At 41.4% G+C, this 57,671-nt stretch carries 45 protein-coding genes (1 of these 45 running past the window's edge); 6 read left to right on the forward strand and 39 right to left on the reverse strand.

Features of this window, described 5'->3' with window-relative positions; genetic code table 11:
• Positions 1-27: 27 nt before the first annotated feature.
• From I4V44_RS01025 to I4V44_RS01035, 3 genes are all read right to left on the reverse strand, one after another.
• Entirely contained in the window at positions 28-888 is an 861-nt protein-coding gene (locus tag I4V44_RS01025) for a mechanosensitive ion channel family protein (protein WP_008706292.1), read from the reverse strand.
• A 307-nt stretch (positions 889-1,195) separates the two neighbouring features.
• On the reverse strand, positions 1,196-1,489 hold the full coding sequence (locus tag I4V44_RS18015; protein ID WP_196002185.1) for a DUF1294 domain-containing protein: 294 nt from the start codon (positions 1,487-1,489) through the stop codon (positions 1,196-1,198).
• Positions 1,490-1,517: 28 nt separating this feature from the next.
• Complete coding sequence (locus tag I4V44_RS01035) at positions 1,518-1,751, reverse strand: HPr family phosphocarrier protein (protein WP_025578847.1); 234 nt, start codon at positions 1,749-1,751, stop codon at positions 1,518-1,520.
• A 163-nt stretch (positions 1,752-1,914) separates the two neighbouring features.
• On the opposite strand from I4V44_RS01035, the gene I4V44_RS01040 reads away from it, so the two are divergent.
• On the forward strand, positions 1,915-2,808 hold the full coding sequence (locus I4V44_RS01040; protein WP_008706289.1) for a LysR family transcriptional regulator: 894 nt from the start codon (positions 1,915-1,917) through the stop codon (positions 2,806-2,808).
• An 87-nt stretch (positions 2,809-2,895) separates the two neighbouring features.
• Here the strand turns inward: I4V44_RS01040 and I4V44_RS01045 are convergent, their stop codons facing one another.
• From I4V44_RS01045 to dapF, 8 genes are all read right to left on the reverse strand, one after another.
• Positions 2,896-5,055, reverse strand: coding sequence for a Tex family protein (locus I4V44_RS01045; protein WP_118566664.1), 2,160 nt, complete (start codon positions 5,053-5,055; stop codon positions 2,896-2,898).
• Positions 5,056-5,378: 323 nt separating this feature from the next.
• A complete protein-coding gene (locus I4V44_RS01050) occupies positions 5,379-6,659 on the reverse strand; it encodes a M28 family metallopeptidase (RefSeq protein ID WP_196002186.1) in 1,281 nt (426 codons plus the stop codon).
• A gap of 149 nt (positions 6,660-6,808) precedes the next feature.
• A complete protein-coding gene (locus I4V44_RS01055; protein WP_196002187.1) occupies positions 6,809-7,831 on the reverse strand; it encodes a DUF975 family protein in 1,023 nt (340 codons plus the stop codon).
• 14 nt (positions 7,832-7,845) lie between these two features.
• Positions 7,846-9,054 (reverse strand): aspartate kinase, encoded by a 1,209-nt coding sequence (locus I4V44_RS01060; RefSeq protein ID WP_008706282.1) that lies wholly within the window; start codon positions 9,052-9,054, stop codon positions 7,846-7,848.
• 163 nt (positions 9,055-9,217) lie between these two features.
• On the reverse strand, positions 9,218-10,432 hold the full coding sequence (locus I4V44_RS01065) for a homoserine dehydrogenase (RefSeq protein ID WP_196002188.1): 1,215 nt from the start codon (positions 10,430-10,432) through the stop codon (positions 9,218-9,220).
• A gap of 6 nt (positions 10,433-10,438) precedes the next feature.
• Positions 10,439-10,894, reverse strand: a complete 456-nt coding sequence (locus tag I4V44_RS01070) for an ACT domain-containing protein (RefSeq protein ID WP_022380012.1) — start codon at positions 10,892-10,894, stop codon at positions 10,439-10,441.
• Between the two features lie 168 nt (positions 10,895-11,062).
• Positions 11,063-12,173, reverse strand: a protein-coding gene (gene prfB, locus I4V44_RS01075; RefSeq protein ID WP_096788358.1) for a peptide chain release factor 2 whose coding sequence is annotated in 2 segments (ribosomal slippage) — positions 11,063-12,097 and positions 12,099-12,173 — 1,110 coding nt in all. Because the reading frame shifts where the segments join, the coding sequence is not laid out codon by codon here.
• Between the two features lie 233 nt (positions 12,174-12,406).
• Positions 12,407-13,255, reverse strand: a complete 849-nt coding sequence (gene dapF, locus I4V44_RS01080; protein ID WP_330610562.1) for a diaminopimelate epimerase — start codon at positions 13,253-13,255, stop codon at positions 12,407-12,409.
• Positions 13,256-13,930: 675 nt separating this feature from the next.
• On the opposite strand from dapF, the gene I4V44_RS01085 reads away from it, so the two are divergent.
• Positions 13,931-14,791 carry an AraC family transcriptional regulator gene (locus tag I4V44_RS01085; protein WP_055054011.1) on the forward strand — a complete coding sequence of 287 codons (861 nt, stop codon included), beginning with the start codon at positions 13,931-13,933 and terminating at the stop codon, positions 14,789-14,791.
• Between the two features lie 129 nt (positions 14,792-14,920).
• Here the strand turns inward: I4V44_RS01085 and I4V44_RS01090 are convergent, their stop codons facing one another.
• From I4V44_RS01090 to I4V44_RS01115, 6 genes are all read right to left on the reverse strand, one after another.
• On the reverse strand, positions 14,921-16,387 hold the full coding sequence (locus I4V44_RS01090; protein ID WP_008706275.1) for a sodium-dependent transporter: 1,467 nt from the start codon (positions 16,385-16,387) through the stop codon (positions 14,921-14,923).
• A gap of 282 nt (positions 16,388-16,669) precedes the next feature.
• Positions 16,670-19,246 carry a preprotein translocase subunit SecA gene (secA, locus tag I4V44_RS01095; protein ID WP_008706273.1) on the reverse strand — a complete coding sequence of 859 codons (2,577 nt, stop codon included), beginning with the start codon at positions 19,244-19,246 and terminating at the stop codon, positions 16,670-16,672.
• A 233-nt stretch (positions 19,247-19,479) separates the two neighbouring features.
• Positions 19,480-20,952, reverse strand: coding sequence for a 4-alpha-glucanotransferase (gene malQ, locus I4V44_RS01100; RefSeq protein ID WP_196002190.1), 1,473 nt, complete (start codon positions 20,950-20,952; stop codon positions 19,480-19,482).
• A 374-nt stretch (positions 20,953-21,326) separates the two neighbouring features.
• A complete protein-coding gene (hpf, locus tag I4V44_RS01105; RefSeq protein ID WP_008706266.1) occupies positions 21,327-21,854 on the reverse strand; it encodes a ribosome hibernation-promoting factor, HPF/YfiA family in 528 nt (175 codons plus the stop codon).
• A gap of 195 nt (positions 21,855-22,049) precedes the next feature.
• Entirely contained in the window at positions 22,050-22,817 is a 768-nt protein-coding gene (gene hisA / locus I4V44_RS01110) for a phosphoribosylformimino-5-aminoimidazole carboxamide ribotide isomerase (RefSeq protein WP_055060080.1), read from the reverse strand.
• Between the two features lie 325 nt (positions 22,818-23,142).
• Complete coding sequence (locus I4V44_RS01115; protein ID WP_195382813.1) at positions 23,143-23,616, reverse strand: hypothetical protein; 474 nt, start codon at positions 23,614-23,616, stop codon at positions 23,143-23,145.
• Between the two features lie 446 nt (positions 23,617-24,062).
• Here I4V44_RS01115 and I4V44_RS01120 point away from each other — a divergent pair, with 446 nt between their 5' ends.
• Positions 24,063-25,322, forward strand: coding sequence for a D-alanyl-D-alanine carboxypeptidase (locus I4V44_RS01120; RefSeq protein ID WP_196002191.1), 1,260 nt, complete (start codon positions 24,063-24,065; stop codon positions 25,320-25,322).
• A 147-nt stretch (positions 25,323-25,469) separates the two neighbouring features.
• Here I4V44_RS01120 and dapB read toward each other — a convergent pair whose 3' ends face one another.
• The 4 genes from dapB to I4V44_RS01140 form a co-directional block, all read right to left on the reverse strand.
• On the reverse strand, positions 25,470-26,231 hold the full coding sequence (dapB, locus tag I4V44_RS01125; protein ID WP_025581054.1) for a 4-hydroxy-tetrahydrodipicolinate reductase: 762 nt from the start codon (positions 26,229-26,231) through the stop codon (positions 25,470-25,472).
• 65 nt (positions 26,232-26,296) lie between these two features.
• Entirely contained in the window at positions 26,297-27,190 is an 894-nt protein-coding gene (dapA, locus tag I4V44_RS01130; protein WP_008706258.1) for a 4-hydroxy-tetrahydrodipicolinate synthase, read from the reverse strand.
• A gap of 79 nt (positions 27,191-27,269) precedes the next feature.
• Entirely contained in the window at positions 27,270-27,761 is a 492-nt protein-coding gene (locus tag I4V44_RS01135; RefSeq protein ID WP_020993654.1) for a cob(I)yrinic acid a,c-diamide adenosyltransferase, read from the reverse strand.
• A 281-nt stretch (positions 27,762-28,042) separates the two neighbouring features.
• On the reverse strand, positions 28,043-28,669 hold the full coding sequence (locus I4V44_RS01140; protein ID WP_008706256.1) for a single-stranded DNA-binding protein: 627 nt from the start codon (positions 28,667-28,669) through the stop codon (positions 28,043-28,045).
• Positions 28,670-29,090: 421 nt separating this feature from the next.
• Here I4V44_RS01140 and typA point away from each other — a divergent pair, with 421 nt between their 5' ends.
• Complete coding sequence (typA, locus tag I4V44_RS01145; RefSeq protein WP_008706255.1) at positions 29,091-30,923, forward strand: translational GTPase TypA; 1,833 nt, start codon at positions 29,091-29,093, stop codon at positions 30,921-30,923.
• A 504-nt stretch (positions 30,924-31,427) separates the two neighbouring features.
• Positions 31,428-34,085, forward strand: a complete 2,658-nt coding sequence (adhE, locus tag I4V44_RS01150) for a bifunctional acetaldehyde-CoA/alcohol dehydrogenase (RefSeq protein ID WP_196002192.1) — start codon at positions 31,428-31,430, stop codon at positions 34,083-34,085.
• 89 nt (positions 34,086-34,174) lie between these two features.
• Here the strand turns inward: adhE and I4V44_RS01155 are convergent, their stop codons facing one another.
• The 12 genes from I4V44_RS01155 to I4V44_RS01210 all read right to left on the reverse strand — a co-directional run bounded on the left by I4V44_RS01155 (position 34,175) and on the right by I4V44_RS01210 (position 48,724).
• Entirely contained in the window at positions 34,175-35,263 is a 1,089-nt protein-coding gene (locus I4V44_RS01155; protein WP_118759299.1) for a class II aldolase/adducin family protein, read from the reverse strand.
• Between the two features lie 80 nt (positions 35,264-35,343).
• The gene (cls, locus tag I4V44_RS01160; RefSeq protein WP_118587128.1) at positions 35,344-36,903 is read right to left on the reverse strand and encodes a cardiolipin synthase; all 1,560 of its coding nucleotides are present in this window, start codon (positions 36,901-36,903) and stop codon (positions 35,344-35,346) included.
• Positions 36,904-37,020: 117 nt separating this feature from the next.
• Positions 37,021-38,085: an FUSC family protein gene (locus I4V44_RS01165; protein ID WP_008706250.1), complete on the reverse strand. Its 1,065-nt coding sequence runs from the start codon at positions 38,083-38,085 to the stop codon at positions 37,021-37,023.
• 101 nt (positions 38,086-38,186) lie between these two features.
• The gene (gene bilS, locus I4V44_RS01170) at positions 38,187-38,702 is read right to left on the reverse strand and encodes a flavodoxin family protein BilS (protein ID WP_196002193.1); all 516 of its coding nucleotides are present in this window, start codon (positions 38,700-38,702) and stop codon (positions 38,187-38,189) included.
• 103 nt (positions 38,703-38,805) lie between these two features.
• Positions 38,806-39,195: a hypothetical protein gene (locus tag I4V44_RS01175; protein ID WP_118409141.1), complete on the reverse strand. Its 390-nt coding sequence runs from the start codon at positions 39,193-39,195 to the stop codon at positions 38,806-38,808.
• A 227-nt stretch (positions 39,196-39,422) separates the two neighbouring features.
• Entirely contained in the window at positions 39,423-41,801 is a 2,379-nt protein-coding gene (locus tag I4V44_RS01180) for a glycoside hydrolase family 31 protein (protein WP_118331179.1), read from the reverse strand.
• Between the two features lie 32 nt (positions 41,802-41,833).
• Positions 41,834-42,664, reverse strand: coding sequence for a carbohydrate ABC transporter permease (locus I4V44_RS01185; RefSeq protein ID WP_118331180.1), 831 nt, complete (start codon positions 42,662-42,664; stop codon positions 41,834-41,836).
• Positions 42,665-42,678: 14 nt separating this feature from the next.
• Complete coding sequence (locus tag I4V44_RS01190; RefSeq protein ID WP_118331181.1) at positions 42,679-43,902, reverse strand: carbohydrate ABC transporter permease; 1,224 nt, start codon at positions 43,900-43,902, stop codon at positions 42,679-42,681.
• Positions 43,903-43,991: 89 nt separating this feature from the next.
• Positions 43,992-45,221: an extracellular solute-binding protein gene (locus I4V44_RS01195; RefSeq protein ID WP_118331182.1), complete on the reverse strand. Its 1,230-nt coding sequence runs from the start codon at positions 45,219-45,221 to the stop codon at positions 43,992-43,994.
• A gap of 274 nt (positions 45,222-45,495) precedes the next feature.
• Entirely contained in the window at positions 45,496-46,518 is a 1,023-nt protein-coding gene (locus tag I4V44_RS01200; RefSeq protein WP_118331183.1) for a LacI family DNA-binding transcriptional regulator, read from the reverse strand.
• A 149-nt stretch (positions 46,519-46,667) separates the two neighbouring features.
• A complete protein-coding gene (locus I4V44_RS01205; RefSeq protein WP_022381321.1) occupies positions 46,668-47,060 on the reverse strand; it encodes a VOC family protein in 393 nt (130 codons plus the stop codon).
• A gap of 47 nt (positions 47,061-47,107) precedes the next feature.
• Positions 47,108-48,724, reverse strand: coding sequence for a mannitol dehydrogenase family protein (locus I4V44_RS01210; RefSeq protein WP_119250510.1), 1,617 nt, complete (start codon positions 48,722-48,724; stop codon positions 47,108-47,110).
• A 281-nt stretch (positions 48,725-49,005) separates the two neighbouring features.
• On the opposite strand from I4V44_RS01210, the gene I4V44_RS01215 reads away from it, so the two are divergent.
• On the forward strand, positions 49,006-50,139 hold the full coding sequence (locus I4V44_RS01215) for an ROK family transcriptional regulator (protein ID WP_118331185.1): 1,134 nt from the start codon (positions 49,006-49,008) through the stop codon (positions 50,137-50,139).
• 162 nt (positions 50,140-50,301) lie between these two features.
• On the opposite strand, the gene I4V44_RS01220 is transcribed toward I4V44_RS01215, so the two are convergent.
• The 6 genes from I4V44_RS01220 to I4V44_RS01245 form a co-directional block, all read right to left on the reverse strand.
• Positions 50,302-51,294 carry a Fic family protein gene (locus tag I4V44_RS01220; protein WP_062808130.1) on the reverse strand — a complete coding sequence of 331 codons (993 nt, stop codon included), beginning with the start codon at positions 51,292-51,294 and terminating at the stop codon, positions 50,302-50,304.
• 82 nt (positions 51,295-51,376) lie between these two features.
• Positions 51,377-51,631: a hypothetical protein gene (locus I4V44_RS01225; RefSeq protein ID WP_008706244.1), complete on the reverse strand. Its 255-nt coding sequence runs from the start codon at positions 51,629-51,631 to the stop codon at positions 51,377-51,379.
• A 208-nt stretch (positions 51,632-51,839) separates the two neighbouring features.
• Positions 51,840-53,648 carry a Na/Pi cotransporter family protein gene (locus tag I4V44_RS01230; RefSeq protein ID WP_008706243.1) on the reverse strand — a complete coding sequence of 603 codons (1,809 nt, stop codon included), beginning with the start codon at positions 53,646-53,648 and terminating at the stop codon, positions 51,840-51,842.
• A gap of 365 nt (positions 53,649-54,013) precedes the next feature.
• Positions 54,014-54,724, reverse strand: a complete 711-nt coding sequence (locus tag I4V44_RS01235; RefSeq protein ID WP_118759295.1) for a DUF4163 domain-containing protein — start codon at positions 54,722-54,724, stop codon at positions 54,014-54,016.
• Between the two features lie 412 nt (positions 54,725-55,136).
• Complete coding sequence (locus tag I4V44_RS17845; RefSeq protein ID WP_118759294.1) at positions 55,137-56,489, reverse strand: sedoheptulokinase; 1,353 nt, start codon at positions 56,487-56,489, stop codon at positions 55,137-55,139.
• Positions 56,486-57,671, reverse strand: partial view of a pyridoxal phosphate-dependent aminotransferase gene (locus I4V44_RS01245; RefSeq protein WP_118759293.1) — the 3' portion only. 2 nt of this gene lie beyond the right edge of the window; the window shows 1,186 of its 1,188 coding nt (coding positions 3-1,188); its start codon straddles the right edge of the window (only 1 of its three bases is visible, at position 57,671); the stop codon is at positions 56,486-56,488. The genes I4V44_RS17845 and I4V44_RS01245 overlap by 4 nt, the downstream gene beginning before the upstream one ends.

The raw sequence follows: 57,671 nt of genomic DNA on the forward strand, positions 1-57,671 counted from the left end.
AGTTGGTTCAGAGGACTTATGTTGTTATCATATCTGTTTCTTCACATGAACCTGTAACTGATTGTACGGGATTTCAATTCCGTTTGCATCAAATGCTTCTTTGATCAGTTCATTAAGCCGCCACCTGGCAGGCCAGTATTTCTCCGTAGCCACCCACACACGCAGGCCCATGACCACTGCGCTCTCTCCAAGCTCATCTACAAACACCACCATTCCCTGGTCGTCTTTCGTATCTTCATCATTATGAAGGATTTCTTCCAGGATTGCTTTTGCTTTCTTAATGTCTGAATCATAAGAAATTCCTACTTTGATCTCCAGCTTACGAAGATCTCTGGCAGTTACATTTGTAATAATGCTGCCGGACAGCGTTCCATTTGGGATTACAATGTGTTTGTTATCTATGGAAATCAGAGTTGTATAACAGATTTCTATTTTGTATACAGTTCCTTCGCACCCATTCTGCTGTGCGATAATGATATAATCCCCCACCTGAAATGGTTTGAAGATCAGAAGCATGATCCCGCCTGCGATATTTGCAAGGCCGCCCTGCAATGCAAGACCTACCGTTACACCGGCAGTACCAAGCAGTGCTGCAATAGAGGATTCCTTTACACCAAAATGAGTGGCAATGCTAAATACCAGCAAAATGTAAAGTACAATTCTCAACAGCGACCCTGTAAACTGGATCACACCTTTGTCTACAGACGCACGCTCCATGGACTTCTTTATGAAAGAAACAAACCACTGGATCACTTTGCGCCCGCCCACAAATACCAGCAATGCCATTACTACTTTCAGCCCCAGTTTCGTCAAAGCCGGAAGATAGTCTGAAAAATACTGCTTATAGCTGTAATATAAACTTTTTGCCTCCTGAATTTCCTGTTCCAATATTTTTCACCTGCTCTCTTATATTTTGTCATGTATTATTTTTCTGCCCTTCTTTCACTTAACAGGCAGCTTTTCATATAATATCAGGGTTAAAAGATGTCTTTCCCCTGACTTGATATCTACGAATTACTCCGCTGCTTTGCAGATCCCGCAATTCTCATATAAGAGTAGCATAACATACCTCATTCTCTGTAACAATCAATTTTGTTCGGGCAAAAAAAAGAAAGCGGACAATATATCCGCTTTACTGACACAGGATTTCACGCTCTGATGAGCTAAAATCAATATGCATTATTTATAAGGATTGCTATAAGCGCAGAATAATCCCCTCATTTCCCAAAAACAGAAAATAAATAATTAGTTGAATAATCAGTATCGCCGGAACTCCTGTCTTAAATTTCGACTTTCTTGTTTTATGATGAAATACCTTCATACCGGCCAGAGCTCCCACCGACCCTCCGATCACCGCCAAAAATATCAGCTGCGCTTCCGGTATGCGCCACTGTCCGGCTTTTGCCCTGCTTTTATCCAAGCCATAGATAAAAAATGTGACTATATTAATGATAATCACATAAATATATAGAAGATTTGTAGATGTCATCTGCACCTGTGAATTCCTTTCTTTAATCTTAACATGCCAGACCTGCGATCACTGATTCAAAATCTTCATCATAGCCATCATATTTAAGTTCCAGAGGTTCTTCCACGCCAAGACTTAATACTCCGAGAATAGATTTGGCATCAATAAAAATTTTTCCTTTAAATACAATATCAATATCAAATGGACATCTGACTGCCGCACTGACCAGTTTCTTTGCTGCCTCCACGTCATTGATCTTAATTGTCTTATTCGCTGTTGTCATATTCGGTAATCTCCCTTTCCTTTTGGTCTCCGTCCTATTGTCAGGACTTTTATATTGATTTTTTGACCCAGTCGTATTATACTGATTCACACATTGATATACAAACGTTATTTTTCTATATCAGATATTCTATTTTTATATAGCATAAGGAGCCGACTGTATCATGATTCTTGATTATTATCGTATTTTTTACTATGTTGCCCAGTATAAGAGTTTTTCCAAAGCAGCCGACGTTATGGGAAACAATCAGCCTAACATTACCCGGTGTATGAATATTCTGGAGAATGAGCTGGGATGTAAACTTTTTATCCGTTCCAATCGCGGAGTACAGCTGACCATTGAAGGAGAAAGACTTTTTGAACATGTATCAATTGCAATAGAACAGCTTGTATCAGGAGAAAATGAACTTCTCAAAGATAAAGGTCTGGAAAGCGGACTTGTAAATATTGGTGCCAGTGAGATCGCACTGCGTTTATTCCTGCTGAACGAACTGGAAGTCTTTCATCACCGTTATCCACATGTAAAGCTGAGGATTTCTAATCATTCCACACCACAGGCAGTTCAGGCACTGGAAAACGGTCTGGTAGACTTTGCAGTAGTTACCACACCTGTCGCTCTGAAAAAACCACTTCAGAGAATTCCCCTCTATTCTTTCCGCGAGATCCTTATAGGTGGAGAGGAATATGCGGAAACAGCTTCCAACAAACACTGTCTTCAGGATCTGCAGGATATCCCTCTGATCGGGATTGCTCCAGGAAGCAGTACAAGAGAATTATATACACAGTATTTTATGCGCCATAACCTTCCCTTCTCACCTGATATGGAAGTGGCAACTACTGACCAGATCTTCCCTATGGTGCAGCACAACCTGGGAATCGGATTCTTCCCTGAAGAGCTTGCTGCTGAACATATTGCTCAGGGGAAAATCGTCCAGATTCCCATTGAAGAGCCTCTTCCTGAACGAAAGATCTGTCTGATCCGCAATGTAAAAAGGCCACAGAGCATTGCAGCACGCAGCCTTGAAGAACACCTCACATCACACCGGGAAACAGAATAACTGTTACTGCAGACAGCAGTACCCCCAAAAACAGGGATCACTCCTGCAGATATCCGGTCTGCAGTGGTAATCCCTGTTTTATTGATGTTATTTATTTAATCCTTTCATGGATAAGCTGATACGTTTTTTCTTCATATCAACTCCGATTACTCTTACATCTACGATATCCCCTACACTCACCGCTTCCAGAGGATGTTTGATAAATCTCTCTGTCATCTCGGAAATGTGCACCAGACCGTCCTGATGTACACCGATATCTACAAATGCACCGAAATCAATAACATTACGGACAGTTCCCTTCAGCACCATTCCTTCTTTCAGATCTTTCATTTCAAGAACGTCTGAACGAAGGATCGGTTTCGGCATGTCATCACGAGGATCTCTTGCCGGTTTCTCCAGTTCCTTTACAATATCACGAAGTGTGATCTCACCGATTCCCAGTTCTGCTGCCATCTTCTTATAGTCTTTTACCTGCAGGGAAAGTCCAAGGAGATTTCCTGCCACAACATCATTTGGCTTATATCCAAGTTTTGAAAGAAGTGCAGATGCTGCTTCATAGCTCTCAGGATGTACACTTGTTGCATCCAGAGGATTCTTTCCACCTGAAATACGCATGAAACCTGCACACTGTTCAAATGCCTTCGGTCCTAATTTCGCTACTTTGAGAAGTTCTTTTCTGTCTGTGAACTGACCGTTCTCTTCTCTGTAAGCTACGATATTTTTGGCAATTGCTTTGCTGATACCGGAAATATACTCAAGCAGAGATGCAGATGCTGTATTTAAATCTACACCAACTTTATTTACGCTGTCTTCTACAACGCCGCTTAATGCTTCATCCAGTTTCTTCTGGTTCATATCATGCTGATACTGACCCACACCGATAGATTTCGGATCAATCTTAACCAGTTCTGCAAGCGGATCCTGTACACGTCTTGCAATGGAAGCCGCACTTCTCTGTCCTACATCAAAGTTCGGGAATTCCTCTGTAGCCAGTTTGCTTGCAGAATACACAGATGCTCCTGCCTCATTTGTGATAACATACTGCACCTTTTTTTCCGGGATTTCTTTGAGCATATCTACGATCACCTGCTCGGATTCACGACATGCTGTACCGTTTCCTACTGAAATAAGGGATACACCGTATTTTTCGATCATACCTTCCACTGTATCCTTGGCAGCACGGATCTTTTTCTCAGTAGTCGGAGCTGTGGGATAAACAACTGTTGTATCCAGAACTTTACCTGTTGCATCTACAACTGCCAGCTTACAGCCTGTACGGAACGCAGGGTCCCATCCAAGTACGACTTTGCCTGCGATTGGAGGCTGCATCAGAAGCTGTTCCAGATTCTTGCCGAATACATGGATCGCGCCGTCTTCTGCCTTATCAGTAAGGTCACTGCGGATTTCTCGCTCGATAGCCGGTCCGATCAGACGTTTGTAACTGTCTTCTACAACTGCTTTCAGAATCGGAGTTGTATTCGGGTTGTCTTTTTTGATCACTCTCTTATTCAAATAACGAAGGATGTCTTCCTCCGGTGCATTTACTTTAACAGTGATAAATTTCTCTTTCTCACCACGGTTTAACGCAAGAATACGGTGTCCTGCCAGTTTCCTGACCGGCTCCTCAAATTCATAATACATCTCATATACGGACTGAGTTTCCGCATTCTTTGCTGTGGAAGAAATACTTCCGTTCTTTGTTGTCAGGTTACGGATGTAGATACGATAGTCTGCTTCATCGGAAATACGCTCTGCAATAATATCTTTAGCTCCATTCAATGCTTCTGCAACATTCTTAACACCCTTTTCTTCGGAGACGTATGCCTTGGCTTCCTCTTCTACCGGCTTGTCTGTCATCTGCAGAAGAATGATATCTGCCAGTGGTTCCAGCCCTTTCTCTTTGGCAATTGTCGCACGGGTACGGCGTTTCGGGCGATATGGTCTGTATAAGTCCTCTACTACAACCAGTGTCTGGGCATCCAGAATCTGTTTCTTCAGTTCCTCAGTCAGCTTGCCCTGGTCTTCGATGCTCTTTAATACCTGATTCTTCTTATCTTCCAGATTTCTCAGATACGTCAGTCTCTCAAAGAGTGCACGAAGCTGCTCATCATTAAGGGAACCTGTTGCTTCTTTTCTGTATCGGGAAATGAATGGGATGGTGTTGCCTTCGTCAATTAATTTGACTGCGGCTTCTACCTGCCATTTCTCCACCTTCAATTCCTGTGTGATTACCTGAATAATATCCATTATTTGTTTCTCTCCTCTTGTTGCTTGTGTGCCAACAAGTTGATTTCTCGAACAATCTTGCGTCTAAATTTCTTATTTCCGCGTTGTCGTCGGTCGCCGTAGTCACCGCTACGCCTCCTTCCTCCGCCTTGAAATAAAAAAATTTATCCTGCAAGATTGTTTCAAGAATCAACTTGTCGGCACACTTGTCAGAATTCAGATTGATTTTTTATCATCAAAAACGCTCTTGTGATAGGGTATCAATCTGGCAGTGATTTGTCAAGTGCGGGATTTTGGCATACATATGTCAAAATCCCACAGGATAACAGCGTATAAAAAGTAAATTACCCAAAATATTCATTAAGCTGTGCAATAAATTCCTCCGGAACCTTCCGTTCAAACGGAAAGCCTTCAATATTTCCCAGTCTGTCTGCAATATAGCCGAGCAGAACTGCACTTCTCTCCAGTGACCAGTCTGACAGCAGTGCAATGGTGTCGTGACGGGTATGCATGCCAAACCCATCTCTGTTCAGCGTCATTGCAGGGATTCCTTTCCATGCAAAAGCATTGGAATCACTTCCCCATATCTGGTTCTTCGTTGACATTCCGATACCGATTTCATGAGCCATATATGTGAGTATACTGCAGACAGACGCATCACCGGTGACCCCTGCTACAGTTCCGCCTACAAGCTGTCCGGCAAGATCTACATTCATGTTAAAACGATGTGCCGAAAGTTCATTTTCATGAATTTTGATATAATTCTGACTTCCCAGCAGACCTTTCTCTTCTGCGCCAAACCATATGAATTCCATTGTTCTGCGTGGTCTGTGTGCATGGAAATATCTGCACAGTTCCATAATGATCGCTGCTCCGGACATATTATCATACGCCCCCGGTCCCTCCGGAACAGAATCATAATGTGCAGTCAGAGTCAGGATTTCCTCTGCCTTATCTGTCCCCTCGATACGTGCCACTACATTACGGGATGTACATGTTACTGTCTCCTGCTCTACAGATAAACATACCTGAGATGCACCCTTCGTCACCAGTTCGATGGCATCTTTGTAATGAATGCTTACGCCAGGAATCCTGTTATCATAATTGACAGCTTCTCTTCCTGCTTCTTTTTTCTCTTCTCCCGGCAGATTCTTTGGCAGAGCGTATGCACGTGGAACCAGATCCACGCCTTCATCTAACGGAGAACCTGCAATACTGATGAATCCCACAGCACCGGCTTTCACCAGCTTCCGGTACATATCTTTTCTCACTGGATCATTTACCATGACAATCTTTCCGCTGACATGTGCAAGGCTGATATCATCACCGTTCTCTGCATACGCAAATGGTGCTTCCAACCCGTCCTCTGCTGTGTTTCCGCATCTTCCATATCCGGTTACTGTGTATTCTTTTGTGTATGGCTCTGTTACTTTCAGCTTTGCTTTTTTTATCTGAAAAGTATCAAAAGAAAATTCTTCCAGATGACTCTCCACGCCAAAACTGTCCAGAGTTTTCTGAATCCTTTCTGCTGCTTTTTCTTCTCCTGCAGTTCCTGCCTCTCTGATATAATCAAAATCTGCCAGAAATTCCAATTGACGCTTTCCACTGATCTCATTTGTATTCATAATCGTAAAAACCCTTTCCCTTTTCTTGAATTGCTATAGAAAAGACCTTTTTCTTCTGATAATATGATGTCAGGGCCAAAAGGTATTTTAACCCTGATATCATAATACTTATCATAGCAAAAAGGTCTTCAATTTAATAAACTGTATTTTTATTTCAGACTGTCAAAATATTCATCCCATGGTTTCGGTTCGTTGTCTTCTTCCTCTTCTTTTGGTGATGAATCATTCTGCTCTTTTTTATCATCCATATCTGTCTGAACATTCTGTATTTCTGTGCTGTCCGTAATATTCTGTTCATCTTCGTTTTCATAAGAAACCGATTCTTCCGGCACACGCCAAAACTGCTGCGGATGCGTCTCATCTTCCTGTGGCTGTTCACTCTGTGAATAGCTGTCAAACATAGGATTCACATAGTCTCGTGCCACACGTTCTTCTTCCTCTTTCTGCACTTTAAGCTCCCCTGTCAGATCACGATAGAACATTACTTCTGTCATGGCCATATATGGAAATATCCACAAGAGTGCAATATAGAATGTAAAAACAGAAAGAAACATCAATGGGATAAAGCTTATCTTCAGCATAAGATATCTTCCGAAGTTTCCATGCATCATCTCCAGACTCTCTTTCATAGCCTCTGTACTTTTCAATTCCGGCTTATCTGACAGAATATAATAAGTCATCTCCAGAGGAATGACCAGAATCTGATAAACAATCATTCCAACGATCATCAGAACAACACCTGTATACAGCCAGGTGATCAGCACCTCCACAGAAGCATCTTCACCCGGAAGATTCGCATTACTGTAAATCGTATAGGGCAGCATGGTAAGCAGATTCAGTACTGCCATAAAAAATCCGGCAACGATCACTCTGTCCGGGTGATGTCTGTAAAAATAAAACAGATCATTTAATGAATATGCTTTCCCTCTGGCAATATTCAGATACATATAATTCATACCTGCCGCTACCACATTGATCAGCAGAGTCAGAATAAATGTAAATGCATACGACAGCACAATATCAATTGTTTTCTCTCCCGGAAATAAAGCCGAGGATATCATGCTGCTGATCAGAGCCAGTGCCTGAACTGCAACAAATGCCAGGATCAGTATCCCATATTTTCCTGACATGGCCTGCTTCGCATAGTTTTTTAATTCACGTCTCGATGTCATGTAATTCTCCTAAATCAGTCTGCCAGACCAAAGGCATCATGTACTGCATTCATTGCGCGCACGCCGTCCTTTTCATTGATCAGAACTGTCACACGAATCTCGGATGTAGAGATCATGTTGATGTTTACGCCCTCATTATAGAGGCTCTCAAACATCTTTGCAGCTACTCCGGGATTACTCATCATTCCTGCACCTACGATGGAAAGCTTCGCAATATTTCTCTCAGAATGAAGCTCTGCAAATCCAAGTCTTGCCTGATTTGCATCCAGAACTGCAACTGCATCATCCAGATCATTTCCATCTACTGTGAAAGAAATGTCCTTTCTGCCCGCACGTCCGATAGACTGCAGGATCACATCTACATTAATATTCTTCTTCGCAAGGGTATCAAATAATTTAAAAGCCACACCCGGCTCATCCTTTAATCCGATTACCGCAATTCTCACTGCATCTGTATCCAGCGCAACACCGCTGATCAACATTCTCTCCACTGTAACTTCCTCCTTTACCACAGTTCCTTCACTGTTGTTTAAACTTGAACGTACCACAAGCGGCACGCCATATTTCTTCGCCATCTCCACAGAACGGTTGTGAAGCACACCTGCCCCGAGAGTCGCAAGGTCAAGCATTTCATCGTAAGTGATCTCTTTGAGCTTTCTTGCTTTCGGAACCTTACGCGGATCTGCTGTATAAACACCATCTACATCTGTATAGATTTCACAGGCATCTGCATGAAGAGCAGCCGCAAGAGCAACCGCTGTTGTGTCAGAACCGCCTCTTCCAAGAGTCGTATAATCATCATACTTGTCAACTCCCTGGAAGCCGGTAACTATTACAATCTTTTTGCTGTCCAGCTCTCTTCTGATACGCTCTGTATCAATTCTTTTTAAACGTGCATTTCCATGACTGCTTGTCGTATGCATGGAAACCTGAAAAGCATTCAGGGAAACCGCAGGAACTCCCAGTTTATCCATCGCCATTGCCATCAGTGCAACAGACATCTGTTCTCCGATGGTAAAGAGCATATCCATCTCTCTTTTCGGCGGTTTCTCATTGACATCCCTTGCCATAGTGATCAGTTCATCCGTATATTTCCCCATTGCGGACAGAACGACAACCACGTCATTTCCTTTTCTGTACTCTTCTATACAGCGGCTGGCAACATTAAAGATACGTTCTTTATTTGCAACCGATGTACCGCCAAATTTCTTGACAATCAACATTGTTTTACTTCCTCCATAATAAGTTTACAGGAAAGAGAAGATTCTCATATCTTCCCTTTCCTGTTCTGTTTACAGTAATCACTGTACAAATGTTTATCTGAAGTATTGTATCAGTGTCCACCTTATCAGGCACACTATATGATACACGAAATCTGTCAGTTTATCAATCTTTAACTCGAATCTTTGCAAGTACCTGATCTCCGATCTGAGCCAGTTTCTCTTCAAATGCTCCCTGTGTCATTTCATCAGTGATAAATGCACATTCCTGCGGAAGCTGTCCCAGGCTGATGATCTCAACATCACCAAATACCTTCTTCGCTTCTTCTGCTGCTTCTTTTTTAATTCTCACAAAAAATCTTCCTGTCACTTCATCCAGTGGTTTCAGTACTGCCGGAGTGCTGTTCCAGTTTGTCACAATGTTAACATGGAGATGTTTTGCGGCATCCACAATATCACCAACTACAGCACTTGCTGTAGGCAGTTTACCTGCACCGCTTCCATAGAACATGGCATCTCCAAGCATATTTCCATGTACAAATACTGCATTAAACACATCATTTACACTGTAAAGGGGGCTGTTCTGGCCGAGCATAAACGGTGCTACCATTGCATAACAGGTTCCGTCTGCCAGTCTGCGGCTGGTTCCAAGAAGTTTGATGGTTCTGCCAAGCTTCGCAGCATACTCCATATCTTCAGGTGTGATCTTTGTAATTCCCTCTGTATAAATATCTTCAAAATCAAAATATCTCTCATAAGCAAGAGAGGAAAGGATTGCAATCTTACGGCATGCATCGTATCCTTCCACGTCGGCGGTAGGATCTGCCTCTGCATAACCCTTCTGCTGTGCTTCCTTTAATACAGTGTCAAATTCACAGCCTTCTGTGCTCATCTTATAAAGCATGTAGTTGGTAGTTCCGTTCAGGATACCTGTTACTTCGTCAATCTCATCTCCTGTAAGGGAAGAATTGATGACACGAATGATCGGGATTCCGCCGCCACAGCTTGCTTCAAATAAGAAGTTAATGCTCTTTTCCTTTGCAATATCCATCAGCTCGCGGCCATGCTTTGCAACCAGAGCCTTATTGGAAGTGCAGACATTTTTTCCTGCCAGAAGTGCCTTCTTTACAAAAGTATAAGCAGGCTCCACACCGCCCATAACCTCTACTACAATATCTACTTCCGGATCACTGACGATCTGTTCATAATCATGGACCAGAACCTTCTCTACCGGCTGTCCCGGAAAATCATGAAGATCCAGAACATATTTTACATGAAGTTCCTGTCCGGCACGTCTGGAAATGCTCTCTTTATTTTCATTTAATACTTCAAATACACCGCTTCCAACTGTGCCATATCCTAAAATTGCTACATTGATCATTTTCTTTTACTCCCTGCCTAATATTTTCAGATAATGAATTCCTTCATTCTGTTCAATCGTCTCTACCATTGCTTCTGCATCCCCCTCGCCCGGAAGAATGTCCACACTCAGAGTAAGTGTGGCAACCCCATTGATAGGAATACTCTGATGAATGGTGAGAATGTTTCCATGAAACCGTGCAATCGTCTGCAGGACAACCGACAAAAGCCCCGGTTCATCGTCCATCTGGATAATAAAGGTGATCGTCTTTCCCCTTGTCTCTTCATGAAATGGAAAAATATCATCTTTGTATTTGTAGAAGGAGCTTCTGCTGATTCCTGTGCGCTCTGCTGCATCCTGTACAGTGTCCACCTTGCCGGAGTCCAGAAGCTTCTTTGCCTCCACCACCTTCAGCAGGACTTCCGGAACTGCTCGTTCCCTCACTACAAAATATTTCTTTTTCTCTGTTACTGGTTTCTGCATATCAATTTACCTGTCCGTTCTTTAAAGACATTTGTTTTTACACACTGGATATATTATCACACCACACAAAAATACGCAAGAAATATATTCTGCTGAATCATTGTGTAAAATCATTATGCCTCAACACGAAAAAGGCTGTCCTGATTTCAGACAGCCTTTTTTATTCTTTTATTTCTTCAGTGCGATCCATTTCAGATATGCATTGATGAAAATATCAATTCCTCCGTCAAGTACTGCATCCACATTTCCGGTCTCCTCGTTTGTACGATGATCCTTTACCATGGTATATGGCTGCATAACATAAGAACGGATCTGATTTCCCCATCCGATATCTGTCACCTCACCGCGGATACCAGAGAGTTTTTCCTCTGCCTCCTGCTGCTTGAGAAGATACAGCTTGGCTTTCAGCATCTGCATGGCTTTATCTTTATTCATGTGCTGAGAACGTTCATTCTGACACTGTACCACGATTCCGGTAGGATAATGTGTGATACGGATGGCAGATGATGTCTTGTTAATATGCTGACCGCCGGCACCACTGCTTCGATAAGTATCAATACGGATCTCATCGTCATTGATCTCTACATCCAGATCCTTCTTGATATCCGGCATAACATCACAGGATACAAAAGATGTCTGTCGCTTACCTGCTGCATTGAAAGGAGAAATACGCACCAGACGGTGAACTCCCTTCTCTGATTTCAGATAACCGTAAGCATTTGTTCCGTTTACCTGGAAAGTAACCGATTTGATACCTGCCTCATCGCCGTCCAGATAATCCAACACTTCCAGGGTAAATCCTTTCTTATCTGCCCAACGGCTGTACATACGGTAAAGCATACCGCACCAGTCACAGGCCTCTGTTCCGCCTGCACCTGCATTCAACTTAATGATAGCATTCTCACTGTCATATTCTCCGGAAAGAAGTGTCTTGATACGGATATTGTCAAAATCCTTCTGAAACTCATCCAGCATTTCCTGAATCTCAGGAATCAGTGCAGGATCGTTCTCCTCATATCCCATCTCGATCATGGTTTCCATATCTTCCATCTGTGTAACCAGATTCTGATAGGTCTCCATGTCATCTTTCATGTCTTTTAATTCTTTCATTTTCTTCTGGGAAACTTCTGCATCATCCCAGAAATCAGGCGCTTCCATTTCGCGCTCTAATTCTTCGACCTTCTGCTCTTTGTTAGCCAGGTCAAAGTGAATCCCTCACTTCCACTAATGGTTCTGTATAAGTCGCAAGAATGCTCTTGAACTGGTCTAATTCAACCACAGCTTCACCCACTTTCTTATTATAAATATTCTCTGTCGGACTCCCTGTGGATAACCGACTGAATTGCTATAGATTATAGCAGTCCTAGTAAATAATTCGTTTAAAATAATACCATATCTTTAAGCAAATTACAAACAAAGAATTACCCACAGTGTGAAATGATCATTTATCGTTACATTTCACACTGTGGGTAATCATACTTTACACTGAATTGCGCATAAAGCCTGTATAATTTACGAGAAGAAGCTCTCTGCAACACTGATATCTGCAATATATCCCACTGTTCCTGTCATATAGATAGTTCCGTCCTCTTCCATATCGATCTGTATCATTCCGCCCGGCTGATTTACATTAATACGGGATTCTACCAGCCCCAGCTTATAGGCTGCCGCTGCTGCCGCACAGCTTCCTGTTCCGGAAGCCTTTGTATATCCGGAACCTCTTTCCCAGATTTCAATCTCCAGATTTCCCTTGTCGACCTGACGGCAGATCTGCAGGTTCATTCTCTCCGAAAATTCATCTGCATTTTCCACATAAGGTCCCAGATTCTTTACAGCTTCTGCACTTACATTGTCTGTAAAAATAATGCAGTGTGGATTACCAACTGTCAGGCAGGTAGCCTTGTATTCTTTTCCATGGAATACGAAATTCTCCTTAATTACTTCACGAACTTCACCGGAAACAGGGATATCGCTGGAGATAAAAGATGGTTTTCCTATGTTTACTTTAAATTCCGTTGCCCGGCTGTTCAGGCATTCCACATGAATCGTGCCTGACATAGTTTCAATGTCAAATTTTTTCTCAGTAATATATCCATTATCCATCAGATATTTGGCAAAAATACGCACGCCGTTTCCACTGATGGCAGATTCACTTCCGTCTGCGTTAAAAATACGCACACCCAATTTCCCATCAATTTCTACCGGTCCATAAAGCACACCGTCAGCGCCAAGCCCAAATCCTCTCTGGCAGAGAAGTGCAATCTTCTTTCCCTGAAGCTGTACCTGATTTTTCTTCGGATCAAGAATCAGATAATCGTTTCCAAGTCCCTGATATTTACTCATAATAATTGTATTTGCCATAACCATATCTCTCCTTCTGATTTATAATCCCGGATACTTCCCGCTTTTGTATCTGCATCGATAATCAATTGTCGGGCAATCTTTCCAACTCACTTCACCACTTGTCTGAGTCCCCACCCACTGCTTATTGCTCTTCGCAATTGAAGCAGGGGGCTTACTTGATTCGGTTAAATTTTGTGTCAGGTAATTTTCTCATATCACATCCTGACTTTATATTCATTATATTTTATTATTTTTACCATGTATATAGAGTAAAATGCTTAAAATATTGCAAAAAATGCTCTGTAGGTATTACAAAAAAGACCATTATATCAGTTCTCTGATATAACAGCCTTACAGCAGCATCACTCCTCTCTGTTCAGTTTTCTATTTCTTTACCCTATTTCGAAATAGTTACAAAGTTTTTACGATTACTTTGTAATTGTATGATACTATTATCGTGTAATAATGTCAATATCTTTGTAGCATATTTTCTCAGAAATTATAAAATATATTCGTTACTATTTGTTACATTCTTAGTAATAATTGTACATTTGCGCATTAAATGATATGATTATACCATGAATCAAACTTTTCCCTCCGCCTATTGCTTTCCACTGCTTATTTCTTTTCACAATCTCCACAGGGGACTTGCTTGATTCGATTAAATAATCATTGCAGATATCGGAGGCAGATATGTTATTATCAGAACAGTTCTATCAGACAGAAAAAACAGGATACCTGAACGAACAATTCCGACTTTTTCATCTTAAAGACCAGACCAGAAAGGAATTCTCTTACCATTATCATGATTTTCACAAGGTAGTTATCTTCATCTCCGGTAAGGCTGCTTATCATATAGAAGGAAAAGCTTATCAACTGAAACCATGGGACATTCTTCTGGTAAACCGCCATGCCATCCACCGCCCGGAAATTGATCCATCTGTTCCATATGAACGTTTTATTCTCTGGATCCAAAACGATATTCCCTGGCAGGAACTGCTGAAATGCTTCCAGAAAGCAAATGACCGAAGCTATAATCTGGTACGTCTGAATTCTGCTCTTCAGGAAAAGATGAAAGACATCCTGTTTGAACTGGAAAATTCCGCAAAATCCGATGAATATGGAAAGGAAATCCTGACACAGTCACTTTTTCTTCAATTTATGGTTTATCTGAACCGTATCTTTCTGGAAAAGCAGTACATTTTTGATAAAAAATCCTACACCTTTGACTCGCAGATTGCCAGTATCCTTCAGTATATCAACCACAATCTGAAAGAAGATCTGTCTGTAGAAACGCTTTCTGCCAGATATTATGTAAGCAAGTACCATCTGATGCGGAAGTTCAAACAAGAAACCGGCTATACCCTTCATAATTATATTGTAAACAAGCGGCTTCTTATGGCACGTACTCTGATTTCAAATGGAATGCCTGTGACAAAAGCAGCACAGGAAAGCGGGTTCGCAGAATACAGCACTTTTTCCCGGGCATACCGTAAACAGTTCAAAACCAACCCCAGCGAAGAACTGCCTCATTATAGCAATCCTCTAAAATAATGCATCCACTACCTTTACACAACAATTCCATAACACAAAAAAGATGTAACCATGTCTGAAAGAATCTTTCTTCTCAGACATAATTACATCTTTTATTGTTCTCAGGTCGGGCAGATATTCGCGCTCCGCTTACTGTTTCACTTTCTTCTTCGCTGTCGCACAGTAGAATACGAATCCCAGCAGTACCAGTGCCACGATCATCCATCCGGCCAGTGCTGCTGTTCCCAGACCTGCAAATTTATCATAGTAACCTTTCAGATAGATCACAATGATAATCGCCGGAATTCCATAGGCAACATAATTTTTCAGACATTTCGGGAATTTCATGCCTGTACCGGCATTCACCTCTGCAATGAAATTGTCCCATCCCCATCCGTTCTTTCTGGTACAAAACAGAAGGTAACCAAGACTTCCAAGAGGAAGAAGGTTATTAGAAACAATAAAGTCTTCCAGATCCATGATGTTGCTTCCATCTCCGAATGGCTGGAATCCGGAAAGTACATTGAATCCAAGCACACATGGAATGCTTAAGATCACAACAAGAACTGCGCAGACAACAACACTCTTTTTACGGTTCCAGCCAAACAGTTCCATATTAAACACGATCAGGTTCTCAAATACAGCAATGATCGTTGAAACCGCAGCAAATGTCAGAAACAGGAAGAACAGACTTCCCCACAAAGCCCCTCCGCTCATCTTTGCAAAAATATTGGGCAGAGTGATAAAGATAAGGCTTGGACCTGCATCCGGCTGGATTCCATAGGAGAAGCACGCCGGAATAATGATAAATCCTGCTGTCAGCGCAACAAAAGTATCGAGTACGGTGATGCTTACCGCCTCTCCGGTAAGGCTTCTGGATTTGTCCAGATAACTTCCGAAGATCAGCATGGCACCAATACCAATGGATAATGTAAAGAATGACTGACTCAATGCCGCAAATACTACATTACCAACTCCTGCTTCCTTAATCTTCTGAAAATCAGGAATCAGATAGAAGCTGATTCCTTCTCCCGCGCCTTCCATCATTACTGAATGAACCGCAAGGATCACCATAATGATAAGCAGTGCACTCATCATTACTTTGGAGATTTTTTCAATACCATTCTGCAATCCCATGAAACAGACTGCAAATCCAATCAGACAGATGATCACCATCCATAACATCATCGTCGGTGCATTTCCCAGCATATCGGAAAAAGACTGTGTTACTGCTTCCGGAGTCGCTCCAACGAAATCTCCCCGCAGACTCTTCACACAATAGTAGATCATCCATCCTCCTACTGTTGTGTAAAACATCATCAGCATATAACATCCAATAATACCAATAAATTTCAATGGCTTCCAGCAGCTTCCTGCAGGTGCCAGTTTGTCAAAACATTTCGCAACACTTGTGTGGCTTCCCCGTCCTACCGCAAATTCTGCTACCAGAACCGGAATACCGAGAATAACCAGAAAACATAAGTAGATCAGGATAAAGGCCGCGCCTCCATATGCCCCGCAGATATACGGAAACTTCCACACGTTTCCAATACCGATGGCACATCCTGCTGACACCAGGATAAAACCAAGGCGTGAGCCGAAAGACTCTCTTTTCATACTGTTTTTCCCCCTTTATGGAATTGTTATGTGACTGTTCATCAATCATAATCACATAGCTGTGGATGTACTGAACAGTTCAGACAGATATTCACAATCTGCCAATTCAACGCGCTAACGTGTTTTTGCGCACGATAAAAGGGCCTCATGATTCAGCCCTTTTATTTTGCAGCAGACATGATCTGCTCACAATGTTCTTTTTACAAAATCATTACTGCCCGCTCTGTAGTAATGAACTCACCACATACAGAAATGGGAGTCTTCTCAACTGAGATAAACGAGTCAGACCTTATTCTTACGTCCACAGCACTGTTTGTATTTCTTACCGCTTCCACATGGGCAGGGATCGTTCGGATATACTTTGATTTCTTTTCTCTGAACCGGTTTCTTAGGACCGGCACTGTCATCCTTGTTTGTTCCGGTAACTTTAGCTACCTGTTCACGCTCGATCTTCTGCTCTACATGTACATGGTACAGCATACGAAGAGTATCTTCCTGAATGGATGTGATCATTTCGTTGAACATATCAAATGCACTCATTTTATATTCAACAACCGGATCTCTCTGTCCATAAGCAGCAAGTCCGATACCCTGACGAAGGATTTCCATATCATCAATGTGATCCATCCACTTGCTGTCAATGCATTTCAGAAGTACAACTCGCTCTAATTCACGAAGCTGCTCCGGTTCCGGGAACTCTGCTTCTTTTTCTTCATAGAGCTTCACTGCCTCTTCTTTCAGTTCATGTCTGATCTCATCGCGTTTCTTGCCTTTTACACTCTCAGCTGTAAGCGGTCTAATCGGAATGATCGGAGTAAGAACACCGTTAAATTCATTCAGATCCCACTCTTCAGAATCTACATCATCAGAGAAACACATATCAACATAAGTATCCACTGTATCCTGGATCATCTTATAGATTGCTTCGCGCATATTCTCACCGTCGAGAACCTGACGACGTTCTTTGTAGATGATCTCACGCTGTTCATTGTTTACCTGGTCATAATCAAGAAGATTCTTACGGATACCAAAGTTGTTAAACTCAATCTTCTCCTGAGCTTTCTCAATTGCATTGGAAAGCATCTTGTGCTCAATCTGTTCATTCTCTGCAACACCAAGAGATGTAAAGATCTTCATCAGTCTCTCAGAACCGAACAGACGCATCAGGTCATCTTCCAGGGAAATATAGAAACGGGATTCACCCGGATCTCCCTGACGTCCGGAACGTCCGCGAAGCTGATTATCAATACGTCTGGACTCATGACGTTCTGTACCGATGATCATCAGACCACCTGCATTTCTTGCCACATCATCCAGCTTGATATCTGTACCACGACCAGCCATGTTAGTGGCAATCGTAACTGCTCCTGCCTGACCTGCCTGTGAGACAATCTCTGCCTCAAGTTCATGGAACTTGGCATTCAATACATTATGTTTGATTCCCTGTCTCTTCAGCATACGGCTGAGAAGCTCGGAAGTTTCAATCGTAATGGTACCGACCAGTACAGGCTGCTGTTTCGCATGAGCTTCCACTACAGCATTGACAACTGCGTTGAATTTCTCTTTCTTTGTCATATAAACAGCATCTTCATGGTCAACTCGGATAACCGGTCTGTTAGTCGGGATCTCTACAACGTCCATTGCATAGATATCACGGAATTCTTTCTCCTCTGTGACAGCTGTACCGGTCATACCGCCCTTCTTATCATATTTATTAAAGAAGTTCTGGAAAGTGATGGTTGCCAGAGTCTTGCTCTCACGTTTGATCTTAACATGCTCTTTCGCTTCGATTGCCTGATGAAGACCATCTGAGTAACGGCGTCCCGGCATGATACGTCCGGTGAATTCATCAACAATAAGGATTTCATCATCTTTAACTACATAATCCTGATCCTTATGCATCAGGTTATGGGCACGAAGTGCAAGTGTAATATTATGCTGGATCTCCAGATTCTCCGGATCTGCCAGGTTTTCAATATGGAAAAATTTCTCAACCTTATGAACGCCCTGCTCTGTAAGGTTTACGATCTTATCTTTTTCATTTACAACGAAGTCACCTGTCTCGATAACTTCTTCACCCATGATGGCTGCCATCTTGGTCATCTCATGGCTGGCTTCACCGCGCTCTAACTGCTGAGCAAGGATATCGCAGGCCTCGTATAACTTGGTTGACTTACCGCTCTGTCCGGAAATGATCAGCGGGGTACGTGCCTCGTCGATGAGAATGGAGTCGACCTCATCGATGATACAGTAGTGCAGATCTCTCTGTACCAGCTGTTCTTTATAGATAACCATGTTGTCACGCAGATAATCGAAACCGAGTTCGTTGTTCGTAACATAGGTAACATCACAGTTGTATGCAGCACGACGCTCATCCTGCTTCATATCATTTAAAACAACACCGACTGTCAGGCCAAGAAACTCATGGATCTTTCCCATTTCTTCCGCATCTCGTTTAGCCAGGTAATCGTTGACTGTTACGACATGCACACCTTTGCCTTCCAGTGCATTTAAATATGACGGAAGTGTAGCGACAAGTGTTTTACCTTCACCTGTTCTCATCTCTGCGATACGTCCCTGATGGAGAATGATACCACCGATAAGCTGCACACGGAAATGTTCCATTCCAAGAACACGCTTGCCTGCTTCACGTACAACCGCAAATGCCTCAGGAAGCAGATCATCCAGTGTCTCTCCCTCTTCAAGACGTTTCTTAAATTCTCTTGTTTTTCCTCTGAGTTCTTCGTCGCTTAACTTCTGCATGTCCGGGCGCAGGCTCTCAATTTTCTCAACCAGAGGCATGATACGCTTAACCTCTCGCTGGCTGCGGGTCCCGAATACTTTTGAAAACATATTCATATTAGGTTTTACTCCTGTTTATTTCTTTTTTATACAAGCATTGCTGCCATATAACAATTACTGCTGTGCGGAATAATTTCTGTTCACTCCGTCCACAGCAGACATGTCAGCAGCATGCGGACATTACAAACACTTACTATAATACACAATACTTGTATATTCTAACACTTTCCGTTATGGAAAACAATGAATTTTTCATGAACAAACCAAGAAAATTACGGAGTCACCAAAATTTATCGCTTCGTATCCACGATCAGTCTGCCAAATTTCTGCAGTTCCCTTTTGGCCTGTACAAAATCCGGTAAATGCCACTCCCAGTTCGGAGAACCAATGGTTCCCGGTGTGTTGATATGTCCCTCTTTTCCAATTCCGAGAATATCTGCCAGCGGAATGATCGCATATTCTGCCTGATTCTGCATGGTGTACTGCAGGAATCTGTCCTTGACAGAGCCCTGTGATGCTCCCGCCCTCTTTAACATCCGGCGGATTTTTCTTTTGGCTGCAACACTCATGTTTCCATACCACTGCATGATCGTATCATTGTCATGAGTTCCTGTGTAGAAAATCATGTTTTCCACATCATGGAAGGTATCGCGGGCATACTTTCCACCTGTTTCTATGGAAAAGATCAGAATCTTCATTCCCTTCAGATGATAATGATCTTTCAGCATCAGAACCTCCGGACGAAGCAGGCCCAGATCCTCTGCCACCAGATCTAACCCCGAAATTTCTTTCTGAAGTGTATCAATGACCTCATATCCTGGTGCTTCGATCCATTCACCGTCAATAGCAGTCGGGCAGTCTGCCGGAATTTTCCAGTATGTGTCAAATGCACGAAAATGGTCGATTCTTATAATATCAAACAATTTGTTGCTATAGCCAATCCTGTCCACCCAGAATCTGTAATCCTGTTCTTTCATATGCTCCCAGTCATAGATCGGATTTCCCCATCTCTGTCCTGTAGCACTGAAATAATCAGGCGGTACTCCGGCGATGAAGATCGGACGTCCATCTGTATCAAGAAGAAAGTTATCTTTTCCACCCCATACGTCCACGGAATCCTGTCCCACATAGAAAGGAACATCTCCCATGATCTGGATTCCGGCATCGTTTGCAGCCTTCTTCACCTTCATCCACTGTGTGTAGAAAATATACTGAAGGAACATCTGATATTGTGCCTCTGTCTCCACCTCTGCCGGTAACTTCTGTCTGTTCTCCGGCCAGGTTCTATATTCTTCCGGCCAGTCATTCCAGCATTCTCCGTTATTTGCTTTCTTTAATGCGCGGAACACGCCATACTCATATACCCATTCCTGTGAAACAAATTCTTTATATGCTGTTTCTTCCTGTCCCTTTTTCTCTGTAAAAACATCAAACGCAGTTCTTAAGAAAGGCTCTCTGTACTGGCGGACAGCCTCATAATCTACTCTTGTAGCTCTCTCCTGAAATTCCTTTGGATGTTCCTTTAACAGACCTTCCTCTGCAAGCGCATCAAGACTGATATACAACTCATCCCCTGCACAGGAGGAATATGGCTGGTATGGGGAATTACCATAGCCAACCGGATTCAGTGGCAGTATCTGCCATATTTTTACATGATTCTCCTTTAATAACTCGATAAAATGGAATGCAGATTCTCCAAGTTCCCCGGCACCAATACGGGACGGAAGTGCGGAAACTGGCATTAATACTCCGGCTTTTCTCATGATTTTTGTGCTCCTTCCTTCTTTTTACACTTCTTCATTTATAAAATTTCGGTAACTGTTCTTCAGCAGTCCATTCCAACAAAACGTTCCACCAGAATATACAAGTCAATATTCCATTGCCGCAGACAATCCGGAATAAATTTCAACTTGTAATTTTTTAACTGCTGATCAGTTACAAATTTCATAATATCTTTTGATATTTTAACATATTTAGGCCACTGCGTCAAAGCATTCCTTATGCGCTAAAGGTATATATTTTTCCTGACAAAAAAGCTCCCTTACAGGAGACATTTTGTCTCTCTGTAAGGAAGCTTTTTTTATGAAAACTTTTTTATGGCTGTCTATGTTTCATATTTTTGATCTTATAAACAGATTTAGAATTCCGGTTCGATCAGACCGTAAGTATTGCCTTTACGTTTGTAAACTACATTTACCTGCTCTGTCTCTGCATTGTAGAATACAAAGAAATTATGTCCGAGCAGTTCCATCTGTACGCATGCATCTTCCGGATACATTGGTTTGATTCCGAATTTCTTGGTACGGATGATCTTAACTTCTTCATCCTCATCGTAGTCCTTGTCCAGATATGCTTTCTGGAAGTTGGCTGCTGCCTGCTGTTTGTCTACGATTTTATTTTTGTACTTGCGAAGCTGACGTTCAATGACTTCCTCTACCAGATCGATTGATACATACATGTCATTGCTTACCTGTTCGGAACGAATGATATTTCCTTTTACAGGGATTGTCACTTCAATTTTCTGTCTTTCTTTTTCAACACTTAAAGTTACTACAACTTCGGTGTCAGGAGTGAAATACCTTTCCAGTTTACTGAGCTTGTCCTGAACTGCTGTCTTAAGACCTTCTGTAACTGTAATATTTTTTCCGCTGATGATAAACTTCATGCTTCCATCCCCTTTGCTGTTTGATGAACCTATTATAACACATATTTTTGAATTTTAACACTATTTTATTAAAATTTCACATTTTTTCTGTTTACTTCAGAAATAACTTTAAAGTTCATTTGCCATTATGGGGAAATAGCAAAAATTCTGTAATTGTTCTGTACATTTTCACAGTGATTCCTGAGATTACTATAGTTAAAGTTTAATCAGTTCTGAGAATGAAATATTTCCGCCAAAAAGATCCAATGCACTGCCTACTGTGACATCCAGTCTGTCTTTTCCATATTTCCGCAGGTCCTCAATATCCTTCATGGAGCCAACTCCCCCTGCGTAAGTAACCGGATTTCCTTTATATTCACCCAGCAGAGATGCAAGTTCTGTTTCAACTCCCCGTGCCTTTCCCTCCACATCTACTGCATGGACCAGAAACTCATCGCAGTAACTTCCCAGTTCTTTCATAATATCCAGTGTCATAGTGACATCTGTAAATTTCTGCCAGCGGTCTGTCACAATATAGTATTTTCCATCTTTTCTGCGACAGCTCAGGTCAAGAACCAGTTTCTCTTTTCCCACAGTCTCTTTCATTTTGTTCAGATTTTCCCAGGAAATCCTTCCATCTTTAAATACATAAGATGTAACGATTACATGACTGGCACCTGCACTAAGATATTCCCCTGCATTTTCCGGGTTCACTCCTCCGCCAATCTGTAATCCTCCCGGATAAGTATGTAATGCAAGAATCGCCTGTTCTTTTGTTGATTCATAGTATGGGGAGTCATGACCATTTAACAGAATTACATGTCCTCCTTTTATCCCTGCCTTTTTATATAATTCTGCATAGAAAGATGCATCCTGCTCAGATACAAAATTCTCACTTGCCTGATCCTGTACGTCCGTAAGGCTTTCACCTACAATCTGCTTTACTTTTCCATTATGTATATCAATACATGGGCGAAATTTCATAAAATCCGTACCTCCATATCCGTTATATGTACTCTCAGAATCTTTTTGTACTATATAGCAAGCCTCTTAAATTAATGCATTTGAGACAGTTCAGCAGAGTGCGAAAGACAAGGAAGATATCTGTAGGCGTGCTGACGCAGGATTTCAGTTACTGTTCACTCCGTTCACAGTAACGGATTTCACGCTCTGATGAGCTGAATCAATATGCATTATTTACAATGATTGCTATAGTTAGATGCAAAAACAAATGCAATAAAAACTTCGGGAGTACACTATTTAAATTTTACCAATTTAACACGATAATACCATAAATTATTCCTGATGTCTATCTTCCTTCTGCCGCATTACCAACAGCATCCCCCACATCTTCTACAGCATTACCTACCCCTTCGCCCAGATCTTTGACGCTGTTTCCCAATTCTCCGGATACTGTGCCGTCACCGTTGTTGTTTTCATCAATTCTGGTATTATCTGCAGTGTTATCTGTTGCATTGCTATTCTGTTTTGTCTCATTTTCTGCAGCTTCATCCTCTGCGGCAGTTCCATTGTCTGTGACGGTTCCACCATTATTTACATTTTTATCTGCCGCATTGTTTCCTGATGTGCTATTTCCATTTGTATTGTTTTCTCCTGCGTTATTTTCCATGTTATCATCGTTTGCAGCATTATTATCCGTCATATTTTCTTCGTTTGTGTCTGCCTCATCAGCTGCTTTATTTGCATTTCCACATGCTGTGAATATGCACAGTGACATAATAAGTGCTGTACCTGTCAGAATCTTTTTTACCTTTATTCCCATATTCATCTCCTGTTCCCGGAAAGCATTCTGCCGGTCCATGCAGCAGAACCTCTCCGTCTTTTCATGTTTTTATATTATGTTTTTAATATGTACCAAAAACTCAATACTATTCTGGAAAAAATTTACTTTTCATGCTATGATTTAAATAACACAAAACAGATTACTCCGTACATATATACTCCCACAATCTAGCGTACCGACAAGTTGATTTCTCGAACAATCTTGCGTCTAAATTTCTTATTTCCGCGTTGTCGTCGGTCGCCGTAGCCACCGCTACGCCTCCTTCCTCCGCCTTGAAATAAGACAATTTATCCTGCAAGCTTGTTTCAAGAATCAACTTGTCGGTACACTAGCGCATTGCCATAGCAGGATTTCACTCATTAATAAGATGGATTGACTGCAGTATTTTACGGAATATCTATAACTCATATTTACAGGAGGTTATCATGAAAAGAAAAAGGAACCATTCACTTCGCAGCTCTGTTTTCATATTTCTGGCTGCACTTTTCCTGCTGTTTACCTGCAGTGTTTCTACTATCTATGCATCCACACTTCAGAAACCTGATATCGCAGCATCGGGAAAATTTGTAAAAGACGGCGATTACTGGATTTACCGCTATGATGATAAAACCATCGCCAAAAATGTATTTCTGAAAATTGACAAAAAGACCTATTATTTTAACAAACTCGGACACCGCTGGTGCAGCTGGCATATGATCAAAGGCAAAAATTATTATTTCGGAACCAGATCTCAGGGATATCTGATAAAGAATTCTCTTATCAAATATAAAGGAAATTATTACTATGTCGGTAAAGACGGTGCCATGGTTACCGGATGGTACACTGACAAATCCGGAAAGAAATACTATTTTGGCAAAGACGGAAAAGCAGTTACAGGAAAACACAAGATCAAGGGAACTTACTATTACTTTAACCAGAATGGTACTGTCACACACACCGGATTAAATTATTCCCTTTCCTCTGACTGTGCACTTCTCATGAATGCAGATACCGGTCAGATTATTTATGGCAAAAATGAAAATGTTGCTCATGCCAACGCCAGCACAACCAAGATTATGACCTGTATCCTTGCACTTGAAAACTGCAAATTAAACGAAAAAGTAAAGTTCTCCCCTTACGCAGCATCTATTGAACCCAGCAAGCTTTATGCAAATGCAGGAGAAATATTTTATCTGAAAGATCTGCTTTATTCTCTGATGCTTCCTTCCCACAACGACACTGCAGTTGCCATTGCCGAACACGTCAGCGGTTCCACTGCAAAGTTTGTTAAATTAATGAATAAAAAAGCAGCAAAGATCGGATGTACGAATACACATTTCGCAACCCCAAATGGTCTGGATGCAGGGTATAACCATTATACAACAGCTTCTGACCTGGCAAAAATTGCCCAGTATGCGATCAAAAAACCTATGTTCCGCAAACTGGTGAGCACCGGCTATTATTCTTTCTCTAATCTCAACACCGGCAGAAGCTATTCTATCGGCACCACCAACGCCCTGCTCGGCAATGTTCCGGGAGTTCAGGGTATGAAAACAGGCTATACCAACAAAGCAGGCTATTGTTTTGTCGGACTTTCTTATTCCGCAAGGGGAAACACCTATATTTCCGTTGTCCTGGGTGCAGATTCATCTTCTGCCCGCTGGCAGGATTCCAGAACATTGCTGACTTACGCATATAATCATTGATCAGAATTATTATAGCAGCATACAGGCCAATATTACAAAAAAGGAAAGTGTTCTGAAACATCAGATACACTTTCCTTTTATATATTTTATTTCACTGCTATGAAGATACTGAAAATTACCAGTTATCAATTTTTACTGCATTCCTGATTATTTTGCACTGATAACATCGCTCATATCATATCTTCCTGCCGGTTTGCCTGCAAGGAATTTCGCAGCTTCAACAGCACCCTTTCCAAATACAGCTTTGGAATATGCAGTATGCTTAAATTCAATCACTTCATCCGGACCTGCGAAGATCACTTCGTGTTCTCCTACGATTGTTCCACCGCGGACTGCTGAGATACCGATCTCCTTATCATCCCGCATCTCACGTCTCTGGCTGCGGTCATAGATATAATGATACTGGTTATCCATTGCCTCATTAATGCTGTCAGCCAGTGCAAGTGCTGTGCCGCTTGGTGCATCCAGTTTCAGTCTGTGATGCTTCTCAACAATCTCCATGTCAAATCCTGCTGTTGCCAGAACCTTTGCCGCATCCTGAAGCAGTTTCATCAGAGTATTGATTCCAAGAGACATATTTGCAGATTTCAGAACTGCGACATTCTTAGATGTCTCTTCCACCTTTGCGAGCTGCTCCTCGCTTAAACCGGTTGTACATAATACAATCGGGAGTTTGCGTTTCTCACAGTAAGCAAGAAGTGCATCTGTTGCTTTTGCAGAAGAGAAGTCGATAAGGGCATCTGCCTCTACCTGACATTCTTCCATATTTGTATATACAGGGTAGCTGTTCTTTCCCTGATCTGCCACATCGATACCTGCTACGATCTCAGCATCCGGATCCTTCTCCACAAGTCCGGAGATTACCTGACCCATGTGACCGTTACAGCCATGCATAATAATCTTTACCATTTGTCTATTCCTCTCAATTCCAGTATATCGGCAAGTTGATTTTCCGAACAATCCTGCGGTTATATTTATGCAAGTTTAATTCCGAAATTCTTCAGTTCTTCTGCAAGTTTTGCCTTGTTTGCATCTTCCATCTCGGATAATGGCATACGAAGTGGTCCCACTTCTTTACCCATCAGATTCAGAGCTGCTTTCACCGGAATCGGGTTTACTTCACTGAACAGTGCATGAATTAACGGGATTGCCTTTAACTGGATTTCTGCTGCACCCTTTGTATCTCCTTCAAGGAATTTCATAACCATATCATGTGTTTCCTTAGGAGCTACATTAGAAAGTACGGAAATTACTCCAAGTCCGCCAAGTGAAAGGATCGGAAGTACCTGATCATCATTTCCGGAGTAGAGTTCAATGCAGCCATCAGCCATGGACATCATGGTTGCAATCTGTGAAAGATCTCCGCTTGCTGCTTTGATACCAACAATATTCTTAACATTTTTAGCCAGAGCTACTGCTGTTGCAGGCTGAATGTTACAACCTGTACGGCTCGGAACATTGTACATAATGATCGGTGTTTCCGGAACTGCCTCTGCAATAGCTGTATAATGAGCGATCAGTCCTTTCTGAGTCGCCTTGTTATAATATGGAGTCACTATAAGAAGTGCATCTGCACCGTAAGAAGCAGCCTCCTTTGACATCATAATTGCAGTTTCCGTACAGTTGGAACCTGTACCTGCGATAACCGGAACACGTTTGTTTACCTTGTCGATTGCAAACTTAATTGTCTTAAGATGCTCTCCATGCGTCATCGTTGATGATTCTCCTGTTGTTCCGCAGATAATGATCGCATCTGTACTGTTTGCAATCTGATACTCCAGAAGTTCCTCCAGTTTATCATAATTAACCTTGCCATCTTCATACATAGGGGTTACGATTGCAACACCTGCACCTTTAAAAATTGCCATTTGCCTTCCTCCTTTATTCTTCTGTAATTTCCATACAGATTACTGCCCATTCATAAACAATAATCAGGTTTTATACACCTTATACAATCTCTGTTGTCAGTGTAGTTATGCTGTCTGCATATTTACGCAGGCTGTCCGGTAACGTCCGTCCCGTAAGCAAAATATGCATACTCTCGTCCTTCATCTTCAGGATATCACCGATTGCCTCTGCAGTAGTGATCCCATAATCCGGAAGTGCAAGAATCTCATCCAGGAGCAGAAAATCGCATTCCTGCGTTGCGATCACTTTGCGCGCAAAATTCAAAGCATTGAGAATATTGGTTTTCTCCTCTGCCTTCTCCTGCTCATTCAGTTCCTCATATCCTTCATCATGCTTCTCAAAACGGAATATCTTAATATCCAGATTATCCAGTTCCTCCAGAAAATCCAGTTCCCTGCGCTCTCTTCCTTTCAGAAACTGAATAATAATGACGCTTTTACCCTGTGCGGAAGCTCTCAGACACTGACCGATCGCCAGAGTTGTCTTTCCCTTTCCCCCGCCACAGTAAACCTCTGTAAATTCTTTTTCCATAACAAACAATTCCTCTTATCGTTATTGAAATTGTACCTTCTTCTCTGTGTCATTACAGACATGATAAACAGCAGTCTGTTTTCGACTTCTGCGATGAGCTTCCGGCATATTCACGCCGGAATGCTTCGTGGAACAGCAGGCTGCCATAGTTATCTGAATACGCTTATATTACCGCAGTTTATGAAGAATTGCAAGTGTTACTGTTTACAGTAATCGTTACTGTTCACTCCGTTCACAGTAACGTGGCCAAAATTCATTCCAAATTGCCTGCGGCAATGGAATTATTCCATATATTCCAGCTTGCTTACAGATACTTCATACGCAACTCTCTTCTCTGTTTCATTTTCCCCGATCCGTTTCATATATTCTCTGCTCTGGATACGTCCCCAGATCAGGACATGACCGCCAACTTCAAACGCAGATGCATAGCGGGCATTCCTGCCCCAGCAGATGCATGGTATGTAATCTGATTTTCCATACGGACGATTTACTGCCAGCAGCACATCCGCAATTTCTCTTCCAAGAGGAGTTTTACGGTACACCGGAGGCTTACAGATATATCCGTCCAGAAAAATCTGATTTACCGGAACTGTTTCATCCTCTTCTTCCACAAACTTCAGTTCTCTGCTGAATACTGAAAGCACGAGACGGTTGTGCTTCTCCTCATGGCGGTTATATGAGCGGAACTGTCCATGGATTTCCACATATTCTCCGATATAATCCTGCGTTACATCCACCAGCCGTTCAGAAACCATCACCGGAATCCTGTCTTCCGAATCACTGAGCCTTTTGACCAGCAGCTCAGTCATATAGAAGCCTTCTCCAAAGACCTGATGACTGAATGTAAAGCCTGCTGCAATTTTGCCCATCATAGATACCTGATTGTTTTCAATAATTTTATCTGCCATAATGTGGTTCTCCTTCCCTGTAGAGCACCTGTGTCAGAATCCCTGCCTGCAATGCAGACCGTAAATCGTCTCTGCTTTTTCAGCGATCCCGCATATGCTCCTCTGTACCTTGTATTGTTCTTTATAAAGTTATGTACAGGCATTCTCATTTAGAACCAGAATCTGCAAAAATAAAAAAAATTATTTTAACACCTTGTAATCTGGCGAAAATGTGGTAAACTGAAAATTCGGGTAACTTATTGAAAAAACACATAATAATAGGAACAAATTCATCTGCAAGATTATATCGTGCTTGAAAAATGCTTTTGCAGCAAAATAATCCTGCTGATAACACATGAATATTAACAATTCCGGTAACTGTTCAGCCAGTGTGCCGAACAGTTACCCATTCAAAGCTTAAAGAGGAAAGGAAAATCATTTTATGAGAACAAAACGTGAAGATGTCCGTAACGTAGCCATTATCGCCCACGTTGACCATGGTAAAACAACTCTGGTTGACCAGCTTCTGAAACAGAGCGGTGTATTCCGCGAAAATCAGGAAGTTCAGGAACGTGTCATGGACTCCAATGATATTGAGCGTGAGCGTGGTATCACTATTTTATCCAAGAATACAGCTATTCATTACAAAGATACAAAGATCAATATCATCGACACACCAGGACATGCTGATTTCGGCGGCGAAGTAGAACGTGTACTTAAAATGGTAGACGGTGTTATCCTTCTCGTTGATGCTTTCGAAGGTGCTATGCCTCAGACTAAATTCGTTCTTAAGAAAGCCCTTGAACTTGATCTCCATGTAATCGTATGTATCAACAAGATTGACCGTCCGGAAGCTCGTCCTGACGAAGTTGTAGATGAAGTTCTGGAACTTCTTATGGATCTTGGTGCTTCTGACGAGCAGCTTGACTGCCCGTTCCTGTATGCTTCTGCAAAAGCAGGACATGCTGTGATTGACTTAAACGATACTCCTAAGGATATGGCTCCTCTGTTTGACGCTATTCTGAAATATATCCCTGCTCCGGAGGGAGATCCTGATGCAGATACTCAGGTTCTGATCAGCACCATTGACTACAACGAATATGTGGGACGTATCGGTGTAGGTAAAGTTGAGAATGGTAAGATTGCCGTTAATCAGGAGCTGACTCTGTTAAACCATCATGATCTGGACAAACGTAAGAAAGTTAAAATCAGCAAGCTCTATGAGTTTGACGGTCTGAATAAGGTTGAAGTAAAGGAAGCTACTATTGGTTCCATCGTTGCTATTTCCGGTATCGCAGACATCCATATCGGTGATACTCTCTGCGGCGGAGAAAACCCGGAGGCAATTCCTTTCCAGAAGATTTCCGAGCCTACCATTGCCATGAACTTCATCGTAAATGACAGTCCGCTGGCAGGACAGGAAGGTAAATACATCACATCCCGTCATCTTCGTGACCGTCTCTACCGTGAGCTGAATACAGATGTCAGCCTTCGTGTAGAAGATACTGAAACAACAGAAGCCTTTAAGGTTTCCGGACGTGGAGAACTTCATCTGTCTGTCCTGATCGAGAACATGAGACGTGAAGGTTATGAATTCGCAGTAAGTAAACCGGAGGTTCTGTACAAAACAGACGAGCGCGGAAAGAAACTTGAACCTATGGAAATCGCTTATGTAGATGTTCCGGAAGAATTTTCCGGTACTGTAATCCAGAAGCTGAGTGAACGTAAAGGTGAGCTGCAGGGTATGAGTACTGCCAGTGACGGTACTGTCCGTCTGGAATTCCACATTCCTTCCCGTGGACTGATCGGATTCCGCGGTGAGTTCCTTACTTCCACCAAGGGTACCGGCATCATCAATACTATGTTTGACGGATATGCTCCTTACAAGGGAGATTTCCAGTACAGAAAACAGGGATCTCTGATCGCTTTCGAGGCTGGTGAAGCTGTTACTTATGGTCTGTTCGCAGCCCAGGAGCGTGGTACTCTGTTTATCGGACCTGGTGCAAAGGTTTACAGCGGTATGGTCATCGGACAGAACGGTAAAGCTGAAGATATCGAACTGAATGTCTGCAAGACAAAACATCTGACTAACACACGTTCTTCTTCCGCTGATGATGCACTGAAATTAACTCCGCCAAGAGTTCTCAGCCTGGAACAGGCCATCGATTTCATCGACCAGGATGAACTCCTTGAGGTTACACCGGAGTCTCTCCGTATCCGTAAGAGACTGCTGGATTCCAGAGAACGTAAGAGAGCCGCTTTCAGAAAAGCCTGAAACAAATAGAAATTTAAGAAAAATTAAGCCCCGCAGATTTTGCGGGGCTTAATTTTTCTTAATCATTACTGTTCACTCCGTTCACAGTAACTCTTAATCTCCTGCAAACATATGGAAAAACATAAATCCTTCTACAAATTATATTGTTATATTTTCACGAAATTCCTAGTTAGTATTTGTTAACTTTTTTATATGCTATGTAATTGACAAATAATTAACAAAGTCATATAATAGCATCATCGAGGTTGTTAATTTATTAACGTTATTTTTTTAACTTTCTCTCAGTTGCCAACAGAACATATATTGTTAAATTTTTCTCATATATTCTGACAATTGATATTTTATTCACATTATTTACGTGATTATGCACAATTTTCACCATAATATTTCGTTACACTCATATTAATGTTACCGTTGACCGAATAATCAGTTTATTTGTATAATAAAAACATAACAGGTCACGGTAAATACTTTTAACGAAAACACAAACAGGAGGATTCCCAAATGGCAAAAAAAGAGAACACTATCCCAACCATCATCGACACCCCTGAAGCCCTTACTGCAAAGATTTCAGCCATGAAAGAGGCACAGAAGATTTTCGCAACATTTACCCAGGAGCAGGTAGATAAGATTTTTAAAGCTGCCGCTACTGCTGCTGACAAAGCACGTATCCCGCTTGCTAAAAATGCTGTTGAAGAAACAGGAATGGGTATTGTAGAAGATAAGGTTATCAAGAACCATTACGCAGCCGAGTATGTATACAACGCATATAAGAATACCAGAACCTGCGGTGTGATTGAAGAAGACACTGCTTACGGTATTAAGAAAATAGCTGAACCGATCGGTCTGATCGCTGCAGTTATTCCTACAACTAACCCGACGTCTACTGCAATCTTCAAAACTCTGATCGCGCTGAAAACACGTAATGCGATCATCATCAGTCCGCATCCCCGTGCAAAGAAATGTACCATTAATGCAGCAAAGGTTGTTCTGGAAGCAGCTGTAGAAGCCGGTGCACCTGAGGGAATCATCGGATGGATTGATGTTCCAAGTCTTGATCTGACAAATCAGGTTATGCGTGAAGCAGACATCATCCTTGCTACAGGTGGTCCCGGAATGGTTAAAGCTGCCTATTCTTCCGGAAAGCCTGCTTTAGGTGTAGGTCCCGGAAATACTCCTGTTATCATTGATGACAGTGCAGATATCCGTCTGGCAGTTAACTCCATCATCCATTCCAAGACCTTTGACAATGGTATGATCTGTGCTTCCGAACAGTCTGTAACTGTTCTTGAGAGCATTTATAAGAAAGTAAAAGAAGAATTCCTTTACAGAGGATGTTACTTCCTGAAACCGGATGAATTAGAGAAAGTAAGAAAAACTATCCTTATCAATGGCGCATTGAATGCAAAGATCGTAGGTCAGAAAGCTGCCACTATCGCTGAGATGGCCGGTGTTGCAGTCCCTCCTGAGACAAAGATCCTGATCGGTGAAGTTGAATCTGTAGACATCAGCGAAGAATTCGCACATGAGAAGCTTTCACCTGTACTTGCCATGTACAAGGCCAAGACCTTTGACGAAGCGATTGCCAAAGCTGAACAGCTTGTCGCTGACGGCGGTTATGGACATACCTCCGCTCTCTACATTGACACAAGAGAGAAGGAAAAGATGGAAAAACATGCAGCAGCCATGAAGACCTGCCGTATCCTCATCAATACTCCATCTTCTCAGGGCGGCATCGGCGACCTTTACAACTTCAAACTTGTTCCGTCCCTGACTCTGGGCTGCGGTTCCTGGGGTGGCAACTCCGTATCTGAGAACGTAGGTGTGAAACATCTCATTAACATCAAGACCGTTGCTGAAAGGAGAGAAAATATGCTCTGGATTAGAACACCGGAAAAAGTTTATTTCAAAAAAGGCTGCCTGCCGGTTGCTCTGGATGAACTTGGCACTGTTATGCACAAGAAACGCTGCTTTATCGTAACAGACTCTTTCCTTTATAAGAATGGATATACTAAAAAGATCGAAGATAAATTAGATCAGATGGGAATCGTACATACCTGCTTCTACGATGTAGAGCCAGATCCATCTCTCGCTTCTGCAAGAGCCGGTGCTGCTGCAATGAGAATGTTCGAGCCTGACTGCATTATCGCAATGGGCGGTGGTTCCGCAATGGATGCCGGCAAGATCATGTGGGTTCTCTATGAAAATCCGGACGCCAACTTTGATGATATGGCTATGGACTTTATGGATATCCGTAAGAGAATCTTCACATTCCCGCATATGGGTAAGAAAGCTTACTTTGTAGCTGTTCCGACATCTTCCGGTACAGGTTCCGAGGTAACACCGTTTGCTATCATTACTGATAAAACTACAGGTATCAAATGGCCTCTGGCAGATTATGAATTAATGCCTGATATGGCTATTGTTGATACAGATAATATGATGAGCGCACCTAAGGGACTGACCTGTGCTTCCGGTATCGACGTTATGACTCATGCACTTGAATCCTATGCTTCCATGATGGCATCTGATTATACAGATGGTCTTGCATTAAATGCGATCAAACTGGTATTTAACTATCTGCCACGTGCATACAAAGATGGTTCTGATGTAGAAGCAAGACAGCATATGGCAAATGCTTCCTGCATGGCTGGTATGGCTTTCGCAAATGCTTTCCTTGGCGTAAACCACTCTCTTGCTCATAAGCTGGGAGCTTTCCATCACCTTCCACATGGTATTGCAAATGCTCTGGTTCTGCTTCATGTTCTGCGCTATAATGCAGCCGAAGTTCCGGCTAAGATGGGTACCTTCCCACAGTATCAGTATCCGCACACACTTGCACGTTACGCTGAGATTGGCCGTTCTGTAGGTCTGACAGGCAAGAACGACAGCGAAGTATTTGAAAAGCTTCTCCAGAAACTGCAGGAACTGATGGATACTATTGAGATCAAACATACGATCAAAGAATACGGCGTAGACGAGAAGTACTTCCTTGAAACTCTGGACGAAATGACAGAACAGGCATTCAACGACCAGTGTACCGGTGCCAACCCGAGATATCCATTAATGTCTGAGCTGAAAGAAATCTATCTGAAAGCTTACTATGGTGAGGGAAATATTCCTGAATCCGGGAAAGCCAAAGAGAAAAAAGAAGAGAAATAAGATTTGCTGAAAATAAACCTTTTCCTTTAAAAATATAGTGTTTAAACCAACAAAATGGGGCTGTCAAAAAAAGACAGCCCCTTATTATATTATTTCTTACTGCGATATGCTTCTGCTTCCCAATGTGTGATAAAGTATGTAATATCATCCGTCATATGAAGCGGACCGCCAAAGCTTTCTGCATATACTGCAAGCTTGATGGCATCTTTTACAAGAAGCTGTGCTTTTGCAGCTTTTCCCTTATCATCTTCCATAATAAAGGCGCCAACTCCCTGTACCAGGATCAGTCTTGGCTCTTTGTCATTCTCTTTCATAAATGCGTCCAGCGCATCTTTTGCCTGATCAATATTTTCTACAAATAACGGATATGGTCCACAATATACAATGTGATCCGGTGTAAATGGTTTCAGAAGCGGTGCAGCCGCTGCCTTATCTTTTACGAAGTTATCAGCTTCCGCTACAGGTACAACTTCTACCGCATGTCCCAGTAACTGGGAAAGCTTCTCTGCTGCCTGCTCTTTTTCAGGTGTAACCGCATCACTGACATCAGCAGTTCTCTTTACCTGTTTCTCTAATTTACTGATCACGCCGTCAAATAATACTCCAATTTCCTCTACAGTATTTGCTGCAACGAAAATTCCATGATTCTGAAGCAGAAGAACCTGAACATCTTTTCCGGATTCTTCTTTATAAGCATTCATTTTCTCATAGCAGATACGCGCAAGTGTATATCCGGGTTTGCAGATATCAATCCAGAGTACATCTTTTCCAAGAAGCTGTTCACTGAGTTCCTTTGCCCCTTTTCCGCAGGTAAGTCCGTTGACAAGTGTAGGATGAACATGCAGTACATATGTATAGGCAAATAAATTATGAAGCAGCGCTTCCACACTTGGACGTTTGGTTTTATCAGCATCTGTTACTGCTGCCATAACATCTGCAAGATACAGTGATTCACGTTTGACATCATCTTCAGGATAATCTGTTTTCATGATTTCATTCAAACGTGCTCTGCTCATTTCCACAAATTCCTCTTCCTTAATTGTGGCAAGCTGTGTACCGGAGCCTTTTACATACAATGTGGTGTCATCTTTTACTGAAGTATTGCCACCGCCTGCAAGAACATAAGCAGGGTTGCTTCCATAAGTATTTGACATTTTTACTAAGGTTGAAAGATCCATAGTTAAAATTCCTCCCATATTTATAATAGTTTTGCTCTTTCCCATTCCATTGTACACGATATTCTGCTTTTTTCCAAGTGTTATAATAATCCCGCAAATAACCTCATAAACAGCTGTCCCAATCGCAGATATGCGCTGCGTCCGGTACTGTACTGTTCTGTGACTTCACGGCATTCATCCATTGTTGCTGCAAGATCATTTCGGATGTCCAGAACTGCCTGGCAGTCTGCCATAAAGCAGCCGTTTTCAAAATGATGATACAGACTTCTGTAATCCAGATTTATGGTTCCGCAGGTTGCCATACAGTCATCTGCCACACTTATCTTTGCATGACAGAAACCAGGTGTCCATTCATAGATACGCACTCCATGCTTCACCAGTCCATGGTAAAAGGATCGTGTGATATTGTAGATCATCTTTTTATCCGGAATACCAGGTGTGATGATTCTCACGTCTACCCCGCGCTTGGCAGCCAGACACAGAGCATGGCTCATTTCATCTGTGATGATCAGGTACGGAGTCATAAACCAGCAATATTTTTCTGCTTTGTTCACCATACTGATATACACCTCTTCGCCTACCTGTTCATGGTCCATAGGACTGTCCGCATAAGGCTGGATAAAGCCTGTCTGCTTTGCCTGATAATCTGTCTGAACCAGAAATCCGGTAAAATCACTGTCATTTTTATCCTTATCACTGACAGCATTCCACATCTCCAGGAATGTTACTGTTAGGGAACGGACTGCCTCCCCCTCCAGACGGATACCTGTATCCTTCCACTGTCCATAAGGATGTGTGAAATTAAAATATTCGTTGGCAAGGTTGTAACCGCCGGTAAATCCCACTTTTCCATCGATTACTGTGATCTTGCGGTGATCCCGGTTATTCAGGAACACATTCAGACCCGGAGTAAAAGGGTTGAACACTCTGCAATGGATTCCCACATTTTCCATTTTCTTAATGAAGTCTGTATTGATAAACCCAATGGAACCCATGTCGTCATAAAATACTCTGACTTCTACGCCTGCCTTTATGCGGTCTTCCAGAACTCTCTGGATTTTATGCCAGGCCTGTGCATCCTCAATGGCATGATATTCCATAAAAATGAATTTCTCTGCCTTTGCCAGATCTGCCAGCTGAGCCTCCAGCCCTTTGACTGCCTCATCATAATAAATAACATCTGTATTCTGATAGACCGGATAGGAGGCATTTTTCTGTATATAATCAGAAATATTGCCTGCCTTCGGGATTTTCCTGCCAAGCGTTTCCCTGCACTCACTGTCATTGGGAAGCAACGGCAGAAGTTCCCTGTCGATCTGGTCATAACGCTCCCGCATTTTACGGGTACCGCCATTGAGACCAATCAGTAAGTACAATCCCACTCCCAGGATAGGGAATACAAGGATCAAAATAACCCAGGGCATTTTCATAGATGAAGTCTGGTCTGACGCATACAGCTTAAGAACCAGTACACCTGCAAGAAGCCTTGTCATCAGATTGATAATCTCCGCATATTGATTCAGCTTTGTGATCATCGCAATGATAAAAGCTGCTTCCAGTAAAATACATACTGCGGAAAAGCATAATCGTTTTACACCATTTTTCGTTTTCGCCCTGCCTTCCAGGGTATCCTGTTTCATATTCTTTCTCTCTCCCTCTATCATTGTACGTTAATATTCACTCTATTCCCAGAACACATATCAGACGGATAAAATCATCCTCTTTTTTACTTGCTTATAACCGCTCCGCAGTTTCAGTCAGGAAAGATTTTCTGCACATTTATTTGTGCCTATATACTCTGCTACTTTATCTGTTACTTTATTGCAGATTACCGTATAAGCTGCTCCCAGAACATTGGCACCTATACGAAGTGCTATTGCTGCCGGCATTCCGAAGATCCCTGCTGCAATAGACAACGCTCCAAATGTATTAAATGCAGTCTGCCACGGATATCCTGCTGAATATCCAACTCCGATTCCTCCGATCATTCCAATGTACGGATACATGGATTTAGGAAGTACCAGATACAGCACAATAAACAGCAGACAGCCCACAACATTAAACATTCCTCTGCTCACAGACCTTGGGATACAGTCCTCTGTAAAAGGCAGACATACGGACATACAGGCGATTCCTGCCCACATTGCTCTGGGAAGTCCCAGAAGATTCATAAACAGCATTGCGCTGGATACGATCAGTGTCAGTTTCACATACCATCTGCTTCTTGCTGACTTAAGATCAAATTCCCGGAACAAATCCAGGAAGGTTCTTCGATAGGCTCTGTTTCTCTGGTTCTTATAGAAGACGATCATACAGATCACCATTCCCACCAACAAGCCGATTACACGGAAGGTGTATTCCTTTCCTGTCACATCATAGCCCAGAAGCAGCAAATAGCCCAGAACAAAGGTAGAATGATTGTACATGATCACATTATGACAGCCCAGTATCATCAGCAGTAAAATACACACAGCATTCACTGCAAACGCGGCTAACGGAGGCACTATATTTGCCAGACGGGGTCCTGCCATAAGAATACCGAAGATCCCTGCAATGGAAAGCAGTCCATGTGTTGTCCTGATCCCGAAATCTGCCTGCCGCAGCACAAGCACTGCCAACAGAACAGTAACACCAACTACACTGTTGCTGCTCCCTGTAAGCTTACTGTACATGCTCACCACTGCTACGCAAAAAGCCATAACCAGATACACTTTAAAATTATAGATTAAAATGTGCCGTCTTTTCTCTTTGGGATCTGTGGTGCTTCTGATCAGCTGTTTGGAGCCGGTCGAACTCAATTGTAATTCCTGATAAAATGTCATATCTCGTTACCTCTCTTTCGTGAAAATCTATAAAAATTTATGAATTACCTTTTTTAGTAACGAGCACTATACCGCAGTTCCCTCTGTTAGTCAAGACTTAATTATTTTTCCAGGTCTCTTCTGATTATTTCTTCCAGCCTGTCCAGATCCTCATTGTCAGGATGAGATAACGCCCTGTCAAAATTCCGGATCAGTTCATCCAGGTTTGGTGCATGATCCGGATTCTCCTTCATCTTTACGTATCTGTCCCTGACTGACTGGGGCATTTTCCCCTGACACATAAATTCTCCCATCACTGTATTACTCTCATCAACAGATTCCTTAACTTTCCCGAGAACCTGTTGGAAATAGGCTTCACTACCTCCGAAGCCTGCTGTTCCAAACAGAAAGATCTTCTTGTTTTTCAGACTCTTTAACAGTTCAAGTGTTGCAGGATCTGCATTCCCTATATCTGTCCAGAATCCAATGTATAATATGTCGGAAGAGAGAGCCTTTGCTCCTTCTGTTCCAAAATAGTCACAGTTTTCCTCAGGCAATACCTCCCTGATCTTCTCCGCAAGCTTCTTTGTGTTTCCTGTTTTACTGCTGTACAAAATTGAGTATCTTTGTGTTCCCATGCTGTCTTGCTCCTTTTCGTTTATGCACTCTCGGAGTCTTCCTTGTATTTGCTTTTGTAAAAAGATTCCGAGAGTACATTTTTATCTGCGTTATTTATATCAGTTATAAATCCTCGTCCGACACTCCATCCCGGAACATTTTCAGTAGCTCTTCCAGGCTTTCTCTCAGTTTTTCATTCTTATTATACTGAACCAGCACCACTGTAACAATGGCAGACAGAATTATGCATCTGCGGATCAGTTTTCGGATGCGGATACATTTCTTTACATCTTTTCTTCCCTTTTCATAGAGTTTTTCTGCCATCCTGTCAGCTCTGGCATCTTTGCAGGCAATATAATCATCAATCACCTGCTTATCCTCCTCACAGATATCCAGATTCTCATACTGACTCCTCAGCTCCTCGAGTTCTGCATTATTCTGTCTGATTACTGTATCTTTGCGGTTGATTCTCTCAGCTGCACTCCGGCTCATTCTCTCTGTTCGTTTACTCATGATAAAAACTCCTTTCGTTTATTTTTTATTATCTCCTATTTTAAACTTTTCTCAGGCTTTTCTCAATAAAATAATAAAATAATGGAGGACTCCTTTTTTATAAACTTAAACAGGGAGAGTATAACTCAAAATGAGTCATACCCTCCCTGTTCTGGGGATCCTATTTCCCGATCACTTTTTTATTTTTTGAACTGTTGAAAATAGTTTCATCTAACAGATATTAAACATTACATTTCTGCTGTAAGAATCTCTAATAATTCTCCATAAAGAGCCTGATTCAGATGCATCGCATTCAAAGATGCCACAGCATCCTTTCCAAGTTTCTGTATGGTAGATAAAATTTCAGATTTCAAATTGTATTCAATCTGCGCACGTTCCAGAACAGCAAAAATCTCTTCTGTCCATCTATGCTCACACTCTGTTATTCCATCAACAAACTCTACACATATTTCCTGATCCACCGGAATATCCTTTACAATAATCTCAAATCTGTCAGGATTCTTTTTCCATTCAGATACACAGTCACATTCCCGGTCTCCGACATATATTTTAAAGTTGGATTCCTTCACACCATAGAACCATAATTTCCATGTACGGTTCACAGGAATTACATCTGTATTTCCCGCAGCCCTGGAAATTGTAAATATATTCTTCTCCTTTGCAAACCGTGTTTTTACCCAGTTCTCATCATTATCTTCCGCTGTATCCCCCTGATCTTCCCACAGTTCAAATGATCCTGTATTACCAGGGAATATTTTTATCAGGAATTTTTCCGGATTATCTATGGAATTGTCATATTCCTCCATATCTTTCAGCGGGATAATACCGCCCTCTTTTACAAGTACAGGAATCTCATCTATAGTTCTCCACAGTTCCATCAATCGTCCGCCATCATACCTTCTTCCATTAAAGAAATCATACCAGACTCCTTTAGGGATCCAGGTAACTGCTTTGGCAGCAACTGCAACCTCATCCATTTTTTCCGTAATCGGAGAAACCATCATCTCATTTCCAAAATAATAATTGTTTGGCACATGATAAGTCTGCTCCTGATCCGGTTCCTGATAGTACATTGGCTGTACAAGCGGAATTCCGTCTCTGCTTGCATACTTATTCATAGTATAAAGATAAGGAACCAGGCTATGACGCATACGAAGATACTTCTTCATTGTTTCTTCCACAATCCGGTTATACTTCCACGGTTCTTTTCCATTAAATGGATTATCTGTACTGTGAAGGCGGTTGATCGGAGAGAATACTCCCAATTCTACCCATCTGGCAGTCAGTTCATCATCTCTGTATCCAAACATATGACCACCAATGTCATGGCTCCACCATCCATATCCGATATTGCTGGCATTTGCAGTGAAATATGGCTGGAACTTCAGACTCTCCCATGTAATAATCGTATCACCAGAGAATCCAATGGGATATCTGTGGCTTCCCGGACCTGCATATCTGGAAAAGGTAAGTTGTCTCTTGCCTTTCCATACACTGTCAAGATAGTGATAATGGTTCAACATCCAAAGGGGATCCAGACCCGGTATTTTCGTAACAGTTCCCTGCTGCCAGTCAAGCCACCAGAAATCTACGCCGTCTTCTTCCATCGGATGATGCAGATCATTAAGATAAACCTCAAGGAATTTATCATCTGCTATGTCAAAAAGTACCGGCTCTTTTTGCTCAGGATCCATTCCCATTTTCTTTGCAATACGTGGATATGCTTCTTCATATGGGCGGATTCCATCTGCCGGATGAACATTCAATGTTACCTTCATATTATGGTCATGAAGCCATTTCAGGAATTCCGGCGGATCCGGAAACAGCTTTTTGTTCCAGGTATAGCCTGTCCATCCGCTTCCATATACAGGATCCACATCCTCAACAAGATGCCAGTCCATATCAATAACAGCTACTGAAAAAGGAACTTTTTCTTTTTCAAATCTCTCTACCAGCTCTTTATACTCTGCTTCATCATATTTGTGGTAACGGCTCCACCAGTTACCCAGCACATATCTTGGTAAAAGAGGTGTTTTTCCACAAAGATGATAAAAATCCTTCAGACATTCAAGGAATCGATGACCGTAACCAAAGAAATAAAAATCTTCTCCTTTGTTTTGTCTTGGTTTTACAGAACCATTTTCCATAAGTACCATTGTATGAGAATCATTCAGAACAGAAAATCCGTCTTTTGACATAATTCCATGTTCCAGCGGGATTTCACCGTTGGCCCAGTCCAGAGTTCTTGCAGTTCCCCGAAGATCTTTCGTCTCTTCTCCGTAATGCCATACTCTCTCTCCTGCCATTCCACCTGCAACGCGGACCATCAGACCGCCTGGTGTAAATTTCTGTTTATCATAATGAATCTCCAGATTCTTTGTATAGATATCAAGAGTTTCCTCTTTTTCTACAACACGAAATTCCGGAACAGGAAATTCTCTGTTGTAAACCATCTGGGTTGCATGATCTTCAAATTTCCCATCTTCGCTATACTCAAATCTGATTAATGCGGTTGTCAACATTGATATTCTGTAATTTTCCCCCTGCAGCACTGCGCCGGCAGAGCACAAAGGATGTGTTGGTACTGCGTATTTTTTTAAGCTCATCAGTTTATGCCTCCTTTTTACTCTTTAACTGTTTACTCCTTGACTGCACCATTGGCAATTCCGGCTACGATCTGTTTCTGGAACAGTAATACCATCACTAAAGTAGGAATTACTACAACTACAGCAGCTGCCGCAATCTGGTTCCAGTAAATTGTATACTGCCCTCTCAGATATCCGATACGGACCGGAACTGTCTGGATTGATTCATTACTGTTCATGGTACATGAAAGAAGATATTCGTTCCATGCTGAAATAAAAGTCATAATCGCAGTTGTAAATACTCCCGGTGCTGCAATTGGAAAAATAATTCTCCATAAAGTTCCCCAGGTAGAACATCCATCAATCTTCGCTGCCTCCTCCAGTGCAAGAGGAACCTGTTTGAAATGTGCCACCATAATCCATACTGCACTTGGCAGAGTAATAGATGAATACGCCAGACATACCCAGTAGGAATTCAGTTTTCCAAGAGAATAGTACATATTGAACACCGGTCCGATAATGATCATCTGCGGAAACATTGCTACTGTAAGGATCAATGCCATCAGAAGATTTTTTCCTTTGAATTTGAATCTGGATATGATATATGCAGACATAGACGCAACAACAATTACATACAAAGTAGTAAATCCGGACATAACAAAGCTGTTCCATACTGCCCTGAGAATATTTTTTTCAAAAATAACTGTTTTAAATGCATCTAGTGTAGGGTGCTGCGCAATAATACGATATGCGCCATCTCCGAATATTTCTGTTTCAGGTTTAAATGATGTGACCAGAATCCAGAAGAATGGAAATACTGAAATCAGCAAAAAAGCAATAATAAAAATCCAGCTTACTACTTTAAACGTACTTACCTTTTTCATCCTTTCTCCCCTCCTTAGTCGTTTCCCATGACATCTGCCCCAAGTACTTTTACATACAGGAATGCAATAATTGCTACTACAACAAACATTCCCATAACAACTACGGAACTGTATCCATAATTACTCTGGTCAAACATCAGCTTATAAGCATAAATAGATAAACTCTCTGTTCCATTTCCAGGACCGCCACCTGTCAGGATTGCGATCAGGTCGTATACACGGAATGCATCCAGTGTACGGAATAACAAGGCAACCAGAAGGCTTGGTTTCACCAGTGGCAATGTAATCTTAAAGAATGTCACCACCGGACCTGCACCATCAATCGCAGAGCTTTCATAAAGGCCTCTGTCAATAACCTGCAGGCCTGCCAGCAGAAGAAGTGCCATATATGGAGTTGTTTTCCATACATCTGCAATAATTGCAGCACTCATCGCCCCATGAGAGGTCAGAAGCATTGCAGACTGACTGTTTATAATTCCCAGTTTATTAAACAGAAAAGAAACAATTCCATAACTTCCATCATACAGATAACTCCAGATCATAGCTGATACTGCTGTGGGGATTGCCCACGGAATCAGCGCAACCGTACGGACAAGACCGATTCCTTTCATTGCTTTATTCATAATCAATGCCAGAAGCATTCCCAATACCAGCTCAATTCCTACTGAGATCACTGTAAAAATCAGTGTATGTCCCAGAGCTTTCCAGAAACGGGTATCTTTGATCAGATTCCCATAAGCCTTCAGGCCAATAAAATTAGACTTTACAATACATGTGTCCATTTCATCTAAAATCTCCGGTATTTTGTCTTTATTATAGAACTCTACATCCGGATATTTATCATAAAGTGCAGTAATATCTGTTCTGAGCTTTTCTTTAAAAGCAACCAGTTCATCCTTTTTATCAGAAGAAATCTTCTCTGTTCCCTTTGCATTTTCATATTCACTCATTACGCTGCTGACTGTTGCCTGGATTTCCTCTACTGCTTTCTGATCCTCTTCTGACATTAAAGTCTTATCATCATCCAGAAAATAATTGATATAATCACAATCCTCATAGAACAGCTCTCCATTAAAACGTTCTGACAAATAGAAGCTGTTTGCGGTCTGATCATTAATGCGATAATCAAAAAATGTATACATAAAGGATGTTACAATTGGATAGATAGAAAAAACACCAATAAAAATCAAAAGCGGCAGAATAAACAGAAACTGCTTAAAGGTCATTTTCTTAACCATGTTTTTCTCCTTTTCTCTGCAAAATTGATATCTGAAAGTTCAAAAGGACTGTCTGACAAACCGGACAGCCCTTTTATTCACTGAAGTTTTTATTTTCCCTCTGTGTCCAGTAAAGTCTCTATCTGATTTACTGTATCATCCAGTTCAGCCTCACCAGATAAATATTTGTGCATAGCAATCTGCAGATTATCAGATAATTCCTGATAATTGTCAGAGCTTGGACGGGCAATCGTATTATTTAATGCTGCAATAAATCCAGGATTTTCCAGAAGCTTGTTTCCTTCTTTTACTTTTTCATCATCAGCTGCTGCAGTCCATCCGGGAGCACTTCCGCTTCCAGCTGCATAGATCACCTGTCCATCCATGGAAGTAAGGAAATCAAGGAATGCCCATGCGCCATCTTTATGTTCACTGTTTGCATTAATTGCTGCAAGCCATCCACCGATACAGGATCCATTTGGAAGAGGTGCAATATCTATCTGATCCTGATGAACAGCAGTCTCATCTGTAAGGAGTGCCCATGCATATGGCCAGTTTCTTGCAAAAACACAGTCTCCATTGACCATGCTGTTTGCGGTCTGATCTTCCTGATATACTAGAATATCTTCCGGAGTCGCGTCAGAATCAACTGCTTTCTTCATTAATTCCAGGCCACCCTTGACATCATTGAAATTATTTGTCCATTCATTTGCATTACATACAAGTCCTTCATACTGATTAGCCTGGAATACAAGTCCTGTCTTTGTTCCTTCCTGACCTTTGTAGTTCTCTGCCATAGTGATCAGATCATCATATGTATAATCTCCACTTACCAGTTTGTCCGCATCTTCCTGTGAAACAATATCTTTGCGGAAAAATAATACACCATAATCCGGATTAATAGGCAGTGCATATGTTTTCGCACGATAAGTTCCTGAATCAAGAGAGCCTTTATTATATTCAGATGCCTTTCTTCCGGATTCTTTCATATATCCATCCAGTGCTTCCAGATATCCGGCACCTGCCAGATCGCCAGCCCAGGCAGTATCAATAGAAACTACATCATATTCAGAACTTCCGGCAGAAAAAGAAGTAGTCAGCTGACTCTTTTCCTGATTTGAATCATTAGGAGCAACCACAATGTTTACTGCGTATTTGTCCTGACTTGCCTCAAATGCATCAATTACATTCTGCATAACATCCATATGTCCATCATCTGCTCTGAAAAAATTAATGACTTCACGTCCGCTGTCATCTTTCTCCTCTGCCATTACCGGAACTGTTATTCCTGCTGCCATAACTGCACACATAACTAATGCTAATACTTTCTTTCCTTTCATTTTGATTACCTCCTGCTATCTTCCCTTAAAATCATTGTATTCTCTATAGGTGTTGCGCAACACTTAGCTTGTATTTATAATAGCATCTATTCCTAAAACGCGCAATAGGTGTTGTGTAACACCGTATATTTACATATTGTTATTCTATTGTTTTTATACATTTTGCACAATCGCATAATTATTGGCCCAACAACAGTCCGCTTATGTCAAACAGTAAAAAAGCCTGAAAACACGAAAAATATATTTCATTTCCCGCATTATCAAGCCTTTTATTTTAATTCTGTTTTCTGGTACTGTCACGAATCACTAACTGTGTGGGAAGAATCACTTCCTTTTTTCTTACCTCTTTTCCCTCAATAAGATCAATAAGCATCTTCACTGCCTCTTCCGATTTTCTCGGAATATCCTGATTAACTGTTGTCAGGCGCGGATATAGCATTGTCCCGTAAATATTATTATCGAAGCCTGCAATTCCTATATCATCCGGAATTTTATACCCATCCTCCTGAAAGCTTCTCATGACTCTTGCTGCCAACTGATCACTTACACAAAAAATAGCATAATTTTTGCCACAAAAGCGTTCTAACTCTTTTAAACGTTTTCTCCGTTTTTCTGAATCTGCAGGATCTACATAAATATGATATTTCGCCTGATATTCCCGTCCATTTTTCCTAAGTGCCATTTTGTACCCTTCTACACGCACAAGCTCTGCACCTTTGGCGGTTTCTTCCATCAAAACCAGGATTTCCTCATAACCGCATTGAAATAAATAATTTACAAGATTATAACTTCCATTTAAATCATCCAGTCCAATATTATAAATATCCGCATCCTGTTTTCCATATGTATCAATTCCAACCACCGGACAACCGTCTACAAGATTTCTTAGTTTCTCATAATCTTTCTGCGCAAATGTAACTGTAATGATCCCTGCCACACTCCACGATGCAGACATCTGGAAAATTTTATCCAGATCCATTTCTGCATACAAAAGCATATAATATCCCGCTTTACGCAGTTCTCTTTCTATAATTCCCACGATTGTTCCATAGAATGGGTCTGCAATGGTTGTATCTTCATAAACTTTTGTTGTATGAATCACCACACCGATCAGCCTGGTCTTTCCCCTGGTCATTGTCTCCTGGGCCAGCTTCGGGACATAGTGGTTTTCTTTTAACGCTTTCTGAATACGTTCCACATTTTCCTTGGAAACTTTATTAGTCCTTCCGTGAATGACATTTGCAACTGTAGTCGGACTAACCCCTGTAATATTTGCTATATCCTTAATCGTAACCATATCTTCCTCGTTTACTTTTTTATTATTATATGTTTTTTCACCATTTTTTTCAATCCATGAATGTTCTATACAAATGTTATTATTCCATAAATTGTTTTGGTATGAATACGATCTTCAGAATTATGTCAGTTTGTGGACAGTTGTCCCTTTTATAAATACTGGCTAAACTCAACCTTCTCTTTATTCGGTCCCTCAATTGTAAAGAACTTTACTCCGTTTTCCCAGAAGGGAAGAAAATGAACGGTATCGTTGGTTGTATTTAATCCTGCCTGATTAATCATTTCATATACTTTTTCAATATCTTTTACATCAATCGCCATATGATCGATGGCACCGGCTTCCATCTTAGCTGCTTTATTCTCATATGTCTCAACAACAAGTGTATTTAATTTCAGAAAAGCAACCTCTTCATCTGCTTCCTCATTTACTGTACGAAAAGCAATTTCAAATCCCAGAGCCTTATAAAAATCAATGGTTGCTTCAATATCATTGGTCGGAATTCCAATATGCTGAATTCCATTAAACTGTTCTTTTAAATTCATTTTCATTTTCCTCCTGAAAGTCAGTTATAATATCCATCTGATGAAAATCATCCAACATATTTATGTATTGTTGCTCTTACAGCTCCAGGTCCTGCAATCATCTCACGGAACATATCCTCAACCTTCTCTCCCACACCGTCTTTGTAAAGGTCAGTGAAGAACAGACGCTCATTGGAAAGAATTGGTTTTAACTGATCCTTAAATGTTTCAGGTTTACCTACTACAATATCCTTAAACTGTTCCTGCAGTTCCTCATTCATTGGATCTGGTGCAAGTTCAAATTTATTTCCTTCATCATCTACACCAAGCATATATCTGAGCCATCCTGCAATTCCCAGCGGAATGGCTGTCAGTCTGGAAGCATCTCCGAATTTCTGTACATATGCTTTGATTGTTTCGCCGAAACGGATGCCAACCATCTGAGATACATCTACTGCCAGACGAAGATTTGTGTCTCCCAGATATTCATTTGGAAAACGATCGTTAAAAAGCTCATCCACAAATGCCTGGGGAGAAAGGATTCCAGGGTCAGCAACTACCGGAAGACCTTCATCATAAGCAATCATACGTGCCATTTTCATCATATCTTCATTTGTATTAAGCATATGCGCAAACAGATCATATCCAAGAACTACTCCCAGCGGACCTGTAGCAGAATGAACCGGATTCAGACATACTGTTACTTTCATACGTTCAGAAAGGTTAACTGTATTTCTGTCTGCCATATATACACCGAAACCTTTTTCCAGAGCCGGACGTCCGTTAGGGAAGCTGTCCTCTATTACCAGATACTGCGGTTTCTCAGCATTGACAAATGGTGCAATGTATGTCTTCTTACCTGTAATCACCGGCTGCATGTTCTCAACACCCAGCTTTTCAAGATCTGCTGCAATCTGCTCGCTTGGACGAGGTGTGATCTTATCGATCATTGTCCATGGAAAAGCAACTACTTGTTCATCGCTTACATAGTTTACAAATCCCTCATCAACAAATCCTGCTTTCTTCCACTCTTCTGTCATTGTCAGTACTGACTCGCGAAGCTTTGCACCGTTCTGTGAGCAGTTATCCATGGAAACCAGTGCGATCGGATATTTGCCTGCTTTATATCTTTCATAAAGCATTGCAACCAGAACTGCCATGGCACCAGCCGCTTTGTCCGGACCATTCTTAATATCTGCCTCTACAAACGGGAACCATGTTCCGTCGGCTTTCTGTAATGCATAGCCTTTCTCTGTAATCGTAAAGGAAACCATCTGCAGGGATTTGCTTGTGAAGATTTCTTTCAGGCGTTTCCACTGTGCTGCATTAGAAGACTGTGCCTTCACTGCTTCTGCAAAAGCTCCGACTACTTTATACTCACGGGTTCCATCCCCATGCAGGATCACGCTTAATCCCAGATTGTCATATGGATCATAAATCTTGTCTGCTACATCATAATCAAAGGTTTCCACACAGGTAATCCCACGATCCAGAACTCCCTCTTCCAGAAGACCATCTGCAATTCCACCGATAAACACACGGAAAATATTTCCGATACCAAAGTGAACCCATACCGGATTCTCCTTTGCATTCTCAGAGGCAGCCTCTACATCATAACCCGGAAGAGCGATTCCTGCCTTTTTCCATGCTTCCTGTTCCTTGATTCCATTGATTGATAATTTCATGTTATATCCTCCTTGTTTGTCTTATTCGATACTTATTGTTTATTGTTATGTTCTTTACTTACGTTTATATCTTAACTGTAAGTTGAGTATATATCTTTTCTTTTAAAAAATCCATTGACAGAAATTCTAATTTTCAAACAACTTTTTTGTCTATTTTACTATAGTGTGCTGACAAATTGATGTTGCTGATCGTGCCGGATATTTTTATTGTTTTTTTTTCGTTCTATGCTACAATAAAACTGAAACTTAACATTATCTTGTAACATAATCAGGAGAATATTATGAGTGAAAAGGGATTGACCAACATTAGTCTCAAGAAAATAAATAAATCAAAGGTTTACCAGTACATTTACAGAAAAAAAACGACCTCCAAGCTACAGATCGTTCAGGAACTGCAGATGGGTTTATCCACTGTCAGTCAGAACCTGAATCTTCTGGAACAGGAAGGTCTTATTGAAAAAAATGGTTTCTTTGAATCCACCGGTGGAAGAAAGGCAAACGCCCTTCAGATTGTATCAGATTTTAAAATTTCCATTGGCATCGGTATTTTAAAAGGGATGTTTCATATTACTGCTGTAGATTTGTATGGAAATGTTTTCTATACAGATACCATTCCGCTTCCATATTCCAACACACCGGATTACTATAAACAGGTTACTGACGCAGTAAAAGAATTCATCTCATCGCGCCAGTATGACAATGACAAAGTTCTTGGCATCTCCATTGCCACACAGGGTATCACATCCCCGGATCATACTACTGTACTATATGGAGATATCATGAATAACGCTGGCATGAAACTGAATGATTTTTCCAGATATCTTCCTTATCCCTGTTATCTGGAACATGATTCGAAATCAGCTGCGTTCCTTGAATTATGGAATCATCCGGAGCTTGACAGCGCTGTTATCATCCTGCTGAACCGAAATCTGGGCGGTGGCATCATTACCAATCATCAGATTCATCAGGGAATCTCCATGCACAGCGGAACTCTTGAACATATGTGTATTAATCCCGACGGCCCACTTTGCTACTGCGGCAGCCGCGGCTGCCTGGAAACCTACTGCTCTGCCAATGCACTGGAACAGGCTGCAGGTATTCCTGCCAAAGAATTTTTCCCTCTTATGCGCGAAAAAAAATCTCCCCAGATCATACAGATCTGGAAAGATTTTTTAAACCATCTGGCATTTGCCATGAAGAATCTTAACCATGTTATCGATGCACCGATCATCCTCAGCGGATATCTGGCACCTTATTTTACAGAAGAAGATATTGAATATCTGGCAGAGCATCTCCATACAGCCGCACCATTCATACTGGATAAAACACAGATTCTGGTCGGTACCAACGGACAATATACACCGGCAATCGGAGCGGCTCTGCATTATGTAGAGAAATTTATTCAATCCGTTTAACTATGGCAAGCCTTATAAATAATGCAATCAAGACAGTTCAGCAGAGTGCGAAAGACAAGAAAGATATCTGACGCAGGACTTCACACTATGATGGGCTGGATTGCTTGCATTATTTTATGGAATTGCTATAGATTGCTATAAATCAGATAAGCTTCCTGCTATTCATACTTTCATATATCTCTGATTTCTGCTATTCGGTTTATCTGGTAATGTCATTTGGATCAAATTCATCTCAAGTGCGGGTTGCAAATAATTTCTGCGGAATCCATCTCTGGACTTTAACCCCAGTTTTTCCATAAGTGTTTTTCTTGTATAAGGCGTATCATACTCCATGATTTCAAGCATTTTCCTGACAGTTTCTGAAAACTGTTCATTTTCTTCATTCATCTGAAGCGAAATATCTTCCAGAATCCTGTCTATCTGTGACAACATAAACTCTATAAAAATGGTAGATTCTCCTGAAACATGACATCTGGCAATCGCATCATAATATTCATCCTGAAATTTTTCAATCCGACTTTCGATTGGAATAAACTCAAATACAGGTTTCCATTTAGCTAAAATCGCAGTATGCCATAATCTTGCCATTCTTCCATTACCATCAGCAAATGGATGAATAAAGACAAACTCATAATGAAATACACTGCTCATAATCAATGGATGAACACTATTCCTTGATTTCTTCATCCATTCAAACAGTTCATCCATAAGCTGCGGTACAAATTGCGCCGGAGGTGCCATAAAAATACATTCATCTCCATTAAAAACTCCCTCTTCTCCATGGCGAAACTCCCCACATTCTTCCACAAGATATTTTGTCATAATCCCATGAAATTTCTTTAAATCTTTTATACTATAGGGATTAATTTCCGAAAGGCTTTCATACGCCGCATATGCATTTTTAACTTCCTGTATTTCTTTCTGTTCCCCCAGTACAAGCCTGCCATTAATTACATCCCTAACCTGCCCCAGAGAAAGAGAATTCGCTTCTATTTTTAAAGATGAATGAATAGATTTAATTCGGTTATTCTTTCTCAGGTGCGGTTTTGTTTCCAGACTTCTGATTGCCGTGATTCGCCCTATTTTTTCAGAAATTGAAGACACATATGATAATATCTCATTTGTTATTGTAAATGGCGGTTTATATTCTCCCACAAAACACCTCCAGAATTTCCGTTATCTTGCACATTAACTTGCACACTTTTTTGCATACTTTCTTCTTCAGGATAGATTCCGTCTACTTCAGTGCTGTCAGAATCCCCATTGCATTGTCGTAATCTTTCTCTCCGACCATGATTTCATACAATGTTTTATCTGTTCCGAAATTCCCACCCATACTGCGGGCAGTTCCCCTGCCCGGGGCTGTCATTTTTTCTTCATGGTTGACTCTCTTTGTTTTGTATTTGATTTTCTCTGAATCTAAGGCTTTACAATACTGCTCATATTTGTCTCTGGATGCACCGAGATAAACTGTTCTGCTGTCGAATAACATAATTAATTTCTCCTCCTTTGGGGTGTTGTTTTTACAAAAATGATCCTGTCTGCTGGCTCCTCAGCCTGCACACGCAGGAGCGTATTCGAAAAATCATTCCCACCATCTGCACGCCCGGCAACTATAACGAAAAAACAGCAGACATCCGTTTCCAGATCATCTGCTGTCATTATATCATATACATTTACTGCTTTGTAGTATAAAAGTATTATTCTACTTCTTCCGGTTCCATGCTTCGCATGTGTTCCTCGTTCTTTACGATTTCATACTTCTGGCGATATTCCTTGAAGTATGTATAATATTCCACGCTGTCAGATGGGTAAATCTTGGAATCATGGATATGCATATCCGGATTCTCGTCCCCACTCTTAAGGAGAGCTACCATTGCACTTGCACAATGTGCTGCAATACGGTTGAAGCTGTTGAGAATGTCTGTATATACAGTTCCCTCTTCCAGTCCGCAATTGCCGTTACTCAGACGCTCTACATGATGCATCTTCAGCTCATTGCATAAGGATGTGATAATCATTCCAAGAGGTGCAACTCTCTGTGCCATCTCTTTGTCATCATTGAGGAATGCACGACAGGTAAGATTGATCTCCTCACGAACTGCTTCCATTACTACATTCAGCTCATCCCAGGCTTCCTGTGAGAAATTAGTGTGATTATCATGCATTTCACTGGACATATAGGCAATGTAGGATGCATGGTCACCGATTCTCTCAAAGTCATTGATGGTATGAAGATAAAGGGATGCCTGCCTTGTCTGGGCACTGTTCATCTCATGCTTTGTGAGCTTCATCAGATATTCCCCAAGACGGCTTTCGTATTTATCGATCAGGTTCTCTTTTCTCTGTACCTTATCAAATTTATCCTGCTGATATTCATTCAGAAGATTCATGGCACGGTTGACATTCTTGCGAAGCTTCCTTGCCATACCGCTCATGGCACGATGACACTGTCCAATAGCAAGTGCCGGATAATTCAGAAGACGTTCTTCCAGAAGATCAAAGTCTGCTTCATCTTCCAGTTCCTCTGCACTGTCTTTTACAAGCCAGCACACCAGCTGCTCAATCTTCGGTATGAACGGGAAAAGAACACATACTGTTGCTACACGGAATACAGTATTCAGTAAAGCAATTGCAACCGGTGACATAATCATATCCATAAATCCGAAATGCACAACAGCATTTACAGTGTAGAAGATCACTGACCAGAGGATAAGACCAAACAGGTCATTGATCAGATAAACAAGTGCTGTACGTTTACCATTCTTATTCGCACCGATTGCTGAAATCAGAACCGGACAGGCAGCACCTACACCGATACCAAGAACAATCGGGAATGCACTGGAGAATGTCAGGATACCTGTTACAGATAACGCCTGCAATACACCGACTGTGGCAGATGCACTCTGCAGCACTGCGGTAAATGCAATACCTACCAGAATACCTATCAGCGGGTTGGAAAACATTGTCAGCATGTTTGTAAATGTGGGGCTGTCCTTTAGTGGTGAAACAGCACCGCTCATTGTCTGCATACCTGTCATCAGGATTGCAAAACCAAGCATGATATTACCGATATTTTTATGCACGGAACGCTTACATGCCATGCGAAGGATAATACCAATAATCGCTACTACTGCTGAAATTGTTGCTGTAGATAAAATCTTCGCAATTCCGTTCTTTCCGTCAATATAAGAAAGACAGAGGATCCATCCGGTAATACTGGTTCCGATGTTGGCTCCCATGATAATACCGATGGCCTGTTTCAGTTTCATCATACCTGAGTTAACAAAACCAATGACCATAACGGTTGTGGCAGAAGAAGACTGAATCACGCTGGTAACACCAGTACCCAGAGCAACTCCCTTCAGCGGTGTGTTTGTCATTCGATACAGGAAAGCTTCCAGCTTATTTCCGGCAACCATTTTCAGGCCGTCGCCCATCAATGACATACCGAACAGGAATAACGCTACTCCGCTCAGTAATGACAATATCATTGAAAAAATTCCCATTATTTTCTCCTTTGTCGTCTGCCTGATTTCCCACCTCATCTCAGAAAATCGGCGCATAATGTAAGCAGGTTATTTTACCTGTCTCTAATCAGAATTTAACCTGCCCTTTACTTTTCCATTCTTATTATGTCACGTTCGGGAGATTATTACAATAATTGTTTTTTCAAAAATTACATTTTTTCTATAGCGTTTAAAATGCTGTCTTTTTTTTCCTGAATTTTTTTGCAGTTTTCATAAAATTTTCCGGCATGCTCCAAAATATATCAGAACATGTCGAAAAATAACATACAATAAATCGGACAGTAAAGAAGCATGATATGATTTAAACTCATACCATGCTTCTGTCACCCTATACCAACTTGATATTAATTTATTTTTCCCTTCATCGTAATAGAAGATTTTCCATTTCCTCCCATTGGCTGATACGGTCCAAAACATACTACAACTTTCTTGCCTGGTTTAATATAAAAACAGAATTCAGAGTATTTCATCTTCATAATTGGTTCATATCCCCTGCTGGATATCTTATTCGCATACGTACTGGCAATTCTTTGTTTTGCGGAATCTCTGCTTCCTGCAAGCACATCCTGAATTCCAATCTTTTTCCCATCTTTGAGGCGATAAGTCAATCCATATTCCCAAACATTACCTACTCCACCGGCATACCATTTACATGAATATCTAAAACTGATATATCCATTTTGGTTAAACATAACTTTACATGTCACTGTGTCATAATATTTCTCACCATAATCCTGACGAAAAGAATTATATTTGTCTCCCTCAAAATACTCAAACAAGCTCTCTTTACCAGAAAGAGTCTTCTTATAATCAGCTCTGAGAGACTTATTAATTTTCTTAATTGCCGCACTGTTTCCCTTTAGCTGTGGTAACTGATAAAGATACTTTGCACTCATGTTTTTATATTTTCTTATTTCCTTCTTATTTATTATTTCATAAGAAGCCTTAGACGCTGCAATAACCGGAACAGGTTTAATGTTTGGTAAAACAAAAGCCAGTCCTAGAATCAAACAGATAGTAAATAACGATTTGCATATGGACTTTTTTCTTTTCATAACTGAAATCTCCCTTCTTTTATTTATAGTTGTATTTTACTACTAACAAGCCTGTTTTCCAACTACAAATAAAGCACATTATTGAAATTTTACATATTATCTTATCTCAATACATATTTAACCAAATCAAGCAAATCCCTACCAATTTGGAGGTTCTGAATAATTTGTAGTTTTTTGCTATATGATAGATACATCACCTGAAATTTACAAATATGGATCCGGATACTTATTACTCTCCAAAAGAAGCAGAACAGATTATAAATCGTATGATTAAACATCTGGAAGCAAAATAAAAAACAGAAAAGAAAGTACCACGTAACCATCTTTTAATGATTGCATGACACTCTCTTTCCTCAAATTCCAGTATTAAAATCAATTGGTTACTCACAATCCGCTTCACTGCTTCATTTTATTATCTGGTGGAGTTGCTATAGTTATACATACTACTGCTCATTGCTGCTCCTGTCGCAGATTCCTCTTCACATTCTGCCAAAACAAGTTCTGCATTGAACATATCCTCAATAATTTCGCACAGTACCGGATTTTTTCTCAGTCCATTCCCTGAACCAATCATACGCCTGATCTTTATGCCGGTTCCATTCTGAATAGTCATATACATCTGATACAGTTCTGTGCTCATTCCCTTTAGAACACCATAGCAGAAGTCTTCAGGTGTAAAGTTTTCGGAACTTACCCGGGTAATACTGCCGCTTTTTTCCGGATTCACCCGCGTACCGTCAAATGTTGTTTCCACTTTAATCTTTCGACTTTCAGATCTTTCACTATTCAAATCTTTCCCTGTTCTTGCCATCTTTTCCATTACTTTGTATAATGGCTGATCCTGCCCTGTCGCTTCTTTTACAATTTTTCGGAAAAACTGTTCCAGAAGCGCATATGCCTTGCCGCCACACAGAGATGCTCCTGCAAGCAGATACTTCCTATTTAGGAAAGGTCTTGCCTCAATTCCATCTCCCGAAAAATACTGACTGGAAAGAACAGAAATCTGTCCGCCGGTTCCCATATTGACCAGTAATATATTCTCCTCATCACCTGCTGCGCCAAGGAAGCTTGCCTGGTTGTCTCCGATTGCAGTTGTAACTGTCCGTCCTCTGTATGTACCCAGTTTTTCTATTTCCGTACAGACATCCGGCAGCCAGTTTACGTCCACTCCCATTTCAGCCAGTTTTTCTTTCTCAAAGCACATCTTACGACTGTCAAAGAATCCCAAACCTGCCGCATTGCTCACATGTACCAATGGTTTTTTACGCTCTGTCAAATGCATTCCAAAATAATCCATGATCGTACAGAAACTCAAAGCCGAATCCGGAACCAGATTATGTCTGATATTATAAATATGTGTGACAAGCCCATACCCTGAAGCAGCATGGATTTTACATCTTTCCCGGATTTCTTCTGTTAAAGGAATCTGATCCCCATCGCAGATACTTCCTCTGGCATCCTGCCATGTATATAACGGACTGACACAATTTCCTTCTTTGTCAACATAGACAATTCCATGCATCTGCCCTGTGAGCCCAATCCGCTCAACATCCGGATACTTCTCCAGGAAATAATCCAGCAGATTCACTGCTCTTTCTACAATTTCTTTTGCATACTGTATTCTTTCCCATTCATTTCCGGTTTCGATAAAGCAACCGTTCTCTACAGTTTTTGCCTCCAGAATTTTTGCCTGTCCGTTTCTTCCTTTTTCCAGAACAACACCGCTTATCGTTGTTGTCCCAATATCAATCCCCGCCGTTTTCACAATCCAAACTCCTCTGCCAGTTTCTTAAACTCCGGCAGGGAATTAATGATCGTATCATAAGATACACAGTAAGCCAGTCTCACATAGCCCGGGCAGGCAAAGGAACTTCCCGAAACCATAAGGATGTTGTATTTCTTTCCAGCTTCGCAGAACGCTTTTTCATCTGCTACCGGTGATTTCACAAAGAGGTAGAATGCACCCTGGGGTTTGATGCACTCGAATCCGCATTCTTTCAGTCCATTGTATAACGCCAGACGGTTCTTGTCATATGCAGCTACATCCACTTCTGCATCTACACATTTGGCAATCACCTTCTGCATCAGGGATGGGGCATTGACACATCCGATAGTACGGTTGGCAATAGCCGCTGCAGTAATAAGTTCTTCACTTCCATCTGCTTCATCCGGAATTACCAGATAACCGATACGCTCTCCCGGAAGGGACAGAGATTTACTGTAAGAATAGCCAACAATAGTATTATCGTAATATTTTGTCAGATACGGAACTTCTACACCATCATAAGCCAGCTCTCTATATGGCTCGTCAGAAATCAGGTAAATTACACTGCCAAATTCCTTCTGTTTTTTCTCAAGAATTGCTGCCAGCTTCTTAATGGTTTCTTCTGAATATACAACACCAGTCGGATTGTGCGGTGTATTTACGATCACTGCTCTTGTCTTTGCTGTAATCTTCTGCTCAAACTCCTCAAGATTCGGTTGGAATGTGGTCGTATCCGGAGAGATTTCCACAAGCTTGCCATCAAAATTGCGCACATATGCACCATATTCCAGAAAATATGGTGCAAAAACAATCACTTCTTCCTCTGGATTCAGGATCGTCTTGAAAATCACATTCAGACCGCTGGCTGCTCCAACTGTCATAATCAGATTCTTCGCTGCAAATTTAGTTCCAAAGCGGTGGTTCAGAGATTCCGCAATCGTCTGGCGCACATCCTCAAATCCTGCATTACTCATATAACCATGAAGCACTGTCGGCTCCACTTCGTTCACCAGATCAATAATAGCCTCCTTCACACACTCCGGTGCCGGAACGCTCGGATTCCCAAGACTGAAATCATAAACTTTGTCCGCACCGTAAATGGCTCTGAGACGATTTCCCTCCTCAAACATCATACGGATGGCTGAATTATTTTTTACATAAGGTTTCATTTTTTCTGCTATC

Origin of the sequence: Blautia sp. 1001283B150304_161114_C9 (genome assembly GCF_015668165.1) — a bacterium.
In the GTDB taxonomy this organism is placed as follows: domain Bacteria; phylum Bacillota; class Clostridia; order Lachnospirales; family Lachnospiraceae; genus Blautia_A; species Blautia_A wexlerae.

Bases quoted from the DNA above. Each gene is read 5' to 3' on its own strand.
- I4V44_RS01210 (WP_119250510.1), bottom strand. From the start codon at position 48,724: ATGAAATTATCAATCAATGGAATCAAGGAACAGGAAGCATGGAAAAAG.
- I4V44_RS01070 (WP_022380012.1), bottom strand. From the start codon at position 10,894: ATGCAGAAACCAGTAACAGAGAAAAAGAAATATTTTGTAGTGAGGGAA.
- I4V44_RS01115 (WP_195382813.1), bottom strand. From the start codon at position 23,616: ATGGGAATAAAGGTAAAAAAGATTCTGACAGGTACAGCACTTATTATG.
- cls (WP_118587128.1), bottom strand. From the start codon at position 36,903: ATGAAACAGGATACCCTGGAAGGCAGGGCGAAAACGAAAAATGGTGTA.
- secA (WP_008706273.1), bottom strand. From the start codon at position 19,246: ATGAATATGTTTTCAAAAGTATTCGGGACCCGCAGCCAGCGAGAGGTT.
- I4V44_RS01190 (WP_118331181.1), bottom strand. From the start codon at position 43,902: ATGGTTAAGAAAATGACCTTTAAGCAGTTTCTGTTTATTCTGCCGCTT.
- I4V44_RS01215 (WP_118331185.1), top strand. From the start codon at position 49,006: ATGAGTGAAAAGGGATTGACCAACATTAGTCTCAAGAAAATAAATAAA.
- I4V44_RS01185 (WP_118331180.1), bottom strand. From the start codon at position 42,664: ATGAAAAAGGTAAGTACGTTTAAAGTAGTAAGCTGGATTTTTATTATT.
- I4V44_RS01225 (WP_008706244.1), bottom strand. From the start codon at position 51,631: ATGTTATTCGACAGCAGAACAGTTTATCTCGGTGCATCCAGAGACAAA.
- I4V44_RS01175 (WP_118409141.1), bottom strand. From the start codon at position 39,195: ATGAGTAAACGAACAGAGAGAATGAGCCGGAGTGCAGCTGAGAGAATC.
- I4V44_RS01140 (WP_008706256.1), bottom strand. From the start codon at position 28,669: ATGGCAGATAAAATTATTGAAAACAATCAGGTATCTATGATGGGCAAA.
- I4V44_RS01055 (WP_196002187.1), bottom strand. From the start codon at position 7,831: ATGACATCGAGACGTGAATTAAAAAACTATGCGAAGCAGGCCATGTCA.
- malQ (WP_196002190.1), bottom strand. From the start codon at position 20,952: ATGAGAAAAGCCGGAGTATTAATGCCAGTTTCCGCACTTCCGTCCCGT.
- bilS (WP_196002193.1), bottom strand. From the start codon at position 38,702: ATGGGAACACAAAGATACTCAATTTTGTACAGCAGTAAAACAGGAAAC.
- I4V44_RS01195 (WP_118331182.1), bottom strand. From the start codon at position 45,221: ATGAAAGGAAAGAAAGTATTAGCATTAGTTATGTGTGCAGTTATGGCA.
- dapF (WP_330610562.1), bottom strand. From the start codon at position 13,255: ATGGCAAATACAATTATTATGAGTAAATATCAGGGACTTGGAAACGAT.
- I4V44_RS01045 (WP_118566664.1), bottom strand. From the start codon at position 5,055: ATGGATATTATTCAGGTAATCACACAGGAATTGAAGGTGGAGAAATGG.
- I4V44_RS01035 (WP_025578847.1), bottom strand. From the start codon at position 1,751: ATGACAACAGCGAATAAGACAATTAAGATCAATGACGTGGAGGCAGCA.
- I4V44_RS01230 (WP_008706243.1), bottom strand. From the start codon at position 53,648: ATGGGAATTTTTTCAATGATATTGTCATTACTGAGCGGAGTAGCGTTA.
- I4V44_RS18015 (WP_196002185.1), bottom strand. From the start codon at position 1,489: ATGACATCTACAAATCTTCTATATATTTATGTGATTATCATTAATATA.
- I4V44_RS01165 (WP_008706250.1), bottom strand. From the start codon at position 38,085: ATGACATTTTATCAGGAATTACAATTGAGTTCGACCGGCTCCAAACAG.
- I4V44_RS01135 (WP_020993654.1), bottom strand. From the start codon at position 27,761: ATGGAAAAAGAATTTACAGAGGTTTACTGTGGCGGGGGAAAGGGAAAG.
- typA (WP_008706255.1), top strand. From the start codon at position 29,091: ATGAGAACAAAACGTGAAGATGTCCGTAACGTAGCCATTATCGCCCAC.
- I4V44_RS01120 (WP_196002191.1), top strand. From the start codon at position 24,063: ATGAAAAGAAAAAGGAACCATTCACTTCGCAGCTCTGTTTTCATATTT.
- hisA (WP_055060080.1), bottom strand. From the start codon at position 22,817: ATGAAATTTCGCCCATGTATTGATATACATAATGGAAAAGTAAAGCAG.
- I4V44_RS01235 (WP_118759295.1), bottom strand. From the start codon at position 54,724: ATGAAAAGAAAAAAGTCCATATGCAAATCGTTATTTACTATCTGTTTG.
- I4V44_RS01040 (WP_008706289.1), top strand. From the start codon at position 1,915: ATGATTCTTGATTATTATCGTATTTTTTACTATGTTGCCCAGTATAAG.
- I4V44_RS01200 (WP_118331183.1), bottom strand. From the start codon at position 46,518: ATGGTTACGATTAAGGATATAGCAAATATTACAGGGGTTAGTCCGACT.
- I4V44_RS01060 (WP_008706282.1), bottom strand. From the start codon at position 9,054: ATGTTGATTGTCAAGAAATTTGGCGGTACATCGGTTGCAAATAAAGAA.
- I4V44_RS01085 (WP_055054011.1), top strand. From the start codon at position 13,931: ATGTTATTATCAGAACAGTTCTATCAGACAGAAAAAACAGGATACCTG.
- adhE (WP_196002192.1), top strand. From the start codon at position 31,428: ATGGCAAAAAAAGAGAACACTATCCCAACCATCATCGACACCCCTGAA.
- dapB (WP_025581054.1), bottom strand. From the start codon at position 26,231: ATGGTAAAGATTATTATGCATGGCTGTAACGGTCACATGGGTCAGGTA.
- dapA (WP_008706258.1), bottom strand. From the start codon at position 27,190: ATGGCAATTTTTAAAGGTGCAGGTGTTGCAATCGTAACCCCTATGTAT.
- I4V44_RS01090 (WP_008706275.1), bottom strand. From the start codon at position 16,387: ATGAAAAGAGAGTCTTTCGGCTCACGCCTTGGTTTTATCCTGGTGTCA.
- I4V44_RS01180 (WP_118331179.1), bottom strand. From the start codon at position 41,801: ATGAGCTTAAAAAAATACGCAGTACCAACACATCCTTTGTGCTCTGCC.
- I4V44_RS01205 (WP_022381321.1), bottom strand. From the start codon at position 47,060: ATGAATTTAAAAGAACAGTTTAATGGAATTCAGCATATTGGAATTCCG.
- hpf (WP_008706266.1), bottom strand. From the start codon at position 21,854: ATGAAGTTTATCATCAGCGGAAAAAATATTACAGTTACAGAAGGTCTT.
- I4V44_RS01065 (WP_196002188.1), bottom strand. From the start codon at position 10,432: ATGATCAATGTAGCAATTTTAGGATATGGCACAGTTGGAAGCGGTGTA.
- I4V44_RS01050 (WP_196002186.1), bottom strand. From the start codon at position 6,659: ATGAATACAAATGAGATCAGTGGAAAGCGTCAATTGGAATTTCTGGCA.
- I4V44_RS01155 (WP_118759299.1), bottom strand. From the start codon at position 35,263: ATGGATCTTTCAACCTTAGTAAAAATGTCAAATACTTATGGAAGCAAC.